The organism is Arthrobacter sp. MYb227 (assembly GCF_002975435.1).
Lineage (GTDB): Bacteria > Actinomycetota > Actinomycetes > Actinomycetales > Micrococcaceae > Paeniglutamicibacter.
Window position 1 is genome coordinate 1 of record NZ_PCPT01000015.1, and the last position, 57671, is coordinate 57671.

Here is a 57671-nt window from a genome sequence, read left to right on the forward strand (position 1 = left end):
TCACCAGCGAGCTAGATGACTACATCCACTGGTATAACTATGAGCGAATCTCATTAACGCTGCAGTGCCTGAGCCCCATGGAATATCGGGCTCAGGCACTCGCGGCATAGACTCTTACTTACCGAGTCCAACTTTCGGGGTCCAGTTCATTGAGCCTCAAGGACACCACCCCACGTTCTGCCCGAATCGCCACACCAAAATTACCCGCTAGGTAAACACTTCTGCCCGCTTGGTTTCACCCCAACTAACCGTATGGCTAGTCTTTTGATTCATCAGTCCGCTCTTTACCGAACTGGCCCAAAACGGCTCAATCTCTCGCGTAAGCTCCATACTTAGTGGCCAAGCCTTGGACATCAGCACCCCCCTAGCTGACATCCAAGGCTTACGCCACGCAAGGCCTGCAGCCGAAATATTCACAGGAAACCCCTTTCCTTGAAGCGGCACAGTTTCGTGGGGCCATGGGGGGGTCTCGCACAACCGGTGTATAACACTCGCACCTTCGTTGCGTGGCCTTGCTACCCCTTTTACGTACCTAACTTGTTGGTTGGGTCAATGCTGGGGAATTACTCCACGATCATAGGGTCCTTGCACAGCAGCGGGGCCGATTCGCCGTCCCTGATTAGAAACATTGGGAAGGTAATTTGAATATGAGTCTTGAGAAAAACATGAGGGTCGTGGCCAGTACATGAACGTTGACGAACTAAAACGTACGTGGGCCTTGGTTGCCGCACAAGGCGATGATGCTCCCCTCTTCTTCTACTCGCACCTATTCCTCACCCGCCCGGAATTACGTGAGATGTTCCCCGTGTCCATGTCCGCCCAGCGTGACAAGCTCTTCGGTGCGCTGGGGCACATCGTGAGTAATGTGGACAAGCTTGGCACAGTCACCGGCTACATTCAGTCTTTGGGCAGCGATCACCGTCGCTTTGACGTACACCCGGAACACTATTCCTATGTTGGTGCTTCGCTACTTGCGACCCTTTCCCACTACTTAAAAGATGAGTGGACCGACTCCGTTGCAGCCGATTGGGCGGCAGCCTACGGCACCATTTCTAGCGTGATGGTCATTGCCGCCGAAGACGCGGCAGAAGAGACACCCGCTTGGTGGGACGCCGAGATAATTTCCGCCGATCGACGCAGCATTGATATTGCCGTCATTCAGCTCCGCCTCAAAGAGCCCATGAATTATGTCCCCGGTCAATCAATGGCCATGGAAATGGGTAAACTCCCACGCCTGTGGCGTTATGTCACCCCCGCCAATGCGCCGCGCGATGACAACACCATGGAATTACATATTCAGTTGGTACCAGGTGGCCAGTTCAGTAGCACCGCGGTACGCAAGCTGACCGCAGGAGATTCACTGCGCTTTGGTGCGCCAGTTGGCGAACAACTTACCCTCCCACCGACTGGCAAGGACCTACTGATGGTGGCTGGCGGAACCGGGTTGGCCCCACTTGCGGCAATCTTGGATCAAGTCCGCTCCGAATGGGAAACCACCGGAGCCGGCCGAAAGGTCGATCTTTTCCACGGTGCCCGGCTCCCCTGGAACCTCTATGAGCAGCAAAAACTGAGCGTGCTCGCCCAAGAGCCTTGGTTCGATTACCACCCGGTCGTTTCCGATGACCCCACGTACCCGGGCCTAAAGGGCTATGTGGGAACCGCCGCAGCAAACCACCAATCATGGGACGGATACCAGGGCCTCGTCTGTGGTTCCCCGATCATGGTGTCCCACGCGGTAAATGAACTTCAAGCCGCAGGAATGACCCCCAACAACATTAGTTACGAGAACTTCTCCACCGCAGATGGTCTCCCCACCCTAGGCTCGACAACAGAATCAGGTGACATCTCATGACCACTCCCTCCACAGATAATCTGGAGCGACGTTCGCTCACCCCGGATGACATTCGCCATGTTGATCTGCCGGTGGTCCCACACAATGGCTATGATGCTTTGACCGCCCGCCATTGGCTAGTGGCAGCCGGAGATGAATTGGCCATTGCTCACACGGAAATCAAGAAGCTGAAGGCCGATCTTGTCGCCTGCAAGCAATCGGCAACCCCTGATATCAATGCCGAGACGGTTAACCTGCTCAGCCGCGCACAGATCATTGCCGATAAACACATTAGCGATGCCGAGCTGTACGCCTACGATCTGATTGATTCGGCCCGTAAGCAGTACACCGAGATTCTGCAAAAGGCACAGACACATGTTGCCTCGGCAAACGCCGCGCCCGCTGCCGCGCAGAAGGACTCGCAAACCACCGAGGCTAAGGCCACACCGCAGGCCAACGCTCCAGCACCGGCTAGCTCCATTGAATACAGCAGCCCGATCCCCCAGGTCGAGTATGTCCGCACCTACACCAAGGTCGTCCAGGTTCAGTTGCGTGCTGTCATCGATGCCCTCGTTGAGCAGATCGATCAGCTCGGTGAAGTCCCTGGCTCCGCACTCCAGGTGCCTGCGCAGGTGTCCAAGTAATGCTCTCTGCAGCAGCTACCCCCACCATTGTGGCAACGCTTCCCGTGGTTGGGGCAAATATAGGCGAAATCACCCAGCGTTTCTACAAGCATCTCTTTGAGGCGCACCCGCAGCTACTCGATGGGGTTTTTAACCGTTCCAACCAGCAACAGGGACATCAGGCTCAGGCCTTGGCCGGCTCAGTTGCAGCTTTTGCTACGATGCTGATCAGTAATCCGGGGCAGCTCCCCGAAGCTCTGCTTTCACGCATTAGCCATAAGCATGCTTCCTTGGGTATCAGCGCCGACCAATACGAGGTAGTACACGAACACCTATTTTGGGCCATCGCGGATGTGCTCGGTGAAGCAGTAACTCCCGAGGTCGCTTCGGCGTGGGACGAGGTCTATTGGTTAATGGCCAATACGCTGATCAACCTGGAACGTGGCCTCTACGCAGTAGCCGGGCGCGAGTCGGGTGCCGTCTGGGACTCGTGGACGGTAGTTCAAAAGATTACCGAAAACACCGATACGCTCAGCTTTGTTGTGGCACGCACCGACGGCAGCCCGGCATCGATCTCATGGCCGGGCCAATACGTAAGCGTTCAGGTTCAGATGGCTGATGGGGCCTCCCAACCGCGTCAATACAGTCTGACTCGTGCGCATGACGGAATCCATCGGGTGTTCACTGTCAAACGTGTGCAGCAATCCGGGGAACCCCTTGGTGAAGTATCAAACCGACTACATGACACGGTTAGCGTTGGAGACCAGCTCACCATTTCCGAGCCATTTGGAGATGTGGTTCTTGAACCCAGTTCACGCCCGGTGGTGCTGGCCAGTGCCGGAATCGGTGTTGCTCCCATGGCCGGCATGATTTCCCACTTGGCTCGCGAAAAGTCGTCACGTCAGGTTCATTTCCTGCATGCTGATTTCTCGCCCACGTCATTCGCTCTGCGGGAACAGGTAGAAGCGGATCTGTTGAAGATCGAGACTGCACAGTGTCAGTACTGGTTTGAGGAGCCGGGAACGGATACTCAAACAGTGCGCGGTGGCTATATGGTATTTGATTCCATAGAGCTTCCGGCCGATGCCGATTACTATCTGTGTGGCCCCTTGGCCTTCATGCAGTCGGTGCGTGGTCAGTTACTTGAACGCGGGGTGCCACCCCGTGCCATACGTTATGAGGTCTTCGGACCTGATTTGTGGCAGGCCGATTTCGCTTAGAACGCGTTTCAAGGGTGCTGTTGGATGAGAAATACTTTCTCATCCAACAGCACCCTTTTTAGGTTTGTTCTGGGAACTTAGTGCCCCTTGAAGGCTTCTGCGAGCCACCACGCGCCACCATCAGAGGCGATCTTCGCATCAATGACCAGTGGCGTGCTTGGGTCCGACTCTAGCCATTCCCCCACAGCGTCAATATCTGCCAGCGAACGCACGGTGATTCCTTCGGCTCCAAACCCGCGACCGATCGCCGCAAAATCTGTGTCGGGGAATTCCACGGAACTCATATCGGTACCCGGGTTAGCCACACCAAAGTGGTGCACTTCGGCCCCATAGGCAGCATCGTTGTAGACGATGCAGACAAGCGGCAGCTTGAGGCGTACCGCCGTATCCAGTTCGGCGATTGCCATATGGAACCCGCCGTCTCCTGTCCCCAATACCGGCATGCGTCCGGACTGGGCCAGAGCCGCACCAATGGCGGTAGACAATCCCAAGCCAATGGATTGGAAGGCTTGGGTAAAGCAGAATCCGAATTCATCGGGTACAGAGAGAAACTGGCTGGGATACCCCATGAAATTGCCCGAATCGACACTGACAATCCGCTCGGCAGGCAGTAGCTCATCTAAGCGCTTGGTAAGCGTTCGCGGGTCGATAAAGTTTCCGTCGGACAGATCCTGGTATTCGACCTGACTCCAGTCAATCGCTTCCTTGAGGCGTGCGGCGACGGCAGTGCTTCGATAGCCCTCACGTGCTTGCAGGTTTCCCGCAACTAATACCTCGAGAACATCCGCCGCGCATTGCGCCGAGTCCCCAACAAGGCCCAAATCAATGGGTCGGTTGGCGCCAAGTGCGAGTTCTTCGAGGTCGATCTGGACTACCTTGGTAGTGCTGCCAATCAAGTGACCATGACGCATGGTCCACATGTTTAGTGCACAACCAAAACCGACAATGAGATCCGCCTCGGTGATCAATTCGGCTGCCAACGGCGAGGAGAACCCGCCGGAGATACCAAGATTGAACTCATCCTCATTAAACAATCCCTTGGCCACTGCGGAGGTTGCCACCAACGCGCCGGTGTGCCGTGCGAGGGCCAAAATTTCATCTCGGGCTCCTCGTCCACCGCGCCCTGCAATAAACACCGGGCGTTGGGCACCTGCCACAAGGTCAGCAAACGCCTGTACCGAAGCTCGCGAAGGTCTGATAGGTTCCAGCGCGGCAATCTCGACTGAGACAGTTTGCTGATCCGCTGTGACTTCTTGAGCTTGGACGTTCAGCGGTAAATTCAGCACCACGGTGCGCCGGTCATTCACTGCACGGCGATAGGCTCGCATGGTATCTGCCACTGCCGTGGCAGCCGAATGCACGCGTTCAGCGATCGCATAAACCGAGGCGGCAAAGCCATCCTGGTCCATGGCAAAGTTTGAATACACCGCGCTAGGTGCCGCCTCGGCGGCAAGCACGATCATGGGGGTGCGAGATTTTGCTGCTTCACCAATGCCCGTTGCCGCGTTGGTCAATCCACAGCCCTGATGCACGGAGAGCAAGGCAACCTGACCACTGGAGCGGGAGTAAGCATCGGCCATGGTCGCGGCCCCGCCCTCATGCCTGGCCGCGGTATAGGGAACGCCCCGAGCGATGAGCGCGTTGGTGATTGCAAAGTTTCCGGATCCCACCACGCCAAAGCAATGCCCAACCCCCAGCTCGGCGAGGGTCTTTCCCACTAATTCTGCAACATTCATATTTAGTTCTTCCCGACCATTGCTAGCACGCGTGTTGGGGCTCCGGTCCCGCCCACGACAGGCAGTGGAGCCACCACGATTAGGGCGCCGTGTGCAGGAAGCTTGCCCAAGTTTTTCAGCGAAGTGATCCCGTATTTATCGGCACCCAGTAGGAAGTAGTGCATGGGGAAGGGCGGTTCGAGTACCGCCGCGTTACCCGCATCAATACCCACGGTTTCCACGCCAATACCCGAGATCGCAAGTTCCTCCGCAATCCATTTGGCGCATTCTGCGGTAAATCCGGGAGTATGAGACCCGTTTTCATCAAGGTTCAAAAACGCCTGCTTATCGTGCCCGTATTGCTCCCAGCCGGTACGGAAGAGCAACCAGGAGTTGGCAGGGAAAGGACCATGTTCTTCCTGCCATGCCACTAGGTGTTCCACATCAATTAGGAAGTCCGGGTCGGTTTCAGTCTGGGCAGTAAAGTCAAGCACTACTGCCGGACCAATCAGTCGCTCAGGAGCAATTTGAGAGACGTCTTTGCCGTCCTTCCCTGAGATCCAGTGGATGGGGGCATCAATGTGTGTGCCAATGTGTTCGCCGGTGTGGATGTTGTGGTGTTTCCAAAATGGGCCCGGCTCGTTGTAGGCAGAGACCTCTTCAATGCTGAAATCAATCAGATTAGAGAAAGGATCTGGCAATACCAAGGTTGGGGTGTCAGCGGATAGCGGTGCGGTTAGGTCTACAATTTCTACACTACCGGTAGCCAACGCCGCAAGAATTTCGGGAACGGCACTCACATGAACTCCAATGTTTGAGGTTGAACCGGTGACAGCCGCACCGGTTTGAGACAAATCTTTGAATCGGTGTCGAAGGTGATCACACCAAGTTCTGGCAAACCTACCAGCACCAATAGCCCCTTGATAAATGCTTCTCACCTAGCGGTTCACGGGATGATCGGTTGCTTGTTAGCGTGTAGCAATCACTTCAGAGGCCGGAGCCTCTAGTGCGGCCCGGAGCTCTTCGGACCAAGGGGCAGAGCTTTCGTAACCTACTGGAACGCAAACGGTCACAAATTTTCCCTCCGCGGCCAGCATTCCCTGCCGTTTTTCATGCGAGTGCCCCCAAACTTTGAAAGAAAATTCCATAGAAGAAGTTCCAATATGGGTCAGGATGAGCGCTGTGCTTACGGTTTGTCCGAAGAAAAGTTTGGAACGGTAGTCAATTTCGTGTCGCACCCGTGGTGCAATCCCAAAGTATTGATAGTGGCCCAGCTCGCGAAATAACTTGGCTTCAGCCGCCTCAACAAAGCGCATAATTACCGAGTTATGGTGGTGCCCCGCAGCATCAGTATCGGCCCATTCAATGGTGCGTTGTAGCTGAGTTCCGATAATTCCCGTAGATAAGAATCCCGTAATATTGAGCTGATCTGGGCACTTTTCAAGACTCGAACTTTTGAATGCATTTTTGACCATCGTTAAATAATCACCATCTAGCTATTGTTACGGACGTCACTTTAGCGCCATACTACTAGAGATCGATGCAACGCCCTATACCTTCCCTTCCACACAAGGAGAACCACGTGGCAGCTCCATCCACAGCAGCAGACTGGAATATTCCCAAACGCACCACAGGCATAGTGCTCTTTGCCTGTTGGCTCGCAATCCTGGCCGAAGGCTACGACGTCGGGGTGCTCGGAGCCGTTCTGCCGGCTCTTGCAGAGTACAAGGAATGGTCGCTGAGCCCCTTAGAACTTGGTGGGCTCGGAGCCTACGCACTGGTCGGTATGCTTTTTGGTGCCTTGTTTATCGGCACGCTCAGTGACATCATTGGCCGGCGCAAAATGCTCATGCTCTCAATGGTCATCTTCACCATCACCCAAGCCGGAGCCGCTTTGGCTCCAACACCAGAAATATTTGGCGCTTTCCGGTTCCTCGGAGGCTTGGGCATGGGAGGCATTATCCCAGTGGCCGCCGCTCTGACCATCGAATACTCAGCACCCAAGAAGCGCTCGCTGAACTACGGCATCATGTACTCCGGATACTCGCTAGGCATCGTCATCTCCGCATTAGTCGCCATGGCATTGCTGCCAACCCTCGGCTGGCGTTGGGTCATCGCGGTCGGCGCACTGCCCGTACTGATCTTGCCGCTGATCGCCTGGATGCTGCCCGAATCTCTGGAATATTTGGTTTCTAAAGGAAAGATCTCCGAAGCCAAAGCCCTGGCCGCCAAGCTGAACGTACGCGACTACAAGCCAGTGGCCCCCACTAAACCGGGAGCCAAAATTCCGTGGCGCGAAGTCATGGGGTCAATGTTCTCAGGGAAATACTTGCGTTCAACCGTCTTTTTCTGGATTTCACTTTTCTGCGGCATGGTGTTGGTCTACGGCTTGAACACTTGGCTACCGCAAATCATGCGCAAATCCGGCTACGATCTAGGCACTTCGCTTACTTTCTTGCTGGTCTTCTCGCTCGCCTCGGCAGTGGGCGGACTCATCCTGGGATGGCTCGCTGACAAGTACGGGCAGAAACCAATCTTGGTGATCTTCTATCTGCTGGGCGCCGGCGGCATCCTACTGCTGATGTTCCCAAGCAGCATGTTCGTCAACCTATGCTTTGTCGCCTTCGCCGGAATCGGCTCAATCTCTACATCACTGGTGCTCACCGGCTACATTGCCGACTACTACCCGGCGGCCCAACGAGGCACGGCAACCGGATGGGCCTTATCTTTCGCCCGCATAGGTGCCATATCGGGACCCATCATTGGTGGCTGGATTGCTTCCACGGGAATGAATTTCCAGTTCAACTTTATTTTCTTCGCCATTGTTGGGGTCGTGGCAGCGATCGCCGTGTCCTTGATCCCTCCTCGCATTACCGAGAACGCGGCCGTAGTGCCATCCCGGGAACAAGAGAGCGTCCTGGACTAGGTCTAAAACTGCTGGTCGTTGTCTGAATCTTCATAAAGATCTAGGCAACGACCAGCAGTTTTTCCTAGCGCTTTATCAGTAGTTTGTTTACACCATGAATGCGCCACAGAAAATTGATGCCACATGGCACTCCGAACAGCTACCCAAGCCGGGAACAACGACCAATCGGTGCCATAAGATCGTCAAGATCCAAGTTCGCAGACTTACGGACAGATGACATCACGAGCAATCTCTTAAGTCGGTTTCATGAACGATGAAGTTCCCTCGCCGACAGGCAATATAGCCCTGACCGACAGAGTTCTCACCGCGTTGGTCAGGGCTACAAAATCCCGAAGTTCTGACAAGCCGATCCGGGTATTACACACCCAGAACAACCTGATCCAAGCTATTCTATCGGTGTTCGAGAGATCGTCCCAGAACACAACAAGCCCGTCAATGCTCGGAAAACAATGAGGAGCATGGGCAAAATCCGATAGATCGTGGCTTATTAGCTTGATCGGATCGTCAAAACCTTTGCATCTTCGTATGGCTCGTGTGGGCCGTAGCCAACCATCTTGATGACAGCTCCAACTGGACCAGTGACCTTGAAGTTAATCCTCGGTGTGCCTGGGAAATCGGGAATTACGTGTCCGACGATCGTGCCGTCTGCATTAATTGACACATCGTAGAATCCGGGACTGGAATTGATTTCGAGCACCACATCTGACGGCGGGGTGATGACGAAAGTGAAGCCGCTGGGAAGCGTTGCTGATTCGCCAAGCAGTGATTGACCGTTCACGGTAAAGAAGGCGTTGTTACCGCTACCTACCGAGGCGGATCCGCCCACCGACCAGTCATGGAACACCGGTGGTGGAACTATCTCACTAGCAGCGTATGCCGGTGACGCCGTCGCCAAAGCAATTACAGGCACTGACCAAGCGGCACCCTTGACGATATTTCGTCGAGATGTGGATATTTGTGACATGTTTTTAGGCACGTTTGTACTCCCCAAGTTTTGTTCGTTAAGGCTCCACCCAAGAAACCTCAGGCCCCACCCAAGTAGGGGCCACGACCATTCTGCCACACATTCGGTGCTTGCTCGACTCACCAAAACACTCACTAGCTCTGCAAATCAAAACCTTTGATTATAGAAGACGCAAGTTTCAGGTTAACGACAAACATGCAGCAAAAATAGAGAACCTCTTGTATTTCTTTTTTGAACATTTAGGCTTTAGAAAATTCCAGCGTCATAGATTTGAATATCTATCATTGCTGACTAGAAGGCTGATGGCGCATATGCATCAAAAAAGCCTTGATTTAGATTCCTTGATGAACGTACAGGTCCGCAACGTTATGGCATCACAAAGTGATGTAATCCGGCTTATAAGTACGGGTTACAGATCAGTCTAAAGCGAAGGAAAGAAATGACACCAAGGGAATGAAAAGATCTCGATCATGCCCAAACTCGACGAAGAGCGCAATGCCACCGAGCAAGATTTTATCTGACACTCAATTTATCCTACGTGCAGCATTGCGGTCTTCGCGTCAGTGGCTACCTCAATTCCAAGACAGGAACCTCTGCATTGAACCCAAATACATTTGCATAGAAAGCCAATGAAGTTTCCAATGCATTGATGATATTTTCCATGCGCCGGAACCCGTGCTGCTCACCGCTGTACAGCACGTAGGCGTGCGGTATCCCATTGGCTGCCAAGGCGTCGGCAACTTCCTGAGATTGTGCCGGTGGAACAACCTTGTCTTCGTCTCCTTGGAGCAACAGCACCGGGCAAGAAATGTCATTGACGTGATTGATGGGTGCCCGCTGCGCATAGAGTTCGGCGGCTTCCGGGTAGGGGCCAACCAAGGATTCCATGTATCTGGATTCAAAGTCATGAGTATCACTTACCAATCCCACTAGGTCTGAAACCCCATACCGGGAGATACCGGCGCCGAAGGTCTTAGTGGTGGTCAGCGCGTTTAGTACCGTCCAGCCCCCGGCGCTTCCACCTTCGATTCCCAGCCTTGTTCCATCGGCGATTCCCTGCGCTACGAGGCCTTCCATCACGGCAACGGTGTCTTGCACATCAACGATTCCCCATTGCCCCCGCAAGCGTTCCCGATAGGCACGGCCAAAGCCGGTTGAACCACCGTAGTTCACATCAACAACTCCGATGCCGCGCGAGGTGTAGTAGGCGATGGAAAGCGATAGCTGAGCGAAGGCTTGGGCGGTGGGCCCACCATGAACAAAGGCAATAAACGGTGGTTTTTCCTCGCGTGGTCCCGCAAAACCTTCGAGCCGTGGCCCATAGACATGTGCGTACACGGGTGAGCCATCTGCGGTGGTGAATTCCATGGCGGTTGCCGTGGGAAGTGTGCCGGGGTCGGGAAGTGCTGAGAGCGAAAGAGAAATATTTTCAACGTTCAACGTTTCAAGATCAATTAGTCGCAGCCCGTCCCCCTCCACCAAAGAAGTTGCCGTTGCCAGCAATTTGCCGTCGTGCAGCGCCGAGGGCGAGATTCGAGTAAACGGCAATTCCAACGGCGTCAATTCTCCGCTTTTCACATCGACTGTGGCCAGGGAGGTTCCGTGAGTTCCATGAGTAACCAGCAACGTGTTTGCGTCCCGAACCATGTACCAGCTTTGGCCCAGTGCCCATAGAGGTCCGGCAAATTCTTCGTCGCGTGGGCAAAGTTCACGCTGTCGAGAAGTGCGAAGATCATGAAGGTAGAGGTTCCACCAACCGCTGCGGTCTGAGATCAGCACCAATTCATTTTCGTTGAGCCACTCTGGCTGCAGCACCGACTCGGTGGTTGACCCGGCTAGCACACTGTCATTAGTTGCGCTTCCCTCGACAAGGTCCGCCACGTGCAGTTCGGTGCCATCCCACGGCATTTGTGGGTGCTCCCAAGAAATCCACGCGAGTTTGCTACCTTCGGGGCTCAACCGCGGGTTTGCCACGAATCGGGAGGATGGGCTGACTTCGCGCAATGCGTTGACATCGGAGGCGGCCGAACCATCTAGCGGAATTGCGACAATGTAGCGGCGCAACTCCTGCCGGTGATCTTCGCAAACGGCAAAGATCTCATCTTTTGTTGCACCCTGAATAATTTCGGCAAAGCGTAATTGTGGGTCACCATCGAAACCGCTACTTTCCGGGGTCAGCGCTTGGGGTGTTTCACCTTGGGCTGAGACCTTATACAGGCGTTGATCGGCAAAATTTGCAAAGATCAGCTCGTTTGAACCGTGGGTCTTGATGGCTGCCCATGCACTGCCACCGTATTCATTGACTCGGCTGCGCACATTGAAGGGGGTAGCAACTAATTGGCGAGGGGCTTCATCGCTTGTTGCACCACGGGCCATGACGCATAGTCGTCCGCCTTCTGCGGGACGGCCTTCGAGCCACCACAGTTCATCACCAACAAACGCGCCACCGCCCACCGGAGTGGTGCCGGCGGCAACATGCTCCGCGGTAATCGGTGAGGGCCAGGATCCATAGGGCAAAGACGTAGTCATGATGTGATTTTAGTCCCCGGCACCATATAGCTCCTGCTTTGTCTCTTTCGGGTGCTGCCCCGGCTCACGCACGGGCCAAGGGGGGATTGCGGAATTTGTTTCTCACAGCGCAAACTAAAGACCATGTATCACTACGCTGTGTTCTTACGAGGCATCAATGTTGGCGGCGTCAAGATCCTTATGAAGGATCTGACCCAGCTATTTGAACAGGCAGGTTTCTCCCGGGTGCGAACGTTACTTGCCAGTGGCAATGTAGTGTTTGCCAGTCAGCATGCGACAGCATCGAAGATCAAAGAAATATGCGAAGAAGTTCTAGCCCGCGCCTATGCTCCGGGGATCAAGGTCATCGTGCAGGACAGTGACCAGCTTGAAGCAATAGTTACGGGTTTTCCTTTTAGTGCCCCGCAGGATTCGATTCAACGTCACGAGTATCTGGTGCTCACCGAGTCCTTGGAGGCTGCAACCACCATTTTTGCGCAGGCCCCTACGCCACTTGAATCCGAGCGTGTGGCCCAACTCGAACACTGCATTTGTTGGGAGGTGCCGCGCGGTCAAAGCCTGAGCAGCCCACTTGCCAAACATTTTGCCAAGGTCAGTAAGAATTATCTCGTGACAACCCGGAATATGAACACCATCAATAAGGCATGTACCGCGCTAAAACTACTCAGCGTTTAAGGATAATTACCCCAGTGCCGCAGCCCTGCGGTAGTCTCCCTGATTGACCGATACCCTCCAAGCGAGATGGAAGAAACCACGTTGACAATGCCTTTGGTCCTCGATTTATTCGGTGTCTTCTTCTTTGGTCTTTCCGGTGCGTTACTGGCAGCGCGCCGTGGTTTCGACATTATTGGGTCACTACTTTTGGCCGGGCTTACAGGCATTGGTGGCGGCATTATCCGCGATGTCATCCTCGGCCAGGTGCCAACGGCCTTTAATGACCCGTTCTACTTCGTCCCACCCGCACTAGCTGCGCTACTGGTCTTTTTGGTGGCACCGGGAGTGCAAAGGCTCATGCGCCCGGTGCTGTTGTTTGACGCGGCGGGACTCGCCCTATTTTGTATTACTGGCACCATCAAGGCGCTCGAGGCCGGGATGAACCCCGTGGCTTCTGCGCTACTGGGCGTAACCTCGGCCGTGGGCGGCGGTCTGCTCCGTGATGTTGTTGCAAACAAGACCCCGGAGCTGTTTAACCCGCGGGATATTTATGCGATTCCGGCGATTCTTGGTGCGGGCCTGATCGCGTGGTTCTGGGAACTAGGACTCACCAGTGGTGGTTGGCAGTTAAGCGTGGCCATCGTGGTTTTCCTGCTGCGTATTCTTGCGTTGACTTTCCACTGGAGAGTGCCCAAAGCAGTGGGGCCTTGGCACCGTGATGTTCGGCTCCACTAATACTTAGACGTTTTTTAGCCAACGCGTTCAAGCGTTGGATTCACCGGTGCTTGGCCCGGACCATCTTCAATTTTCCGTGGTCCGTTGATCATCACGGCGCCCGTTAGCATGACAACGATACAAATACCAAGCATCGCAAATGAGGCATCCCAGCTACCCGTTGCATCTTTAACCATGCCGAAAAGCATGGGAACAATTGCTGCTCCCGCGTATCCAAGTCCCTGGCTAAATCCGGCGAGTACCCCGGAGCCATAGGTGGTTCGTGATCGTAGATTCATCATGAGCAAGGCAATCGCAAAGGTTCCCTGACCCAGACCGGCAAAGATAACCCAAACGACGGTGTTTTGGGTGGGTGAGAGGAACATTCCTGTATGCCCAACAATCCATAAGCTGGTAAATACAAGCACCGCGACCAGCGGATGACGTAGTCGTGGGACCCAGAGCGGCACCAGCAAACTGACTGGAAGTCCCAGGATGGCAAAGAGTGCGAGCATCGAGCCAGCGGCCATGGTGTCAAGGCCTTGGGCCGAAAGGTATGGCGGTAGCCAGGTGAAGTAGACGTAGGTCTGTGCCGAGTTTCCGGCTAAGAAAATTGCCAGCCCCCAGGCTACCGGTGAGCGCCAGGGATTAATTTTGGCAGGTGCGGCTGCAATAGCGCCATTGACAAGTGGAGTATCGGGTCGTGGGGATTTGCGATCCGCGAAGATCTGGATAACCCACGGCACCAAAACAATCAGTGAAAGCAACGCCCACGCGGCAATTGAGGTACGCCAGTTACCCGTTGCGTTTGCCAAGGGAACCGAGAATTGTGGGGCCATCCAGGTACCCACGGCAAGCATCGTGACATAGCCCGAGGTCACTAGCGCTAGGCGGTCGGGGAAATACTTTTTCACAAGCGGCGGAAGGACAACGTTGCCCATTCCGTACCCGGCAAGGGTGATCACCGAAAGCAAGAGGAAGCTTATGACATCTCCCACCACGGATCTGATCAACTGTCCGGCAACAGCTAGTAGCACCGCGGTAATCAAGACTTTTTCAAGGCCCCACCAACGGATCAACCGTGGGGTGAGTAGGCCAAAGGCCGCAAAGACTATTGGTGCAAGCATGGCCAGTAACCCGGTGCTCAACGAATCAAAGCCTAGTTCCGGCCCAATGCTCCCCAACAACGGTGGTACCGAGACCACTGCGGCCCGTAAGGAAAGCGCCATCAGCAAAATGCCAAGCAATGCGCCGATACGGCCAACAGTCTTTTGCCGCTGCGGGTTCAGAGCCATGCGCGTTAGCTACCGTTCTTAAGTCGTTGGACCTGCTTGAGCAGGTGTTCTAGGTCCTTGCCGAAGGTACCCGTTGACCACGATCCTGGCATTGAGGTTTGGTAATACAGCCCCTCGCCAATGAGCATGATGGCCTCGGCCGCGTATTTATCGCTCACTTCACTGCGGATCAGATCCAGCCAACTTTGTTGCACCTGATCGAGGGCGATAACCGAAGGCTCATGGCCCCCTTGGGCCAAGCGCAGAACCGCGAGGAAATAGCGGTCTAGGTCTCCGCCAATCATGGTGCTGGTGCGCACAAAGTAAATGGCCGGCCCCTCGGGCGCGGAGGACATGAGTTCCATATCCTCTTCGTGGGATTTGAACAATCCCTCGATGGCTCCCTGAGCGAGGAGCTCTTTGGAAGCAAAATGGTAAAGCAGTCCACCCTTTGAGACTCCGGCTTTTGCCGCAGTGGCCTCCATGGTGGCTGCGCGTTCGCCTTCGTTGCAGAGCATCGAAACATACGCGTCGATGATCTTTTCCTTGGCTGATGGCGGGCGAGACATGTTTAGAACCTTATCGCTTTCTAGTAGGCGTCGTCACATTGTAACTGTACCGTCCAGACGGTACAGTTATTTGAGTCCACACAAGTCACCATTCCTTCAGGAAACCTTCATCATGAGTAGCCAGAACATCAAAGCCACGCTAGATCACGAACCCACCGCGCCCACGTATGCCAAGCGATGGGCGGCCCTGGTCGTCTTAATGTTCCCGGTGCTGCTGATCTCGGTGGATAACACGGTGTTGAGCTTCGCCGTGCCAGCACTTTCCTCGGCGCTTGCACCCAGCAGCAACCAATTGCTGTGGATCATCGACATTTACCCACTGGTGCTCGCCGGCCTCCTGGTCCCCATGGGCTCACTTGGAGACCGTTTTGGGCGACGTAAAATGTTGCTCCTTGGCTCCACTGGCTTTGCCGCAGTATCAGCGGCTGCCGCCTTTGCCACAAATGCCGAACAGCTCATTGCAGCGCGCGCACTACTGGGTATTTTCGGCGCCATGCTCATGCCAGCAACGCTTTCACTGATCCGCAATATCTTCACCGACGCCAACGAACGCCGCAAGGCAATCGCCATCTGGGCCGCCGCCTTCTCCGGTGGCGCCGCCCTGGGTCCCATCGTTGGCGGATTCCTGCTTGAACATTTCTGGTGGGGCTCGGTCTTCTTGCTGGCAGTTCCCATGCTGTTGCCACTGCTGATTCTTGGCCCGGTGCTCATTCCAGAATCGCGTGATCCAAAACCGGGATCCGTTGACCCGATTTCTATCGTGCTTGTCATCCTGACCTTGCTGCCCATCGTCTTTGGCATCAAAGATCTAACCCAGGCGTCCTCGCCACTGCTGGGCATTGCCACCATTGCCCTTGGCATTGTCTGCGGTATCGCTTTCACCTTCCGCCAGCTCAAGCGCTCTAATCCAATGCTTGATGTCAAACTTTTCCGCAACCCCGTATTCTCCGGTGCGCTACTGGTGAACCTGCTGAGCATCTTCGCCTTCGTAGGCTTTATTTACTTCCTCTCCCAGCACCTGCAGCTGGTCGCAGGATTTACCCCCATGATGGCCGGGGTGCTCATGCTCCCGGGCCTTGCCATGACCGTTGGAGCCGGGCTGTTGGCGGTCCCACTGGTTCGGAAATTCAAGATTTCAACCATCATGATCGTCGGGCTGGCATTAAGCACCAGTGCCTACGTCATTGTGCTGATCTTCGGTAAGTCCGGTTCGGTCATCGCCCTCATGGTTGCCTTTGCAGTACTAGGTGCCGGTGTGGGCATGGCAGAAACCCTCTCAAACGACCTTGCCCTCTCGGCGGTCCCCGCTTCGAAGGCCGGAGCTGCCTCGGCAATTTCGGAAACCTCCTACGAGGTTGGCTCGGTGCTGGGTACCGCGGTACTCGGCTCCATCCTCAATGCCGTCTACACTCGCAACTTGCGGGTACCGGGCTCACTGAGCGCCGAACAGGCAGACGCTGCCCGCCAGACCCTTGGCGGCGCCCACGAGGTAGTAGCGGAACTCCCAGCAGCCAAGGCCGCGGCCGGTGAGCAGCTGCTCGCTTCAGCATCATCCGCTTTTGACGCCGGTGTCGTCATTACTTCGGCAATTGCCGTGGCGTTGACGCTCATCACAATATTCATTATTTCAAAAACCATTCGCGGAGCCCGACTTCCGGGAGCCAACGAAACCATCTAAAGCTCGCATAAAACTCAAAGACACCACCAAGCTGGGGGTGATGTTGGATATTTGATTCCAATATCACCCCCAGCTTTCTTATTGGGGCTAAATCCGCATGATCCCGCACTAATATGGGGCTTTCGCCCTTGTGATTAGTCAAATTGCGGGTAAATTCCATTGAACTTTGTGACGAACTTTCTACAATTATTGGCCAAAGGGTAGTAACTGCGGCAATAGTCGCGTACCGTAGACGTTGTAGTTCTAGTTTTTCTCGCAGCAATTTCAGTACCCTAACCCCGTTGCCGGGGGAAGTACCTTTCTGACCCGCGGTGAATCACGTAGCTGCAAGGGAAATCCACAGTGGATTTTTCTCCCCTACGTCCCATTTCAGGACAGTCTCGAAAGGACACACCATCATGGCAACAGGTACCGTTAAGTGGTTCAACGCCGAAAAGGGCTTTGGCTTCATTGCTCCGGATGACAACTCAGATGACGTTTTCGCTCACTACTCGGCTATCCAGTCGAACGGCTTCCGTTCACTCGAAGAGGGCCAGCGCGTAGAGTTCGAAGTAACTCAGGGCCAGAAGGGCCTGCAGGCCACCGATATCCGCGCTGTCTAAGCTCGGTTTATCACCTGCAGCTTCTTAGCTGACTGAATTTGGGCGGTATCTCCTTCACGGAGATACCGCCCAAATTGTTTTCCACAAGATTCTCACCTGGAAGGCTCCTACTCCGTCGAAGCCTTCAATATGTACTAGGCCCCGGGAACCAAGTTCCGTGTGAAACTCAATGCTCCAGTCTTCCCAGATTCGAGGCCACGGATCCTCCACGGGTATGAAACGCACCCTCATTCTAAAACTCGTAGTATCACCTCGTTGCTTGGAGCCCAGAAGGTCTTCCACCAAGTACTCGGATGTAGTTCCGTGACCCTGGACGAGTGCATGACGCAAATTCATAAGATTCTTGGCCTCCATCATCCGATAGCCGAAAACAGAGCCTTTTGATAATTCTGCCTATTCAGCGCTGCTAGCTGCGTCAAACATTCTTCGGGATCGGCGCTGTTCAACCATTCGGGTTGTACACCGATCGCTTCGGTCCCGGCATTAGCCCACGCGCTCAGGGCACTCAAGAAAGCTTCAGCATTGAAAAAGCCCGCAGAAATATCCTGTAGCTCATCCGGGATCGGAGTCCCGCGGAGCGTGAGGCATTCCTCGCTCAGCACCGCGGATGAAATCTGGATTGGAGCTGTGGAACGTGGATGAGGTACCAGCGGGATGCAGCCGCATAGAAGACTCAGCAACATCACAAATAATGACACTATCCGCCTCATGCACCGATGATACGGTGCACCCTTGAGGTGATGAAAGCTACCTTTGGGACAAACCGGGAATGAAAAGCCACCGCTACCGGTTGCCATCGGATGTGAGCATACCTTTGTCGATCCTTGATCTTGCCCCCATCCGCCCCGGCGGTACCGCAGCCGAAACCTTCAACGAGAGCGTTCAACTAGCGCAAAGCGCCGAGGCCCACGGCTTCAGTCGCGTCTGGTACGCCGAACACCACAACATGGCGTCCATCGCTTCTTCGGCCACCTCGGTGCTCATTGGCCACATAGCCAACCACACCAAGAGCATTCGGTTGGGCGCCGGCGGCATCATGCTGCCCAACCACTCCCCCATGGTCATTGCCGAACAATTCGGCACCCTAGAAACACTTTTTCCAGGACGCATCGATCTGGGTCTTGGACGTGCCCCGGGCACCGACCAACTCACCTTCCAAGCATTGCGCCGTGATCCACGGGCATCCGATGCATTCCCCCACGATGTCCTTGAGCTTCAGGCTTACCTCGGGTCCGAATCCCGCATCGAGGGAGTCAATGCCTACCCGGGGCAAGGAACCAACGTCCCGCTCTACATCCTCGGCTCCAGCCTCTTCGGAGCCCGACTGGCGGCCCAACTGGGCCTTCCCTACTCCTTCGCCTCACACTTCGCTCCCGACGCGCTGGTACAGGCGACTACGGCTTACCGCAATGAGTTCCGGCCTTCAGAATTCTTGGCTGAACCCTATGTCATCGCCGGTGTCGGAATTGTTGCGGCAGATACCAATGCCGAGGCACACCAGATCATGGAACAGGTTCGTCGTGACCGTATCCAAATGTTCTTGGGTAGAAACCGTCCGGTACCGTTCACCGAGGCAGAAATTGATATGCTCCTTGATTCCTCACACGGGGAAAATATCTTGCATATGCTCAAATACACCGCCGTCGGCGATGGTGCAACGGTTGCCCAATACCTCACCGAATTTGCCAAAACTGCTCAGGCTGATGAGCTGATCACCGTGCACAACTCAAGTAGCGCTACCCAACGATTGAGTTCGGTAGAAATTACGGCCAAGGCCATGAACCTTTCGGCCTAAGCTCGTTTTTACCTTAAACCCGTAGGGGGACGGTTCACTAGGTGATTATTCATCTAGTGAACCGTCCCCCTACGATGTTTTTAGCGCCAGGGCAGAACCCAACGACGCACACTCATGGCCAACGCCATGATCAGCAAAACAAAGATGATCCCGTCCGCGGCAATGTAAAAATAGTGGGTCATTGAGCCACCGGCTTCAAGGCCGGCTACTACCGCATCGGTGCGCTTGGAAAGCAGCGGGCGAATCAACGCAACCTTGGCCAGTAATACAACACCCAGACCCCCGATCAGCGTCCAAAAGCGCCGATCCACGCCGCGTTTTACACTCGAGAGAACCAACACCGCAAAGAGCACGATTTCCACGTAATTCATGGCGGTGAAAACTAATTGCCCAATGCCCAACCCCAGCGGAATGGTAATACCCGGTGCCATGAATTTCAGTGGTGCCTCAATGAAGGAAATACCCATGAGCAACCCCATCCAGATTGCCGGTGCCAAAAGCCGTCCGGCAGCGGCCCATAGGGCCGCTCGGCTGTAGGGTTCGGTCATGAAGTGTCGCACTTGTTCTTTCTCCATACTTCCACGCTACCCCGCGTTGAGCTGGGGAAAGTCCAGCAAAAATAAGCCATTCCCATAATCGCGGCAGCGGCATAGTCTGTAATTACTCGGGAAACACTCACGAATCCCGTCTCAGATGAATGGAGGGGGCACCATGAGCAACAGCTTTGATGACACTGTCTTTGACGACCCGATTGATGATGATATGTACGAGCCGGACGACGGTCGGGACGGACAACCGTATGAGGGATCTTCCGATAGCCCCGAGTCAATGACAGCGCTGGACCCCCTACGTAAGCATCTGTACCTGCTCGACGATGATCTCTCCGCAGCCGATGATCTCGATAATGAAGAAGGCACCGAAGAAGAGTGGTCAGAAGAACTATCCCCCGAGGATGCAGAGGCTTAACCCCACGTGCACACTAGGATATGAAAAGGTGAGCTGGCACCGTCCTCGCTCACCTTTTCTCTTGTTTCCTTCGGAAGGATCTATGCTCAACCCGGTGCACTTACGGACTCTGATCGAGGTCGTTACCCACAAGTCCTTCGCCATGGCCGCCACAAGGCTTGGCTACACGCCTTCTGCCGTGTCCCAACAGATGGCTGCGCTCGAGCGCAGCACCGGAACCACACTCTTTACGCGCGGCGCTAAAAGCATTGAGGCAACACCGGCAGCCGTGACAATGATCAGACATGCACGGCGAGTACTAACGGATATTGATGCCCTGATGGCGGCCGCTTCAACCCCGGATTTAGATCCCAGCGGCAAGCCGCTACAAGAACTACGTCTGGGGATCTTCCCCTCCTTGGCTACTTATGCTTTGCCCCGACTTTTGGGTTCCCCAGATTGGGAAGACTTAGGCATCGCCCTACGAGTGCACGTTGGCGAACCAACCCAAACCATTACCGGGCTGCGCCACGACGGTGAACTAGACCTTGCGATCATCTTCCAGGTGGGCCAGGGCGGACTCGCTTGGCCGGCACAGCTTGAACGCCAATGGTTAGGTGATGACCCCTTCAGGGTTGTGGTTCCGGCATCGTGGCAGCTTGAGGATTCCTCACGCATCAGCGTCGAACAATTAGCTGACATGCCCTGGATCATGCACCACCCCGGAACCAGCGACGCAACAGTAATTTCACGATTATTCTCATCGTTCAATATCCACCCACGCGTGGTTGCCTATAGCGATGACTTCAATGCCTCACTACATATGGCGGCCGCCGGTTTGGGCGCGGCACTAGTCCCAAAACTAGCTATGACCCAAGCTCCCCAGGGGATCCGGGTTATTGATGCCCCCGAGATCAGGTTGGCCCGAAACATTTTTGCTCTGAAACCGCAGGAGCGGAGCAACCCGAAAACCGGGGTCTTGATGGATCGGCTTGCCGCTGTGCTCAGTGAGCTGCGTATCGAGCCCCAGCACCGCTAACCCCCCTGCGTTTTGGTAAAACCCTGAATAGCTTTGCAAGCGCGGTGCACTGGATCCCCAGAGCACGACGAATGAGCACAATATTGATTTTGTTCATACGGTCCCAGACGGTTAACCAGTGATAATGACCAGTAGCCCCACGACACCGAGGCCAATAACAATGGCACTCATCGCAAAAACTGCAACAACATCAGCGTGGATCCGCTCACGGACTATCCCATGCGAGGATTCTTTGTACCGTTTACGTTGGGTGAAATAGATTCCACCCGCCGCAAGCAGGCACAGGCTAATGAGTACCAGCATCCCAATCCCGTAGTGCGGGAGCCAACGCGCAAACACCATCGCGGCAACGCAGAGCGCCAAGGTGGTCCGGCCCCACGACATCACCGTGCGTTCGGGTTGCAGGCCGGGATCTTGGTGCGGAAAAACTGGGTCTGTCGAATTCATCTAGGAATCGCAATCAGCACTGCCACAACGGCGGCCGCCACGGCCCCACCAAAACCAAGTATCGGAATGATCAGGGGAATCGGAAGCGGTTTGTTCAACCGCATCGACATCTCAATGCGGCGCCAATGAACCGCGGCACCCAGGCTGATGAGCATTCCAATCACCACAAGAAGCACCGCGATGCCGGTACGGAAGGAGGTTGGGAAGCTATCGACGGCGAATGCCTCAAGTGCGATACCACCGGCCAAAAAGGCAAGGGCCGTACGGATCCATGCCAGGAAGGTTCGTTCATTGGCTAGGGTGAAGCGTGCGTCGGGTTCTTTACCACCGGGCAACACCCGTTTGGCCAGGGCACCACGATCATCAGCCTCATTAATACCAGCCATTTGCACGTGCCTTTCTTGTTACAACAAATTTTCAGACCTTGAATCCAGCAAAAGCTTACCTCGCACCATGTGGCTATAGAGTCTTCATTTCTTCGGTTGGTTGCCCCACCCGGTAGCGTTTGACCTAGGTGTCTTACCAATCGTTGTTACATGTTATTGCTAGGGAAGGATCAAATCATCACTTCGCATATTCGGATGCACATCAATGGAAACCTTGGAATCTTGGTTCTTGACCGTCCGGCAAAGATCAACGCGCTGAACTATTCGATGCTCTTAGAGCTACGTGATCAGTTCGCCGTGTGGAAGACCGATCCTAAAATTTCCATGGTTGTCTTGCGTGGCAATGGAGATCGTGGATTCTGTGCCGGAGGCGATATTAAGGACTTCCACCAGGCCGTGAGCAATGGTAACCACCAAGATTTTGCTGATCTGCTGAGCCTCGAATTTGAGTTAGACGCTATGATCGCGGCTTACCCCAAACCCGTCATTACCCTAGCCCACGGCCTGTGCATGGGTGGCGGAATTGGTTTGGCCTCACACGCCTCAATCCGTATTGCAACACCCGATTCCAAATATGCGATGCCAGAGGTTCGCATCGGATATACACCCGATGTGGGTGGTAGCCATTTGATGGCGCTGGCTCCCGGATTCATTGGCGAATATTTGGTGCTCACCGCCGCAACCTTTAGCGGCATTGACGCCGTTGAACTTGGCTTTGCCGACATGCTTGTAGAAGCCGAAAAGTTTGATGAAGTCATTGAGGCGCTTCCCGACTTTGCAGCGATGGATGCGGCGGCGATTGCTGCAGGACTTGAGGTTTTGCTAGGTACCTTTGCCCCAAGCCCACTGATCAGTGCCCAACCATGGATTGATCACGCGTTCAGTGCCCCCACACTTGGTGAAATCCTCGAGCGCCTCGATCAGATGAGTCATTCGGCCGCCGCGGAGGCCGCCGCGGCGATGCGTGAAAACTGCCCAACGTCAATGGAATCCGCGTTGCAGTCGGTGCGTGCGGCCCGTGCAGAAGACCACCTGCAATCGGCTCTCGACCGGGAACTGCGACTTGCCAAGTACCTGATGTATCGCCCAGATCTGAGCGAGGGCATCCGTGCACAGGTCATCGACAAGGATCGGAACCCCTCATGGGAACCTGCAACGCTGGCCGAGGTTGATGTTAGTTCTCTTGCCGAACTGATTCTGGAACCTCGCTAGGGAATTATCGGCACTAATTTTTCATTGACCGCAACGGTTTCAAAGCCCCGAGGGTCGCGGCGGCCATGGTTGTACCCAGCACCGCAAAGACCCCCGGGGCACCAAAACCCGTGGCAAAGATTCCAACGCCTACCGGGATCACTGCTTGCCCGAGCCTATTGCCCAGCAAGCGTATGGACATCCAAGTTCCGCGGGTGCCCTCGGCAGCAGCAGCCGAAACAACGCTCATGCTCAAGGGCTGTCCAATACCAAGGCTCAATCCGGCAAGTACCAGCACAACGGCCATCAGGATCACACTCATATTTACTGCAAGTAAGCCGATCAGCACCGCCGAGACGCTAGTGGAAATAAGTAAGAGTCGGGCCCTTCCTATGCCTCGTACCAAGGTATCTAGCCCCAATCGGGAGAAGACAGTGGCACCGGCACGTAATGCCAACAAAAGGCCAACGGTATGTGCGGAGATTCCGCGTTCCACAGCCAAGGCCGGCAGATAAACCTGTAAAAGATCGATGGTGCAGAGCACCATCATGCTCAGGCCGATCGAGGCAAAAAGCGTGTTGCGGGTTCCCGGCTCCACCTTGAGTGCACTTGAGAGTTTCATGGGTGCCGGGTTGCTGCCAACATTCTTGGTTTGGGAGTGCCGCACGGTGAAAAGTGTGGCTCCTAGCATTGCCAGAACCGAACAAATATAGGCCCAGAACAATGGTGTGGTATCCGGGCGTACATGATTTCCTGCCAAATAACCCATCACTAGTGGTGCTACTGCCTGCGCAATGGCCGTAACCATGGTGTAAAGACCAAAAACCCTGTCCATATTGCGGTTTTTTGCAGAGGCTAGTCGGCTTTGTTCCCCGATCAGGCTCATCAAGTGCCCCACACCGAGGATCAGATTCCAGCTTAAAAGCGCGGCAAGAGAGTTCGCCGCAAGCAAGAGCCCCAAACCGGAAAGTAGCATGAGCCCGGCACCACCAAGTAATATCCAGCGTTCATTCCCGCGGTCCGTTGCCCGACCAATACCCACGGCAAGAAACACCGGAAGGATCGAAAAACTCGCAACGACCAGCCCCAATAACCCGGGATCTACTCCTAGATCAAGTGCTTTGTAGGAGGTCGCCGGGCGCACCACATAGACGGCGGCCTGCAGAAAAAATGCATGTGCCAAGATCGAGGGAAACCCGAGTGAATGTTGCGGTGCGCTTGAAACCATGGTTCCTAGTATTACGCGTGCAATCCCCGGTTTCCCGATTGATGACGCGGGCGCTTAGCGCTTCTGCAAGGGGTGCTTGGGAGCTGGCTTACCTTCGGGACGTTCGGCGTGTGGGTGCACCGGTGCCACACGGCGATGGGTGGAGTCCTTGGGCTCGACACGCTTGGGCGGCACGGTATCGGCAACGATAGCTGGGGCTGCTTCGCGCTGGGTTGGCCAGGGCAAGGGAGCATGCTCACCAAAGTTTTCGGTGTCTGCTTCTTCCCAGTCGGCTTTCCAACCTTCCGGTGCTCCATTGAGCAGTGCCCCGGGTGCCACCCAATTGTGTAGTCCTGCATAACTGCGCGTGGTCAGGTGATCAACGCGGCGGCGCAGCATCCGTGGGTTGAGTTGGGATGGATGGGAAACACCCATGGAGGCTATGAGTTGGGCTGCTTCTTGGACTGTGAGCTTGTGATAGTTATAGACACGGTTGCCCTTATCAAGTACATCAAGGGCTCGGTAAAGGTGTGGGTTCTGTGTTGCAACGCCCACCGGGCATTCGTTGGTGTGGCATTTTTGTGCCTGGATGCAACCGGTGGCCATCATCATGGCTCGTGCGCTGAAGGTAAAATCTGCGCCCTGGATCAGACGTTTAACAACATCCGATCCGGTGGCAACCTTTCCCGCGGCACCAAGCCGGATTTTATCGCGCAACCCGCATCCAACCAGAGCATTATGGACAAGCATCAAACCCTCGGTCAACGGGGTACCCACATGGTCTTCGTATTCAAGTGGGGCAGCACCGGTGCCGCCCTCGGCACCATCGATGGTGATGAAATCCGGGGTGATCCCCGTTTCCAGCATTGCCTTACACATGGCTAGCACGTCGGTGCGCGAACCAACACAGAATTTATAGCCTACGGGTTTACCGTCGGAGAGATCTCGCAGGTGTTTAACGAAGAGCATGAGTTCGCGTGGCGTTGAGAATGCCGAGTGTGAGGCCGGGGATATACAGTCAACGCCCATGGGTACATCGCGTGCCGCGGCGATTTCAGGGGTGATTTTTGCGGCAGGAAGCACGCCACCGAGCCCGGGTTTAGCACCCTGGGAGAGTTTGATGGTGATTCCCTTGACATTTTGGTGCGCGGCCTTAGCTGCAAACTTATCTGCATCAAAGTTTCCGTCGGCGTCTCGGCACCCAAAGTATCCCGACCCAATTTCCCAAAATAAGTCCGCACCATATTCAAGGTGGTATTCGGTAAGTCCACCTTCGCCGGTTTCATGAACAAATCCACCCATGGCAGCGCCCTTGTTCATGGCAAGAACTGCGTTCTTGGACAACGCCCCAAAGCTCATTGAAGAAACATTCATTAACGACATGTCATAGGGGTGTTTACAGTCCGGTCCACCAATACGAACGCGGTGTTGTTCCACCGGAGGCGCAACAGGGGCCGTGGAGTGCAGGAGGAATTCATACCCGGTGGCATTGACATCGCGTTCGGTGCCGAAGGCCTTATGACTATCGGCGCCCTTGGCCCGAGCGTAAATAATTGAGCGGGTATCCCTGTCAAAGGGTCGTCCATCGGTATTGCGTTCGATGAAGTACTGCTGGATTTCTGGTCGGATCGATTCAAGAAGGAATCGCATTCTGCCCAATACCGGAAAGTTTCGCAGGATCGCGTGCTTAGTTTGCAGTACGTCGTGAATGCCAAGACCCAGCAGGGCAAGAGCGAGGGCCGCAAGAATCCACCAGCCGGTTGACCCTAGCGATGCGGCAATAATCGTAATGAAGCCGAGTAGCGATAAGAGCGCAATTATCAGAAATCTCACCATGGCCTGAGCTTATAGCGCTATCGCCGGTTATGGGAGGAATTTGGCGGAAATTACTTCTCGGTGCCACCCCGCTCCAGTTTCGATTCTTGCGCCGATATTAGTCTTCCAAGGATTCCTGTTCGCGGCGCAACAATGCAGCAAATCGTCCCTCGGCAATCTGTGCCAGCGCCCGTGGCGTGCCATTTTCCACAAGTCTTCCTGCCTCAAGTACCGCAAGCTGATCCACCCACCGGATAGTTCGCATCCTGTGGGCAATAATGATGATTGTCTTTCCGGCGGCAGCCATTTCACGCACCGACTTCATCACCAGTTCTTCGATGTGTATATCAAGGGCACTTGTTGCCTCATCAAGAATCAACACCCGTGAATCCTTGACGAAGGCTCGCGCCAAAGCCACACGTTGCGCTTGTCCACCGGAGATCTTGGCTCCGCGCTCCCCCAACGCGCTATCAAGCCCGCGTGGCATCTTGGCTACCCAGTCCCCCAGACCGGCACATTGACAGGCGGTTCTGAGCTGTTCGTCGGTGGCTTGTGGATTTGCCAGCAATAAGTTTGAACGCAAGGTGCCACGCATGAGGTGATCGCGTTGGGAGACCATCGCCATAGCTCCGCGCAGGTCCTTGAGCGCAAGTTCACGCACATCGCTTCCGCCCACCCGGATCACTCCGGAATCCGGGTCCATGGCGCGCACTAACAGTGCGGCAAGTGTTGATTTTCCTGAGCCCGAACCACCGACAACAGCAAGTGAACTGCCCGCTGGAACGACAAGGTCGATTGAGTCCAACACGGTATTGCTTCCGGTTTCGGAGGCGAGAGACACCGATACCTGCTCAATATCTATACCCAAACTTCCAGCTGCCAATTTGATTGGTGTCCTTGGCTCGAGGGCTGCAGGTTGTGCATGCATCATCGTGTAGAGACGTTCGGCCGAAGCAAACGAATCCTGCAACCCGGAAACAAACCCGTCAACCTCGAGCACCGGTCCAAACGCTGGAACGGAGATCAGCACCACGCACAGCAGTACGCCGAACTCCAGTGTGCCGGCTGCTACTTGTTCAAGGCCTACAAGCAATATGAGGACCGCAAAACCCCACGGAAGAATGGCTTTGAGAGCTGCCCGCCAGGATGCCGCGGCTGCCGAATGGGCAAGAGCCGTACCCAGTTCAACATCGAGTCCAGCCATTTCGGCGGCTCGAGCCGTTCCATAACCAAAGGCAACCAGCGGGCCCGTGGCACGCACCGATTCGCTCACGTGTTGGGTGATATAGGCACGTTCTTGGGTAGCTGCTTGAGTGGCACCTCGGGTACGGCCTAGGCCAATGAGTGGCACAATAAAACCGGTTATGACGAGCCCGGCAGCAAGTACACCGGCGAGCGCTGCCGATGCGTAAAAACCCACCCCACACACGATGATGAGCGGGACAATCAGTGCGGATACTAGGGGTGGGATGGTGTGCGCGAAGAACACTTCGACTCGATCAATATCACGCGTGGCACGGGTGAGCATGTCACCGCTGGCACGGCTGCGCGCATTGAAGGGAGCCTGCGGGGCAAGCGCCGCATAGAGTTTGTTCCGCAAGAGGGCCAGTGCTTTAAACGCCACCTTGTGCCCAAAGTACTGTTCTCCGTAACGCAGTACGCCCTTGAGCAGTGAGAGGCCAATCAACCAGCCTAGTAATGGTAAAAACGCTGGTGGTGTGCCGTTGCCCAGCAGTGCTTCGGCTCCTGCACCCACGGCGATTCCGGCAACCAGATAGAGGGCAAGATTGCTTAGTTTGTGGGCGATACCCAGCAGGCTTGCAATGCTCAAGGGAGCCAAGACGTCCCGACAGGTGTGTAGTAACCAGCCTATAAGTACTCGACGTTTCATGAGTGTTGCCCCCAGATGCTGTTTGTTGCGTTCTTTGAGGCTTCCAAGGCCGTTGCTAGATACCCTCCGGAGGCCAACACCTCGGCCAATCCTCCGGCTTCGATGACCTTGCCGTGTTCTAGAACAGCTACCCGGTCGCATCCGGCCAGCAGCCCGAGTCTGTGGGTCACCGTGATGGTTGTTGTTCCGGCGCTCACCTCACCTAGGGTGCGCAGCACCTGGGCCTCGGTGGCTGGGTCAAGATCCGAGGTTGGTTCATCGATCAAGAGGAGCTGGCGTTGAGCCACTAAGGCCCGTGCCAGGGCAAGGCGTTGGGCTTGTCCACCGGAAAGCCCGTGCCCGTGCTCACCGACCTCGGTCGTGAGTTCCAAGTCTTCCAGTCCTACCTTCGCCATGACCTCTAGCAGTTCATCCTTGGTGGCGCGTGGGGCACCAATCCGAAGGTTATAAGCAATACTTCCACCCAGCAGTCCGGCGCTTTGCTCGAGTACGGCACTTGCTGCACGTAGTTGAGCTGCATTGAGCACCTCGCCGGAACCATCGGTCATGGTTCCCGAACTCGGTTCAAGGGCGCCCTGCAACACCTTGATCAGGGTGCTCTTCCCGGAGCCCGAGGCACCAATGACCGCAGTGTGAGTTCCGGCCGGGAATTGCAGGTTTACATCTTCTAAGACCGTGTGCCCCGCATACCCGGCGCTAAGGTTTTGAAGCAACAGCGTCTGACCGTCGTGGCTGGTTATTCCATGTTCAAGGGTTTCTGGGGCGTGCAGCAATGCGTTGATTTCTTTTTCTGCGGCGCGTCCGGTCATCCCTATGTAGAAGAAACCTCCAACGAACGCCACGGGCTGGAGCATCAGGGTACTGAGTAACACCATTGCCACGCCTTGGCCTACGGTAATGGCACCACTACTCATCCGCCAGCTGGCCAACGCCACAGACCCGGTAATAAGGCCCAGCGCGAAGGTCGCATCGATGACCAGCAGTACCAGTTGGTTACCTGCCAAGAGCTTCATGACCTGTTTGCGGACCTGTTCGGAGGCCGCCGCAAGCTTTCCGCCGGCCGCGCCTTCGGCATTATTCAGTCGCAGCATGCCAAGACCATTGAGTGTGTCCATAAAGGATGCCGCGAGCCTTCCCTGGCTACGTCGATAATTGGCGCTCGAGGCTCGAAAGAGTTTTTGGAAGCCGGTGACCAACAGGGGGATGATCGGCAGCGCGATTGCCAAGAGCAATGCTGCGAGCACATCAATAAAGCTCCCAATCATGACCACCACCAGGATTGGGGCGAGTACCGCGGCCATCGCCGGGGCGCTGAACCCGGCGCGGAAACGTGCACGTTTCTCCACGGCGTCGGTTGCCAGAGAAATCAGCTCTCCGCCGGCCTTAGCCCCGGTATATCCCGCTCCGAGTGCAAAGTACTTCAACAAGATGGCTTTACGATCGCTCGATTCTTGTTTGGCGGTAGCCTTCGCCACGAGTCGTGGGGTAAGCACTGCTACAAGAGCGGCAACAAGCAGTGCTACACCAATGAGCATCACCCAGGATTTCTCCACGCCCCGGGCGCCGGAAGCGTACCTGTCAATGGCGGCACCCATCAGCAGCGCGATGGTCGCAAGCGCTGCGGTGCCCAGCACCGCTAAAACCACAATGACCGGTAGCGCACGGGCCGCCGGATTCTTTTTCCCAGACACTCAACCCATCCTAGGCAAATCCGCGTAGTTTATCGCCTCCGTCTAGGTTCATACCCCTCAGAGGCACTACCGTGAGTAGGGTCGTAAAACGTTAGAAGTGAGGAAGTTCGTGGGAGCATCAATCCGCATCGGTATTGCCGGCTATGGAAACCTTGGCCGTGGGGTACAAGCCGCCATCGCTAAGAACCAAGACATGGAATTGGTTGGTGTTTACACCCGCCGTGATCCGGGTGCCGTGACTTTGGCGTCCCCTGCCCCGGTTTTCCACATGGATGATCTTGCCAAGCACACCGAAGACCTTGACGTGCTGATCCTCTGTGGTGGTTCCAAGTCCGATCTTCCCGAGCAGGGCCCGGCACTTTCCGCGCTGTTCAATACGGTTGATAGCTTTGACACCCATGCGAAGATCCCCGAGTACTTCGAGGCAGTTGATGCTCCGGCCACGGCTGCCGGTAAGACCGCGTTGATCTCCGCCGGTTGGGATCCGGGAATGTTCTCCATCAACCGTGTCTACGGCGAAGCGTTGCTGCCCGATGGCGAGACCTACACATTCTGGGGACGCGGGCTGAGCCAGGGCCACTCGGACGCCATCCGTCGCGTGCCGGGTGTTGCCGGCGGCGTGCAGTACACCATCCCGTCCACCGAGGCCATTGCCAAGGTACGCGCCGGTGAGCGTCCGGAGCTTTCCACCCGCGAAAAGCACGTGCGTGAATGCTTCGTGGTGCTCGAAGACGGCGCGGACGCCGAGGCAGTACGCGAAGCCATCGTGACCATGGAACACTACTTTGATCAGTACGACACCACGGTGAACTTCATCGATGCAGCAACTCTGGCTTCCGAGCACTCCTCGATGCCGCATGGTGGTTTTGTGTTCCGCAGCGGTAATACCACCGATGCTCACGCACAGGTCATCGAGTACTCGCTGTCCCTGCAGTCGAACCCGGAATTCACCTCAAGCGTGCTGGTTGCTTATGCTCGCGCGGTATTCAAGATGAATGCTGCCGGCCAGATAGGGGCTAAGACGGTATTTGATGTGGCGCCGGGTCTGCTTTCCCCGAAGTCTCCTGCACAGTTGCGCGCGGAACTTCTCTAAGCTTCAACAGCTGGAGAAACTTCCAGAATTCGCATGCTCGTGGGCGCTCATCCATTGATGGATGAGCGCCCACGCTGCTTTCATCCGGTGACACGGATACGCATCTGCACCCACATTGGAAAATCCTTTCCCGAACGGTGACGAGATCGCGCCGAAACATGATCCAGCCACCACCCAATGACGGGTTCGGATGCAAGAACCAGCGCAGCATCTCAAGCAGTCATCTGCCCAGATTAACCACGAAACTCAGTGCACCCCATGGTGGTTGATGCTTTGGCTCGCGCCGATGCTTACCCGCCATGGGGTTTCGCCTCCTGAACAGAAGAGGTGCAGTCCCCTTTGGGCTTTGAAACTCAATTTCTTGAGCCACAAAACCCAAAATGGGTATCCTAGAGATGCTTGATCTCCAAGGGATACCCCCTTGGGAATGCACCGTTTGGGTGTTAGTTTCAGCGATGAGACCCACGGCCACGGGTCTTTTTGCGTTAACAAACACATTCAGAATTCTCTGGAATTCCCTAAGAGTAGAGCAGCAAGACCGACAGAGAACCCGGCGCCAATAGCACTGTGGAAAAGCGGACGAAGACTAGGGTTTATTTGTTCGCGGCTTATGCAACCATGGGCGCAGCAACCGGGTGGTGACCGGCAAGAAGATGTAGGTCATCAGCGGGGTGAGAATACAAATATTGAGTAGTACTGCCCAGACCATTGGCCATTCGTGAAGCAGCGGCATGAGCAAGAAGTTTGAGAGGAGACTCAGCGGGAAAAACGGCAAAAAGATGCTGACTGCTTGTTTCCAACGCGGAGGAACCACCGTCTCGGGGATGGTAAGTTTCTGCTCCCCCGCGGGTTCAAACCATCCTTCGATGCCCGTGCGGTGTTCTACTCGTGTAATTTCCACCAGTTCGCTGGCACTTTGAATCCACCAACGTCGGTCTTCAGATTCGTCCCAAGCACGCAGCGATGTCGCATCGGAAAATCTATAGAGCACATGCCACTCGTCGGAATCCGGCGAGGTGCGAATCCACCCGGAACCTAAATATCCTTCCCATTCACGAGCCAGTTCCTGGCCGGCCTGCACCCAGGCATTGAATCGGCGGTGATGATCTGGAAGTACTGTCCTGGTTATGGACACTGTAATCGGGGAAGCTTGTGGCATTCCCATAATGTAGTCGTAGCTGGGGCTACTGGCCAACCCCCCGGGCTTCGGACTGTGTCGGCCGAAACACATACGCCGCATCGAACCTAGCGATGCCTCGTTGAGCGCAAAACCTTATTCCGTCGCTAGGTAATAAAATGGGAATTGATATCGGCCTGGCTGGGATCTAGCAATTCGGGGTTCGTCGATAACTCTGGGGTCGCAAGTATCGAGAATTGTATTATTTGTTTCAAGGACAAGTACCACTTATGACCTCATCGTGCGCCACAGGGCAATTACTCCTTGATCTCTCATTGCTCAAGTTCGATGAGCTAACCCGGATCGTAGGGCAATTGGGCGATGAGCTGGCGGCCACTTCCCCCTCGTTTCCCGGTGCCAACTCTCCTTATGCCATCCTGAACCATTGTCTGGGAATGATGCGTTATTGGAGCAGCAACGTGAATCGAGGGATCCAGATCCCGCGCGACCGCGCGGCGGAGTTCACCGTTACCGGCCCCGTAGCCGACCTGCTGGCTCGGGCCGCCAACGCCCGTGCGGCATTCATCGCCGACGTACTGGCCGTTGATCCCACAGCTGCTCCTGCACAGACTCCGGATGATCGCGAGGTTTTTTGGAGCTCCACCATCACTGGTGTGCTGTTGCACGTCCTCGAAGAACTCTGCCAGCATCTTGGACAATTGGAAATCACCAAAGACCTACTAACTGCTGGGGAAGCTAACTCATGAGCCGAACGTTCGAAGACCTTGTGGCCGAGGCGCAACACGCACCGATCGACGGATGGGATTTCTCCTGGTTTCAGGGCCGCGCCACCGAAGAACGCCCCTCATGGGGCTACTCACGGTTGCTCGCCGAACGTCTCCCCGCGGTGGACTCCGCGCTAGATTTGCAAACCGGGGGCGGCGAAGTGCTGGCCGGGGTTCCGCGCTACCCACGACTCATGGTGGCGACCGAGGGCTGGGAACCCAACATTGCCAAGGCCACGGAATTGCTGCATCCCCGTGGAGTGGAAGTAGTTGCCGATGATCCCGAGCCGCCGTTACCCTTCGCCGACGAATCCTTCGAATTGGTGACCAGCCGCCACCCGGTCATCGTCCACTGGGAAGAAATTGCCAGGGTGTTACGTCCCGGCGGCAGCTATCTGGCCCAGCATGTGGGCCATCGCAGCGTCTTTGAGCTCGTCGAGTTCTTCCTCGGCGAGCAGCCCGAGGCGGTGCGTCTTGCCCGCCATCCAGACTTTGATGTCAAAGCAGCTATGGAGGTAGGCCTGGAGATCACCGAGCTGAAGTGTGAGGAACTGCGGATTGAGTTTCACGATATTGGTGCGGTGATTTATTTCCTACGCCTAGTGATCTGGATGGTTCCCGGATTCACGGTGGAGGCCTATGTGCCAAGGCTGCGCGAGATGCATGAGTTGATACGTGCGCAGGGTTCGTTCATTGCGCACTCGACACGTTTTTTGATCGGGGCCCGCAAACCTGCCTAACTAGTGCAGGTCGGCAGCACAATTTTCCGACTGGTATCGACCTGAAGCGGTCACGTAGTTAGTGTGGAAAGTGGCGGTTTTCTTACCGCCCCAGACTAAGGAACCTGACATGGGAATCATTTCAGTTGACCTATTTATCACCCTTGACGGCGTCTACCAGGCACCCGGTGGCCCGGAGGAGGACCTCAGCGATGGGTTTGAGTTAGGCGGATGGCAGGGTGCCTATTTTGATGATGAATCTGGAAAGGCAATCAGCGCCGGAATTGAGCGGATGGATGCCCTACTACTCGGGCGCCGAACGTATGACATCTTCGCATCCTACTGGCCACACCAAGGCGCTAATAATCCCATCGCTACAAAGTTCAATGCCATTGATAAGTTCGTGGTTTCCCGTAGCCTCACCGACCCTTCATGGGCCGGAACCACCGTACTTTCCGAGCTCTCGGAGGTTGCGGCATTGAAGGAAAAGTACACAGATATTCATGTGGTCGGTAGCGGTGATCTTGCCCGCTCACTGCTGCGGGAGCAGATCGCTGACCGGCTGAATCTTTACCTGTACCCACTGACGCTGGGGTCGGGCAAGCGGCTCTTTGCCGAGGGAACGGGTGTGCCCGCCGCATTCCATGTGGCCCAGCCACCGGTGGCCTTCCCCAAGGGCTCGATTGCTCTGACGTATGAACGCGCCGGCCTGCCGGTTACCGGTTTTGATATGGGTGCCGCGTGAGCAGCACAGCCTCCGGACTCAGCGAGTAAGAAAACGCCATGATCACTGGCTACACTGACCACAGACGTTGATTGAGCGGCTTACACGCCGCGACCATGTACCGGCCTGGCGTTTACTGGTGGTTCTCCGACCTCGTCAAGGGTGTGGCCATTGCAGGCCGCTTGAGTGACCGTGGCCTGCTCGATGCCCGAGACGATAAACCATCGCATGGCGTCGCGCATTTGGCACCATCCGATTAAATACCATTGGCCGTTGGTGGAGGCGAACAGCACTGGCTCGATATCCCGGGTGGTGGTGCTCCCGACCTTCGAGGTATAGCGAATACGGAGTACTCGCTGTTCGGCCATTGCTTCTTCCAATGCCGACCTGATGGCGCGCGAAGAAGTGGGAGGCGTGTTCACCCAGACGCGGCCGGCCAACTCGTCGGCCTTGGCCCGGGTTCTGGGATCTAAGACGTCCATGATCTTCTTGATACCGGCCGCTGCCAGATCGGAGTACGGAGCATCGGGTGCGGCGGATACCGCGGCCATGAGTGCCACGGCTTGGGCCGGGGACAAGCTGACGGGCGGCAGGGACGCACCGCCGGCCAATCCGTAGCCGCCGCCCGGACCCGGGCGCGACCATATTGGTGCACCGCTGTTCTCTAGCGCGTCAAGGTCTCGCTTGATAGTGCGTACGGAGACCTCGAACTCTTGTGCCATTCGTTCGGCGGAGATCCCGCGCGCGCCGCTGCGGCGCAACATCTCTGAGAGGGCGTGAAGTCGTTCGACTCGCTTCACAGTTCAAATTCCAGCGAATTCATGACATAAATAGTGACATACTCTTGTCCTGAGTGCATGCGAGGGTTGCGACATGACCACCGCATCTAACACTCCGAGCATCATTCTCATCGCCGGCCACTGGCTGGGCGCCTGGGCTTGGGATGAAGTCCTTGAACACCTAAAAACCAACCACCCTGATGCCATCGCAATGACCTTACCCGGTCTTGATCCGGACGATTCTGCACGTGTAGCGAGGACTCTCGAGGACCAGAGCGCAGCGATCCTCGACATCATTTCTCAACACGGAAATCGGCCAACGATTCTCGTCGCCCACAGCGGGGCTAACGCTCCGGTCAGCCTCGTGATGGACCGGCACCCCGAGCTTGTCCAACGGGTCGTGTGGGTCGATTCGGGACCGGTGGCACCGGGCAGTATCTTCGCTCCCGATCTCCCGGAAGCGTTGGAAGAACTTATTCTGCCGCCCTTCGATGTACTCGCTCAGCAGGCGAGTCTCGAAGGCCTGAGCGAGGAGGTCCTCGAGCGTTTTCGGGCCCTTGCCGTCCCCGAGCCCGGGCCCGTGCTTCGGCAGCCCGTCGAGCTGACGAACGAGGCCCGCGGCAACATCCCAACTACCCTGGTGTGCTGCTCGATCTCGAGCGAACAGGTCAACGAGCTGGTTCAGGCGGGCCATCCCATGTTTGCCGAGGTCGCGAACCTCAAACACGTTGACGTCATTGACCTTCCCACGGGGCATTGGCCCATGTGGAGTCGTCCCGGAGAGCTGGCCAAGATTATTGACTCGGAGGCTTCGCGCACCAACTGAATTTCACCCGACCCGAAAGGGGCAGGCTAAATGCCGCATTCGGTGCTGATCTGGCCGTGCTTCGGCATCGTGGTGCGGGTCGTCCCACCACGATGCCGAAATTCATGCGATTTTAGGCGTGCATTGCCGCATCAAACCAGCCGGTAATGCTTGCCGGGTGGGTGATGGCTGTACCAACAACTACTGCAAAGGCGCCGGCATCAAGCGCGGCGCGGGCCTGCGCCGGAGTATGAATACGTCCCTCGGCAATCAAAGGAACCCCAAGATCTGCCGCGGCAATAGCGGCCAATAGTTCAAGGTCCGGTCCCTCGGTCTTGGGACGCTCCCCCGAATACCCGGCCAAGGTGGTGCCAATCAGATCGGCGCCCGCCTCCACCGCGTTCAGCGCATCGGCCAGCGAACCACAATCGGCCATGACCAACGCATGAGACTGCTCGTGAACCATGTCAATGGTTTCCTTCAGGCTCAGCCCATCGGGACGTGGACGCTGGGTCCCATCGATGGCAACAATGTGTGCACCTGCATGTGCCACGGCCAACGCATGGCGGGCGGTGGGAGTAATGAAAACACCCTCGTGCCCGTCTTTCCACAACCCAATGACCGGAACCTCAACTGCAGTGCGGGTGAACTGAATATCGGCGATGCCCTGCACGCGTACCGCCTTGGCGCCGCCGATCACCGCGGAGGCGGCAACCTGCGCCATAGTGGTGGGGGTGCGCATGGGTTCGCCCGGGTAGGCCTGGGCGGAAACGATTAAAGCACCGCGCAGCGCTTCAAGTTCTGTGGCTGTCAAGATCATGCGTGGTCCTTATTCGTGTTGTCGGCCAGGAAGAGTCCTGCCGCACCAATGATGGCTGCGTCATTGCCAAGGGTTGCGGGCACCGGAATCAGGTGTTGCAGTGGGTCGATGGCCTCGGAAGAAAAACCCTCACGCACCGCATCCCACCACAGGTCACCGGCACCAATCATGCCACCGGAGAGCACAATGAGTTCCGGGTCAAGAATATTAGCCAGCGAGCCTGCGGCAATGCCCGCCGCCAGGCCACCGGTGTGTAGTGCCTGAATCGCTAGGTCTTCGCCCGCATAGGCGCGGGCGGTCATGTCACGGGTGTCTGCCACCGCTGAATCTCCGCCCAGGGCAAGATAGTTGCGGTGGATGGCCGGTCCTGCGGCAATGGCCTCAAGGTGGCCGGTGCGCCCGCAGGAGCAGCGCACACCCGTGGCAAGTGGTGAGGCAAAGTGCCCCATATGCCCACCCACGTGGTGGGCTCCGGTCTGTGGAACACCGTGCAAAAGGTGCGATCCGCCAATGCCGGTACCCACGGCAAGCAGCAGTGCGTTGTCTTTACCGGCCGCGGCACCGCACCAGGCCTCGCCCAGTCCGTGGGCGTGCACATCATTGACCGCACGCACCGGAAGGTTGGTGCGGGTGTAAAGTTCGGCGGCCAAATCGGTACCCGCCCACCCCAAAATGGTGTCCGTTGCCGAAAGTACCTTGGCGCTTGCCGCATCGATGACTCCGGCCGCTCCCATGCCCAAACCGATAATGTTCAGTTCCGCATCCGCGGAGGGGGTCAGGGCTGCAATGAGTGCTGCAACAACATCGAGCACCGCCTTGGCACCGGCGGTGGCGGGGGTGGGGGCCGAGGTTGTTGCAAGGACGGTTCCGCCGGAATCTACCAGGCCGGCGGCAATTTTGGTGCCGCCCAGATCGATGCCAAACGCGGCGGTGCGCCCCGGGGACCCGGGGCGCACCCATGCTGTTGCGTTATTCATGCGTGGTTTAGAGCAGACCGGTCTCGGCGAGGATCGCGGTGATGGCCGCGGTCTCCGACTCGTTGAGCTGCTCCAACGGGGTGCTCATGGCGTTGTTGCCAATGACGCTCAGGGCCACCAAGGCCGTCTTGAACGCGCCAAGACCCGCGGCGCCACCGGAGACGCGGGAGGAATCCGGGGTGTAAACAATGTCAAAGACGCGCGCCAGGCGGTCCTGTTCCTGGGCCACCTTCGCCCAGTCGCCGGCCATTGCCGCATCAAACATGCGGCGGTAGCCGGCCGGGTCAACGTTGCCCAGGCCCGGGACCACACCGTGGGCGCCGCCCAGCAGTGCGCCGTCAACAACAACCTCGTGGCCGGTGAACACGGAGAAGCCTTCGATGTCCTTGGTGGCCAGCAGCAGCTGACGGAAGGAAACATCATCTCCCGAGGAATCCTTGACACCTGCAATGACGCCGTCCTTGGCCAGAGCAACGGCCGTTGCTACCGAGAGCTTGACGTGCGTGCGTACCGGTACGTCGTAGGCGAAGATATCTACCTGCAGCGCGGCGTGGATGGCACGGAAGTGGGCCTCAACCTCGGCGGCGTTGGAGATTGCGTAGTACGGGGTGGTGACAACCAGGGCGTCGGCACCCAGGGCGATCATTTTAGCGCCCTCGTCGATCACGCGGTTGGTGGTCTGCTCGTTGGCACCGACGACCAGCGGCACGCGGCCTGCGTTTGCGCTCGCAATGGTTGTGACAACCAGTTCACGCTCGGCGTTTGTCAGGTACGGGACCTCGCCGGAGGAACCGAGCACGAACAATCCGGAGACACCGCCGGAGATGAGGTGTTCAACCACTGCGTTCAGGCCCAGAACATCGATGTCCCCAGCAGAGGTGCGCGGGGTTACCACGGGTGGGATAACGCCGGTGTACTTGGGGTTATTAGCGAATGCCACGAGAAAAACTTCCTTCTAAAGGTGTGTACTGCGTCTTGGGTGTTGGCCGGTGTCCGATGTGTGGTGCGGACACCGGCCAGGATTGTGGTGCGTTAGCGTTTTAGAGCTGCAGCAGTGAGGGGGCCGCACCCAGTAGCGTGCGGGTGTAGTCATTGGTTGGGGCATCGAAGATCTGTGCCGCGGTGCCCTGTTCAACGATTTTTCCGGCATTCATCACGCAAATGCGATCGGAAATATAGCGCACCGTTTGTATATCGTGAGAGATGAACACCATGCCAAGGTTTAGTTTGGCCTTCAGATCCGTGAGTAGGTTTAGCACCTGGGCACGCACCGAAACATCCAGCGCGCTGGTTGGTTCATCGGCAACAATAATGTCCGGATCCAGTGCCAGGGCTCGGGCGATGGCCACGCGCTGACGCTGACCACCGGAGACCTGGGATGGGGTGGCACTTGCCGCGGAGGCCGGCAGACCCACCACCGAAAGTAGCTCGGTGACCTTGGCGCTCCGTGTTGCGGCATTGCCAATCCCGTGGACCTTCAGCGGGTCGGTGAGGATGTCGTGGATGCTCATGCGCGGGTTTAGCGCGGTTGAGGGGTCTTGGAAGACCACGGCCACGGAGCGGCCAAATTCTTTGCGGCCCGCGGCATTGCGCTTTGCCGCATCCTTGCCACGGAAGAGTACGGATCCGCTGGTGGGATCCTGCAAGCCCACCAGTACCGAGGCCAGGGTGGATTTGCCGCAACCGGATTCGCCCACGATGCCGACGGTTTCACCGCGTGAAACACTGAAGTTCACGCCGTTGACTGCCTTGACAATATTTGGCTTAAAGAGCTTGCCGCCGCGTGCCTTGTGGTGCACGTGGATATCGCGTAGCTCAACGACCGGGGCGTTCGATGCGTTGCTCATCGGGTTTCTCCTACTGCTACTGATTCGTGGCTGGCCCAGAAGTGCTCGGGGTGCTCGCCGGCCAGGACAAAGTCGGTGGGACGGTTTGGATCCGCGTCCGTGCGCTGTGAACGTTCGGCAAAGCGGTCGCCGGTAGCAAACGAGTACGGGGAGGGAACACTGCCCGGGATCTGATGCAAACGGGTGGCACCCGATTCGATGGAAAGTACAGCGCCCAGCAAACCTTGGGTGTATTCGTGGGCCGGGGCCGAAAGCAAGGCCGAGACCGGAGCCGATTCAACAACCTGACCCGCGTACATGACCGTCACGCGGTGCGCCAGCGACGCGACAAGGGCCAGGTCGTGGCTGACAAAGACCATCGCGAAGCCAAGGGTCTCGCGCAGCTCGTTGAGCAGGTCAACTACCTGCTTTTGCACCGTGACATCAAGTGCCGTGGTCGGCTCATCGCAGACCACCAGCTTCGGGGAGCGGGATAGTGCCATGGCGATCAGTACGCGCTGGCGCTGACCACCGGATAGCTCATGCGGGTAGGACTTGAGGGTACGCACCGGATCGAGCTTGACCAGGCGCAGCAGCTCCTCGGGGCTGGTCCGTCCGCCACGCTTGGTAAGCTGACGCAGCTGATCGCCCACCAACATCGAGGGGTTCAAAGACGAAAGTGCATCCTGGTAGACCATGGCGATCTGTTCGCCGCGCAGGCCCTTGTAGACCTTGTCGTCCCCGGCAAGATGGGTTCCGTTGGGGCCTTCGGGAAGCAATTCCTTGCCCTCAAAGCGGATCGAACCGCTCAGTTCGGCGGTATCCGGCAGCAGACCCATGATGGCCAGCGAGGTGATCGACTTGCCACACCCGGATTCGCCCACCAGAGCCATGGTTTCGCCCTCACGGACCGTGAAGGAGACGTTATCCACGATGCGGGTATCGCCAAAGCGTGCCGGGAATCGGATCGAAAGGTTTGTGACCTCAAGAATCGTCTGGGGCTCCCCGGCTGCTGTATCAAGGACCAGACGGTCGGTGCGCTTGGCCTCGGTGCTAGCCAGCAAAGTTAGTTCGCCGCGCAGACGCGCCAGTGCCTCACCATCGGCGGCCGGCTTAGTTGCCTTGGCTGCAGCGGTTTCCGAGGACGATGCGCTCTTCTTGGTGGACTTGGGGTTCACCAGGGCATCGGTCATGCCTTCGGCCAGGATGTTCAGCGCCAGCACGGTCAGCAAAATGATCAGACCGGCAAAGGTGGTGGCCCACCAGGCACCGTTGAGCACCAGGGTACGACCATAAGAGATCACGTTGCCCCACGAAGGAGCCGGATCCTGAATACCTGCACCCAGGAAGGAAAGCGAGGCCTCAAGGATGATGGCATCGGCAACCATGATGGTGGCAAAGACCAGTACCGGGGCGGCACAGTTGCGTACCACGTGGACACCGAGGATGTAGAAGCGTCCGGCACCGATGACGCGTTCGGCACGCACATAGTCCTCGCCCCATTGGGCCAGCACGTTGGCGCGCACCACGCGGGCAATCTGCGGCACGTAGATCACCGCGATGGCGATCATGATCACCGGCAGCGAGTTACCCAGTGAGGCAAGCAGCGCTGCGGCCAGGGCGATGCCGGGGAAGGCCATGAGCATATCCATGATGCGCATGATAGTTTCGTTGGCCCATTTGGCGCTGGTTGCCGCCAAGGCGCCGAGCAGGCCGCCAACGATCAAGGCCAGGGCTACCGAGCCCAGGCCAATGATCAGCGAGGACTGGGCACCAAAGAGCAGGCGCGAGAGAATATCGCGGCCCAGTCGGTCGGTACCAAAGGGGTGATCGGCACTCGGTGCCTGGGCGGGGATGCCGGAGGCCAGCGGATCGTGTGGGGCCAATAGCGGCGCGAGGGCCGCGGCCAAACCAATCAGCAGCAAGAAGATCAGGGAGATCTTTGAACCCAGCGGAAGGGAGGTAAAGCGGGTGGTTCCGTTGCTCAGCCGGGCGACCAGGCCATTGCGTGGGGCTAGTGTTGCCATGTTTATTTACACCGTCCTGATGCGCGGGTTGATGAGCAGGTAAAGCAGGTCAACCACGATGTTCACGAGCACGAAGGTAACCGCGATGGTGAGCACCACGCCCTGGACCAGATTGACGTCGGAGTTGGTAATGCCGTTCATGATCAGCTGACCCATGCCGGGCAGCGAGAAGATCATTTCGATGACGACCGCGCCACCGAGCAGGTACCCGATGCGTAGACCCAGCACGGTGACCGGGGTGACAAGTGCGTTGCGCAGCACGTTGCGGGTGAGTACCTCGGGCCGTGGCACACCGTTACCGATGGCCGTGCGGACATAATCCTTATCGAGTTCTTCAACCATTGAGGTGCGCACCACGCGGATCAGCGAGGCGGAGACCGGGATAGCTAGCGCCAGGGCCGGAAGTGTCATGTGGGAGAGCCAGCCGGAAAGGCCGGAGCCTTCCGGGGCCGCGCCGCCGGAGGGGAAGAGTGGGCTTTGTCCCAGCGCAAGCCACTGGATGAGCAGGATGCCGAGCCAGAACGATGGGGTTGCCACCGCAGCGATGGAGAAGATGCGTACCAGCTGGTCGGGCAGGCGGTCACGGTAGAGCGCCGCGAGTACACCGAAGACCAGGGCGATGACCACGGCGATCAGTACGCCAAAGAAGGTCAGCTGCAGGGTCAGTGGGAAGGCATTGGCGATCATTTCGCCGACCGGGCGGGCCGGCGGGGTGGTCATGCCAAAGTCTAGGCGGATCAGCCGGGCCAGGAAGGAGAAGTACTGGATGACCAGTGGGTCGTTCAGTCCACGTTCCTCGCGGTAGGTATCCTTGGCCTCGGGTGAGGCGCCTTCGCCAAGCGCGGAGGTTGCCTCGTCACCGGGGGAAAGTTTGAGGATGATAAAGACCAGGAAGGTGACTCCAAGAATCATCACTGGCAGGGCGGCTAGGCGGCGTAGCAGCAGCCTGAGGAGGGTTCCCACGCAAGAACTCCGATGGGTAGACGACGTATTGGCAAGTGGGGGGGGAAAACTAAAAAGTGGGGGCGGTTGCGCCGCCGGCTGGGGGAAGCTTCGGCGGCGCAACCGTTCAACCACAAGGCTGTCTAATCCGTTGTGGATTTAGGCCTTTGGTGCGACTCCAACAAAGGAGATGCCGGTGGTTGGGAGCGGCTTGAAGCCTTCAAGCTTCTTCTCATCCCATGCGGTCGGCAGCTGGCGGTGCAACACCGGGTACAGCGGTGCTTCTTCGGCGATGAGGTTGATGGCCTGCGTCCAGGCAGCGACGGCGGCGGCCTCGTCCTTGGCCTTGACTGCCTCGTCGAGCTTGGACTGCAGGGTCTTGTACTCGGCGGTCTTGGACCAGCGGAAGCGGTTGGTCGGCCAGACATCGCCGCGGTAGAACCAGCTCAGCAACAGGTCCAGGTCGTTGCCGAAGACCGACGGGTCACCCGGGGCTGCCACGATTGTAAACTTTCCGGTGTCGACGTAGTCGGTGTACAAGGCACCTGACTGCAGGTTCTGCATGGTGACCTTGACGCCCGGGAGCTTGTTCCAGGATTCGAGCAGCAGCGGCGCGATGTCCTTGACCCAGGAGGTGTCTGTGGTCAGCAACTCGATTTCGAGGTTGCTGACACCTGCTTCCTTGAGCAGCGATTCGGCCTTGGCCGCATCGTAGGTGTAGACCGTTGCAGCCTTGACGTACTGCGGGTGGGTTTCCTGCACGTAGGAGGTTGCTGCCTTGGCGTTACCCAGCAGTGCGCGATCAATGACCGTCTGGGTGTCGGTTGCATAGTGGAATGCCTGGCGCACGCGCTTGTCGGCGAACGGACCGGACTCACAGTTGAACATCAGGAAGAGCAGACCGAAGGACTGTACCGATTCGACGTTCATCTTTGACTTCAGGCGATCAACATCCAGGTACGGGACATCTTCGATGGCCGCAACGCGGCCGGATTCGGCGGCGGTGACGCGAGCTGCTGCATCCGAGAGCAGGTACCAGGTCATGGTGTCTGCCTTGGCTGGGTAGGCGCCGTTGTAATCTGCGAACTTCTCGAAGACGATCTTGTCGTCCTTGGTGGCCGAGATCAGCTTGTACGGGCCGGTGCCAACGGGAGCTGCATCGAATGCTGCCTGATCTGCGGAAGCCAGCTTCTTCGGGACAACCTTGACCACGGAGATGCGGGTCGGGAACAGTGGGAAGGCGTAGTTCAGGGTGAACACCACGGTGTCTTCGCCCTTGGCAGCAACCGACTTGATGAACGGAACGAACTGCGCGAACAGCGAGGCGTTCTTCGGGTCGATGACGCGCTCGAACGAGTAGACGACGTCGTCTACGGTTACCGCGTCACCATTGTGGAACTTGGCGCCGGAACGGAGTTTGACTTCCCAGCTGGTGTCGTTGAGCTGAGTTGGTTCGGCTGCTGCAAGTGCCAGGTAGCGTTCGCGGGTTGCCGGGTGCAGGTCAACGAGGCCCTCGAAAACGTGCATGTTGGCCGCGAAGGGGGTTGCGCCCGAGGAGGTCATCGGGTCAAAGCCGGTCGACAGTGCGTAGGAGATGCCGGCTTCCAAGTGGGTTGCTGCGCCCGAAGCGGCTGCACTGCCGCCTCCTGCCGCACCCGGGGAAGAGCAGGCCGCGATGGTTGCGGAGAAGGCTGCCGCCGCACCGATCATGCCACTCATCTTCAGAAATTCGCGACGGCCGCGGGGCTTGTTCGCCAGATCCTTCAGGGTCATTCTCTAACCTCTTTCAATTCCGTGCCGGTAAAGTCGGACGTAGGATGTCCTATGCTGTAGGTAAGACTGTAAGGCGCATCACCGCCCGTAGTCAACTGGCTCACACACGTGCCAATAGAAGATGATTGGTTATGAGCTGGGTTTTCCCACGCAAAACCCCACTCTGGAAGGTAAAAAGAAATGACCACCACGCGAACACCGCGGCTCGATGCCCATGCGCGGCTGCGCGCGCTCACGGCGGACATTACCAACCTCATCCTTGAGCGCGGCCTACTCCCCGGGGACGCAATGCCCACCGAGCAGGAACTCACCGCCGAACTCGGCGTGGGGCGCAACACCCTGCGCGAGGCAATCAAGGTGCTCCAAGCCCTGGGTGTTGTTGAAATCCGCCACGGCTTTGGCATGTTTGTTGCCGAGGAAAACCTCATTGCCCTTGCCGACTCGCTGACCTTCCGCGGGCAAATGTCGCTGCGCCACAAGGGACACGAGGCAAATGAGCTCGTCGATGTGCGCCAGGCACTTGAATCCGGGCTTGTCGGCTCGGCCATGGCCGCCATCAACGCCGAACAACTCGCCGAACTCGAAAAAACCGTTGAGCTCATGGAACAGCGTGCCTCCGTCGGCCAGAACTTTGTCGATGCCGATAAAGATTTTCACCGCATGCTCTTTGAACCACTGAACAACCAGTTGCTGAGCAACCTTTTGGGCGTCTTCTGGGATGTCTACCGCACCATTCACGAGGCAGTGGGTAGCACCGACGCAACAAAATCACACCTTGCCGAGACCGCACATTCGCACCGCGAACTGCTCGATGCGATCAAGGCCGGAGATAAGGCGCTTGCAAGCCAGCTACTCGGTTGCCACTTCGATGGAATTCGTGCCCAGCTCACCGCAGTAAACGCACAACCCGCCTAACTTTGCGGCACCACCCCTTCCCCTCATGATGGGTGCCGACGGAAAATAGGCCATGGAACTTATGTTCTTGACTATTTTCTTCACGGATCGGCACCAACGATGAGCGGCAATCCACTTCGGCATGCTGTAACGCGCATGCACGGCCGTGACCCACACGAACAAAACAGGGTTTCTTCCCCGCTTGAGTTGTTCTTTGATCTGACCTTTGCCATCTCCTTTGGCGTGGCAGCCGGGCTCTACGACCAGGCCGTGAGTTCCGGGCATTGGGTTACCGGGCTGATCAGCTTCGGCTTTTCAATGTTCGCGGTGATCTGGGCCTGGATTAATTTCAGCTGGTTTGCCAGCGCCTATGACACCGACGACTGGGTATTTCGGCTGGTCACCATGGTGCAGATGTTTGGTGTGCTGATTCTTTCCATGGGGTTGGGATCTGTTTTCACTTCCATTCAGGCCGGTTCCCACGTCGATAATCGCGTCATGGTCTTTGGCTACGTCATCATGCGCGTGGCGCTGATCTTCCAATGGCTACGCGCTGCCAAACAAGATCCGTCGCGCCGCTCTACGTGTTTGAGCTACGCAAAGTACCTGGCAATTGCCCAACTCGGGTGGATCCTCGTGATCATCTTGAATACCAGCGTGCAGCTCATGTTTGCCATGATCACCCCACTTTTTATCCTTGAAATGCTCACCCCGGTCATCGCCGAACGCAAAAGCCGTACCCCGTGGCATGCCCACCATATTGCCGAACGCTATGCGCTGCTGGTGATCATTGCCTTGGGCGAATGTTTGGTGGGCACCACCGATGCATTGCGTGCCGTGGTTGCGGAGGACGGCTGGAGCATCGAGACCATGGCCGTGGGACTGCTGGGAACCGTCCTCGCGTTCACCATGTGGTGGCTATATTTTGTCCTCCCCACGGGCACCGCATTACATCATCGGCGCAACCGTAGCTTTGTCTTTGGATATTCCCATATATTCGTCTTCTCCTCGATTACCGCGGTGGGTGCCGGCATGCGGATCTATGCTTCATACCTTGCCGGAGATAGCCCGGTCAGCAAACTCACGGTGATCATGTCAATCGCGATTCCCGTGGCCATCTACACACTTATGCTTTTATTCCTCTACGGCTATATGCTCAAGATCGACACACTACATCTGTGGATCGCAGCCGTGTGCCTCGTGGTTACCGCCGGATCAATTCTGCTTGTCGCGGTGGGTTCTCCCATGACGTTGAGCCTTGCAATGCTGGCTATTCCTCCGGCGCTTGCCATAATTCTGGATGAACGCATCGGGCACAAGCACCGTGCCGCGGCCCTCGAATCACTTGCCCGGTCCAAGACAATTGATCACCCAGTGGATTAGTTCTTCATCAGGACCTTGCCACCGACCAAGACCTCCACCTGCCGCATACCAGCAACGGCAAAGCGTTCTCGCCAGGTTCGATCGTGGCTCACGCTCAGCACGGCACCGGGATACTCGGCAAGGGCAATTTCCAGCTCTTCAACCAATTCCGGTGCAAGATGGTTTGTTGGCTCATCAAGTAATAAAAGATCGCTAGGAACGCTCAAGGCAATAGCCAAATCAAATCGCCTACGCTGCCCCAAAGAAAGAGCTGATAACGGCTTCATCAGTTCATCGGGGCGCAAAAGACCGGTACGCAGCAAGATTTCTATTGCCTCATCGCGGTAGTTCTTGGTTGCCCCAGCGAACGCAGCAACCACGTTGAGCGTTGAATCGCTGAGGTTCGAGCCTTCGCGCATTTCTTGGCGCAGGTGAGCGATCCGTAAGCCCTTCCGCCGCCACAGAATGCCATGCTGCACGAGGTATTCACCCTGTAGGAGACGCAATAGGGTAGTTTTTCCGGCTCCATTTTTCCCGGAGACAAGAAACCGGTCCCCCGCACTGATCTCCAACGACTCAATACTGAGCGCAGGTCTGGAGGCAGCGTCTAGGCAGATACTTTCGGCACGGAGAATCGGTTCAGACATCGTGGGCGCCAACTCGTCGTCGGTAAACGCGTGAACAAAGCGTAGTGGGTCAGCTGGTCGTGGTGCCGGATTCCTCTCAAGGCGGTCGAGGCGTTCCTTGGCCATCCGGATTCTGGATTTTGCCCCGTGATCACGCCCCCTCATCCTGAAGGCACCGTGCCCAAACCCAGCTTTCTCCATCTTTTGTGGAATTTGTGCAAGGCGGAAAGTATTTGCCGCAACCAATTCTTGGTTGCGTTCAAGTTCTTGTTCCCACGCTAGGCGTTCGGCATTCATGCGTTCTCGTTCAATGGCCCTGGCGCTCAAGTAGCCTTCATACCCATTGCCATAGCGACTGATTTTTCCTTCGTGCAGGTTCACAATGTCCGTGGCGAAGTTTCGCAAGAAAGTGCGGTCGTGACTGACAGCCACAAGTGCACCTCGGTGGGCGGTGAGTCGTTCCTCGAGCCAATTGAGCCCAGCTTCATCCAAATCGTTTGTTGGCTCATCAAGTAGCAATAGCGCGGGTTCGGAACTCAGTGCCGCGGCAAGCCCCAGCCGTGCTCGTTGCCCGCCGGAAAGTTCTGCAACCTCGCGTTGCCGATCAAGTCCGCCCAGACCCAGTTGATCGAGCGCAGCGTCAAGTCTGATTTCAAGCCCGTAGCCATCACGTGCTTCGAATTCCGCGCTGAGCTGCCCCAGCTTTTTAATGAGGACCGGGTGCATAGATTCCGGCGCCTGGGCAAGTTCGAGGGCTGTAAGTTGTATCCGGTTTTCAATATCTCGTAGCTGCGCCAGGAGCAGATCAAGGGCCTCGGAGACCGTGGTTCCAGAACAAAACATTGGGCGCTGTTCCGCAATTGCCAGCCCACCGGGGATATCGAGCAATAAGTCGCCGGCATTTAGTTCGACAGTTCCGGCTAATACACCAAGGAGCGTTGATTTTCCCGCTCCATTTTCACCAATCAAGGCAAGCCTGTCGGTGGCGCCAATGATCAGGTCTAACTCAGTGAATACCAACCGATCGCCATAGCGAACGGTACCGGCCCGCAGCTGACAGCTAAACCGGGAAGAAAAAGGGGAAAAGGATTGAGGAGTCATGGGGGAAACCATTACTTTCTCCACCGTTATCGAAAGTATCGTTCCGGTGGCGCACGCAGCACATATTTCTAGCGCGCTACGAAAAGTGAGTACGGGAAAAGTCCTCAGGTCCCCAAGGTTTTAGAGACCTGCTTAGAACCCACCGCGGAGAAAACTCAACGCGGTGTTCCGTACTACAGAAATAATGTACCCATGATTCGATGCTAACAGCCGAGCCACTTGGTGCGTCAAGTAGTGATCAAAATTCCATGGCTTTTTAGCGCCCACGGGCGGATGCTAGAAATATGAAACCTCTGGCTCATAGCGCCACTTATGTGGAATCAACAGAAACCGACATCCACGAAATCACCGCCACCTTAGTTCACGACCTCGGGGCTCCCATGGTCCAAACGATGGCCGGCAGCAAGGATGCCACCGCTCCCCATCGCTGGGCTCACCCGGAGGGCACCGGTCCAAAATTTGTCGAGGAGCAGCGTCTTCGTCTGGGATATCGGGTGTGGCTCAGCCTCGTACCGCAACGAGAGGCCAAGGAGGCCGCCACATGGTTAGGCTCGGCCCATCCAGAGCTCAACGGCCAGTCTCCTGTCATTTTTATTCAACAGCTTCATACCCGTGAGATCGTTGCACTCGCCGAAGCGTTTGCCGCAGATCTGGCCGGGGCTCGTTAGCTAGCTGGCATCAATGGCGTCTTGGTTAGACCCATTGATGCGGGGCTGGCTTTCGTGTTCCGGGCAGAGCGGTGTTTTCGCGCCAAGCTGCAATCCATTCGGGCAACACCAGATCCTCGGGCACCACTTCACCCACCGCCGCAATGATCTCTTCGTTGCTGACCGGCCCGGCCTTGGAGATCAACCGGGTGGCAATTGTTGCCTGTGCATAGATTTCCCCGTTGGCTACCATGCGCTGTTCAAAGTAAATACAACGCTCATCAAAACCGAGCAGCTTGGTTTCTTGGGTGAATTTCTGATTGAAGACCACTGATTTGCGGAAGGTGATGGTCTCGGCCTGAACGATTGGAGTCCATTTGTTTTTCCGCATCACATCCCATGCACCGGAGCGCAGCATTAGTTCAAAACGACCCAGATCGAACAGTGAAAAGTACATGCCGTTATTAATATGGCGGGCCGCATCAATATCGGTGATCAGTGCGCGCATTGGCAACGAGACCGGGTCAAATATGGAAACGGCGGGGCGCTTACGGGCCGTGGCGATCAGGAACAGGAGGCGAAAAAGTACATGCATAAACCAAAGCCTACTCGTGAGTAACTTATTCGTCACGCAACTCACTCGAATTACTGATTGACATATCCCAATGAGTTGATTCATCATTGTCTTACCGGAGTGCCACCGTGCTCCGTCGATCCTCACCATCTTCAGGACCCCACCCATGGCCCCGCGCGCACTAAAACCTTTCGCCCACCGCGACTACCGAATCCTTCTAATCGCCATGGCCATCAGCGTTTTTGCTCATGGCATGTGGGCAGTTGCCATGGTCTATCAGGTACGTCACCTCGGCGGTGGACCGGGGCAACTTTCGGTTGTCGCAACGGCAACGTCCATTGGATTACTCGGCTTCGTATTGATCGGTGGGATCACAGCAGATCGCATCAGCTGCCGAAAAATCATCATCTTCGTCGAGGCAGTATCCCTTACGGTGATGACCACCCTGGCGATCCTTGCCTCAACCGGAACCATCGCGCTCTGGCACCTGGCACTTGCCGGATTCATCCAGGGTTCCGGTGCCGCGTTCTTCTTCCCCGCTTACTCGGCTCTGCTGCCCCGCATCCTGCCTGCAGATGACTTACTGGCAGCCAATGGCATGGAGGGCATGGTCCGCCCGGTCCTCCAGCAAGCAGCGGGGCCAGCAGCCGCCGGTGCGCTTGTCGCTTCTTTCGCTCCCTCCATGGCGATCATTGGAATCGCGGTCTGTCACTTGGTAGCTTTCGTGGTGCTCAATTTACTTGGCCAGCACAAGGCTTATGACGCTCATCTTGAGCCCGGGGCCAAACGACCCAGTGCACTTGCCGATCTGCGCGAAGCCGTCAGCTATACGCTCTCCACCCCTTGGTTGCTCTGGACTTTGCTCTTCGCCGTCATTTCGGTACTCAGCTTCATTGGCCCCATTGAGGTTCTACTACCCTTTGTCGTCAGCGATCAATTGGGCGGAGACGCCCAAACCTTTGGTTTCATGCTCGCCGCCTTCGGTTTGGGCAGCGCCGTGGGTTCGCTGGTTACGGCTTCCTTCCCACTCCCCCGCCGTTATCTGACATTCATGTTTGCGTTCTGGGGGTTCGGGACCTTGCCTCTGGCGTTTATTGGTTTGACGTCTTCACCCTGGCAACTGGCAATCTTGTTGATCGTCGTAGGTATCACCGGTGGCTTGGGTCAGGTCATCTGGGGAACCTTGCTTCAACGCCGCGTGCCGCATCACATGCTCGGGCGAATCTCCTCACTGGATTTCTTTGTATCGCTGGCGCTCATGCCGGTGTCAATGGCTTTAGCCGGACCATTGGCCGCGGTGATTCCCATTTGGACGATCTTCGTTGTCGCGGGTGTGGCTTCTCCGATCATCGGTATCGTCGCCTGGCTTGCGGGAAAGCTGTACCGGGACGAGATCGATCATCCGCTGGATCGTGTAACAACTCCGGTGCCAGCCGAATCATAATTTCTGAAAACAACAAATGTCCTGTGGATAACCCCTCCCTTATCGTTCAGGGAGGGGTTAGGATGTCTGCTAATTGACTCCCACGAATCGTAGGCCTGAAGTATGGTTACGAAACTTAAGAAAGTCATGCTCGTGCTGTGCTCCGGTGCACTGGTATTTTCTGCCGCAGGTTGCGTTGGAAACTCAGACCCGGTCCAAAGTCCCTCTGTGCAACCGACACCAACACGCTCTGCCAGCGGTCCACCGCCCAGTGCCTCCCCCACGGCAAAGCCAACGCCCACGCCTATTCCGGGTAGTTCAAAAGGGCCCGCGAAAAACTGGCCAGTTCCCAAGATGCCAGAGGCCGCGAAGGAAAAGTCCATTGAGGGCCTCAAAGCATTCGTACCCTACTACTACGAGTTGCTTGCGTACACCCTGAATACTGACGACTCCAAACCGGTGCGCAAAGTAACTCATGCCGACTGCGATGTCTGCTTCGAAGAATTCATCAATACCGCGGACGGAAATAAGGTTGCCGGGTCTTGGATCACCGGAGCCGATTTCGAAACATCGATCACACGGGCAATCGTTGATGGAAAAAGCGGTGTCGTACTCTTTACTCTCATGCAAGGCCAAATGCTCGTCTATTCCAGTACAGGAACGCAGTATGCGTCCTTTGAGGCTTCTTCAAAGCCTCTGCCGGGTTCAATGCTTCTGCTTTACGACAATGGATGGAAAGTTCAGTCGATTGAAACCGAAGAAGAATCTTAATGACAGCTCTACGCATCTTCTGCCTCGCGGTTATTTTCCTCATTGCTCTGCCGAATTCAGGTGCTTTAGCAGCTACCCCGCAGATCACCAACAAAGGTGAAGTTTGCCAAGAAATTAAAAGGATCGGTGGAAAACGAATCCTCATTCAAGTGGCTTGCCCAAAAGTAGCCGACTATTCCGGAAATCTTGGAACGCCAAAGCGTTCAAAATCCAAAACTATATCCAACGGCCCCAAACTAAAATATGCGGTCAGTTATTTCACTGAATGTACTCCCGATATGTCGATACGGCTGGGCTGCGATGCCATTGCCGAAGCAACATGTCCAGGTGGAGGGTGGCGAACATTCCGCGTAATCCGCGCAGTAAACGGACCTCGTGCCGGTCAGGTTATCTCGGTTGTACCGTACTGCACACTCGAACCACAAATAGATATTCCCGGAGCGGCCAACGACATCGCTAAGGTCACCCTCGAACAATTCCGCAAGATGCCGCTCATTGCATCCACAATCATTAGCCAGCCAGAAAACTTCTCACTGCGCAACGGTAACGCTCATCTCTACGCATCGTCCAAGAATCAAAATTTCAACATCACGCTCTTTGATCAAGACGTACGCGTTAGAGCAATCCCCGTTACCTACGCATGGAAATACGGAGATGGCTCCGCCCGAACGCTGAAGTACTCCGGTGGCCCGGTGGCCGACCACGGGTTCGACGAAGAAACCAGCACCAGCCATGTTTACAAAGAAACCGGCGATTTCCCAGTGGGACTGACCACCAGTTTCCGTGGCGAGTATTCAACCGAGGGCGGTCCGTGGACACCCATTCCAGGTCTTGCCAACGTTCCAAGTGAACAAATCACCATGAGCGTATGGCGGACCAAGAAGGTCTTGGTCGCTGATAACTGCAACCAAGATCCCTCAGGTCCGGGCTGTTCTTCCCCGTTTGAGAAGTAACAGCAGTCCCCTGCTTATAAATACGGCTTGGTGATGGACTCGATGTAGTGGCCGGCCGGATCCAGCAGGTATACCCCGCGTCCACAGTGCTCGTTATTGGTCTGGCCCGGACGAGTACGTTGGGGATCTGCCCAGTGTTCCAATCCCTGCTGTGTGATGCGCTCATAAGTGCGATCAAAGTGGGCGTCATCAACCAAGAACGCGTAGTGCTGCGGTGGGAAATCGATGGGTGGCTGCGCAATTTGCAGCATGACACCATCATCCAATTGGACATTGATGAATGGTCCCCAGCTCGGAATCGCCCGCGCTTCGGCAATCTTAATATAGAATTTTGCCGAGGCTTCTCTGTCTTTGGCCGCGATGATCGTGTGGTTAAAGGAAATGCTCATGGTTCTTGCTCCTGCTTTCGTTTGTAGTGCTTGACGAAAGATGCAGGCAACACAGTAGTACCCCAAAAATGGGTCTGGCAGTGTGAAAAGTGTGCGCCGGAAAAGAAGGGCTCTTGCTGATAGGCAAGACTGCTACCACCATGGGTGGCGAACCATGACGGTACGCGGTGGCAACGACGTGTGTTGCTTACTCCTCCATCTCAGCTCAGCCCTGTGGGCACAGCAAAAATACTTTCATGCGAGCTCCGCGATGACAAGACGAGGTCAGCACCAATACCTCAGGAATACTTTGAAAGTTCCAATTCTTCCGGGCCGAGTAATTATTCGGTTCCACGGCGTCTATTAGTTGCTTGCAAGATACCAACTGGTCACTTGGGATGCCTAGGCTCATGACCGCAACCTCAACGAATACGTTCAAGGTTGCCTCAATAGTTAGAAATCTTGAAAGGCTTTAGCGTGCATTCTTCTACTTCGGTTCCCCGCCGCGGACTACTCATCGGCGGTGCCGCAACCGCTGTGACCGGAATACTGGCCGTCGGCGCCCTTCCGGCAACTGCCTCCGCCACCGTTCCCGCCAAGCAAAACGCACCGGGGAAAGCCAAGCTAAAGTTCGGCAAGAACGGCAAGTTCAAGATCGTTCAGTTCAACGACACCCAAGATGGCCCGCGGACCGATAAGCGCACCATCGAGCTCATGGATCAGGTACTCGATACCGAAACGCCAGACTTCGTGCTGATCAATGGCGATGTCATCGATGGTCAGCCCAAGAGCGATCTTGAGGTCAAGCAGGCAATCAACAACGTGGTCATGCCCATGGAGTCCCGCAAGATCTCTTGGGCGCTGACCTTCGGTAACCACGACGAGGACTCGCTCTCCAACGGCACCTCGATGACCGAAGCGAAGATGCTCGATTTTATCCGTGGGTACAAATACAACGTGAACACCCCGGAAGACGAGATCTTTGGCTCCTCAAACTCTCAGTTGTTGATCTCGGGTTCACGCGGCAACAAGCCTAAATTCGGCATCTGGCTGCTGGATTCCGGCCGCTATGCGGCAAGCAACATTGCGGGCCAAGACTTCAAGGGTCTGAAGAACTATGACTGGATCCGTCCCGAACAGGTGCAGTGGTACCGCGAAACCTCGCGGGCCACCGAACGCCGCCATGGCTTGGTTCCCTCGCTGATGTTCTTCCATATTCCTCTCTGGGAGCACCACCACATGTGGTACGGATCCCAGTTCACCTCCAACGAAGCCGACCATACCGCTGCCCGCAAGAAGCACAGCATCGTGGGCGAGAAAAACGAGGGCGTCTACACCGGTGCTTTCAACTCAGGACTCTTTACAGCGATGCTCGAGCGTGGGGATGTGCGCGGTGCGTACTGCGGGCACGACCACATCAACACCTACATGGGCAACTACTTCGGCATCGAACTCGGTTATGGTCCGGGTACCGGCTTTGGCCCGTATGGCAAGAACGGCAACGACAAGCACCAGTTGCGTGGGGCCCGCGTCTTTGAACTCGATGAGAACGCCAAGGACATCTACACCTCAACCCGCACGGTCTTTGCCAAGGACTACGGCATCAATATGGATGCCGCGCGTCAGCCACTTCCGGCACCAACACCGTTGCCCAACTACGTCAAGTAAGTGACTCGCTAGCAGCGTTTGCCGATCTGGCGCGGCGTCCTGTACCTGGGTGCCGCGCCTCAAACGTTTTTACGTGTAGGCACGGCGGGTGTGCGCCGGCCGGGTTCCGGCGGCCTCCTCGATGGCATCGGCGGCACGGATCAATCCCAGATGCGAAAACGCCTGCGGGAAATTCCCCGTCATATGCCCCGCCACCGGATCATATTCCTCGGCCAACAGGCCAAGATCATTCACAATTCCGGCGAGCTTATCCATGAGTTTTCGGGCCTCATCCAGCCGATTCGAATGCGCATATTGTTCAATGAGCCAACATGAACACACCAAAAACGGGTTCTCCCCCACCGGTAGTCCATCAATACTCGATTCGGTTCTATACCTACTGACAAATCCATGCTCATCCACAAGATCGGCCTCGATGCGCGCCACGGTGCCCAGCATGCGCGGATCAGCATAATCAACGAATCCCACGTGAGCCAGCACCAAGAGTGAGGCATCAACCTCGGTGCCACCATAGGTTTGCGTGAACGAATTCAGTTCCGCATTAAACCCTTGAGCCAAGATTTCTTCGCGCAACTCATCGCGCGCTTTCTCCCATCTTGCACATTCACCGGCGAGCGCATGATGTCTTACGGCGTGCACCGCACTATCGAGTGCTGCCCACATCATGACGCGCGAATGGGTGAAGTATTGGGTTTCGCCGCGCATTTCCCATAGTCCGTGATCCTTATGCCGCAGGTTGGCAAGCACGTTGCGCACCAGTGCCTTTTGAAGTGGCCAGGAGAAGTGGTCTTCACGCCCACCCAAGGTACGCAGATCTTCCAGTGCCACCATCACCTCACCAATGACGTCCCCTTGGTATTGGCCAACGGCCCCATTGCCGATGCGTACCGGGACCGATCCGGCATAGCCGGGTAGTTGGTGAATGATTCGTTCGCTCAAATCTCGTTCACCGCCTAGTCCGTACATGATTTGAAGTTTGTGGTGATCCCCGGCAATGGCACGCAATAACCAGTCACGCCAATTCAATGCCTCGCCCTCAAAGCCGTGGGTCATCATGGCTTGCAGGGTCAGAGCCGCATCGCGTAGCCAGCAGAAGCGGTAATCCCAGTTCCGTTCTCCGCCCAGAAGTTCGGGTAGTGAGGTGGTTGGCGCGGCAACGATGCCGCCGGTTTTTCTGTGTGTCAGGGCCTTGAGCACCAGCAGGGATCGACGCACTAGGGGCTCATAGTCTCCGTGCGGAGGAATTGTATCTGCCCAACTGTGCCAGTGCTTGGCCGTTGCCGTCATGGCAAGGCCCACATCGTTGGGTTCGGGAGCCGGTTCGTGGCTGGGATGGCAGGCGAATTCAAAGTCGTAGATATCCCCGGCATGAACCGTGAACTCATCCTTGTGTGAATGTTTGCTGGCCTTGGGTAGCCGCGTTGCATAAAGCACTGCCGCGTGTGGCCCGGCAACCGCCACCAAGGATTCGGTGCCCTTGATGGTGTCAAAGCTACGTCGCACCCACGGCAGTACCTGGCCATAGTCGTAACGGATCACCAGCTCGTGTTCCATCACCATTGATCCGCTCAGCCCCTCCACGCGGCGAATCACGCTTGAATGATCCCCGCTCATGGGCATGAAGTCTGTGACAAGCACCTGCCCGTTCGCGCTCCCCCACAGGGTACGCAAAACAAATGAAGAGTTCAGGTAGTTACGCCCCAAGACCTTGCCCTCGCGCGGAGCAAGTAACCAGCGGCCGTGATCATTGGTGCCCAGCAGGGCCGCAAAGACGGATCCGGAATCAAAGCGTGGGAAACAGAGCCAATCAACCGAACCGGTTTTAGAAACCAAGGCGCTGGTCAGCTGGTCGGATATCAGCGCATAGTCTTCGATGGGCGTACTCATGAACCTAGCCAACACCCGAAAACCACTCTCGGCAAGGGCATAGGCTTTCTGGCACTTAGCTGCCGTGCCCCCGGCGCGCTCCCAAAGCACCGCAATGCGATATGTTCATTGACTGGGAAGGGAAACAAAAACAATGAAACTCACTGCGCTACGCGAGAAATTCCTCTCCGGTCAGTCCCCGCCACTGACATGGGAACGCAAAATGCCAGATGCTGCGGCACTACGCCGCGATGTCTGGGTAACTGTCGTTGTATTGTTCTTCGCGCTGCTTGCCATGGAGATGATGCTCAGCTTCGCATCGGGTGAGAACGCACCGGATCGCCTCACCAGCTATCTAGCCATCAGCGCACTGGTGGCCCCACTGGCGGTACGCCGGCGCTTCCCGATTGTTTCAATGCTGATACTCTCGGCATTCTTCATTGCTTTCGGCACCTGGTTGCCGGCGGTGATGGTGCAGTTGGCCCCGCAGATTACCTACTTCGTTGGCCTTTATACCGCTGTAGCGTGGGCACGGGATCGCAAAGCCCTGCGAGTTGCGCTCTTTGGTGTGCTCATCGCGATGTTCCTATGGCTCCTCATTGGCATTACCAACGCCAAGCTGTTCTACGGTTCGGAGCTGAATCTTCCCACCGGCGCAGAAACCTCGGGCGTTATCGACCCGGTGATCGCCTACGCCGGGTATAACTTCCTGGTCAACATCTTCTACTTTGGTGGCGCCATCTATCTGGGGCTCTCGGCCTGGCGCTCGGCCTGGAAAAACGAAGTCGTCATTGCCCAGGCTGCGCAGCTGCGTGAACAATCGGCAGAGCTTGCCCGGCGGGCCGTGATCGATGAGCGATTGCGCATTGCCCGCGAACTGCACGACGTGGTGGCCCACCATATTTCCGCCGTAGGTGTGCAGGCCGCCGCCGCCCGCATGGTCCAACCCCGCGATCCACAACGGGCCGCCGAGCTCATGCGCGGGATCGAAGATTCCGCACGTCAGGCCGTGGGCGAGACGCGGGCTCTGTTGCGCGTGCTGCGCCACGAGCCCGATTCCTCAGCGGCCGATCCACAGGCACATCGTTCCCCCGAACCCGGGTTGCGCGATATCCCAACGCTCGTGGAACAGGCAACTAGGGCCGGGCTCAAGGTCCAACTCATCAGGGTTGAATACCGTGATGGGTTCTTCGACTCGCTGAGCGCAGGACTGGGCTTGGCCTTGTACCGGATCGCCGCCGAATCCCTAGCAAATGTGCGCGAACATTCAACGGCCCGCAGCGCGGTGCTTTCGCTGCGCAGCGGCAAGGACGAAGCAGGTGAAT

Annotated in this window: 53 protein-coding genes (1 of these 53 running past the window's edge); 26 read left to right on the forward strand and 27 right to left on the reverse strand. The window is 56.6% G+C overall.

Translation table 11 applies throughout. The annotated features are described in order from the left end of the window. From CQ018_RS18135 to CQ018_RS18155, 4 genes are all read left to right on the forward strand, one after another. On the forward strand, positions 1–110 hold a 110-nt coding region (locus CQ018_RS18135), incomplete at its 5' end, for an IS3 family transposase (RefSeq protein WP_146111881.1). Between the two features lie 575 nt (positions 111–685). Beyond that, on the forward strand, positions 686–1852 hold the full coding sequence (locus CQ018_RS18145; protein ID WP_105551421.1) for a globin domain-containing protein: 1167 nt from the start codon (positions 686–688) through the stop codon (positions 1850–1852). After that, positions 1849–2475: a hypothetical protein gene (locus CQ018_RS18150; RefSeq protein ID WP_105551422.1), complete on the forward strand. Its 627-nt coding sequence runs from the start codon at positions 1849–1851 to the stop codon at positions 2473–2475. Before CQ018_RS18145 ends, CQ018_RS18150 begins: the two co-directional genes overlap by 4 nt. Beyond that, positions 2475–3674: a globin domain-containing protein gene (locus tag CQ018_RS18155; RefSeq protein WP_105551423.1), complete on the forward strand. Its 1200-nt coding sequence runs from the start codon at positions 2475–2477 to the stop codon at positions 3672–3674. Before CQ018_RS18150 ends, CQ018_RS18155 begins: the two co-directional genes overlap by 1 nt. Before the next feature lie 77 nt (positions 3675–3751). On the opposite strand, the gene CQ018_RS18160 is transcribed toward CQ018_RS18155, so the two are convergent. The 3 genes from CQ018_RS18160 to CQ018_RS18170 all read right to left on the reverse strand — a co-directional run bounded on the left by CQ018_RS18160 (position 3752) and on the right by CQ018_RS18170 (position 6864). Then, on the reverse strand, positions 3752–5410 hold the full coding sequence (locus CQ018_RS18160; RefSeq protein WP_105551424.1) for a thiamine pyrophosphate-binding protein: 1659 nt from the start codon (positions 5408–5410) through the stop codon (positions 3752–3754). A gap of 2 nt (positions 5411–5412) precedes the next feature. Further along, entirely contained in the window at positions 5413–6189 is a 777-nt protein-coding gene (locus tag CQ018_RS18165; protein WP_105551425.1) for a cyclase family protein, read from the reverse strand. A gap of 168 nt (positions 6190–6357) precedes the next feature. After that, positions 6358–6864, reverse strand: coding sequence for a thioesterase family protein (locus CQ018_RS18170; protein WP_105551426.1), 507 nt, complete (start codon positions 6862–6864; stop codon positions 6358–6360). A gap of 107 nt (positions 6865–6971) precedes the next feature. Between CQ018_RS18170 and CQ018_RS18175 the strand changes: the two genes are divergently transcribed. Continuing rightward, positions 6972–8315: an aromatic acid/H+ symport family MFS transporter gene (locus CQ018_RS18175; protein ID WP_105551427.1), complete on the forward strand. Its 1344-nt coding sequence runs from the start codon at positions 6972–6974 to the stop codon at positions 8313–8315. A gap of 487 nt (positions 8316–8802) precedes the next feature. Here the strand turns inward: CQ018_RS18175 and CQ018_RS18180 are convergent, their stop codons facing one another. Further along, on the reverse strand, positions 8803–9291 hold the full coding sequence (locus CQ018_RS18180; protein ID WP_146111954.1) for a hypothetical protein: 489 nt from the start codon (positions 9289–9291) through the stop codon (positions 8803–8805). Positions 9292–9846: 555 nt separating this feature from the next. Beyond that, complete coding sequence (locus tag CQ018_RS18185) at positions 9847–11808, reverse strand: prolyl oligopeptidase family serine peptidase (RefSeq protein WP_105551429.1); 1962 nt, start codon at positions 11806–11808, stop codon at positions 9847–9849. A 123-nt stretch (positions 11809–11931) separates the two neighbouring features. On the opposite strand from CQ018_RS18185, the gene CQ018_RS18190 reads away from it, so the two are divergent. Further along, a complete protein-coding gene (locus CQ018_RS18190) occupies positions 11932–12483 on the forward strand; it encodes a DUF1697 domain-containing protein (RefSeq protein WP_105551430.1) in 552 nt (183 codons plus the stop codon). A gap of 66 nt (positions 12484–12549) precedes the next feature. Then, positions 12550–13197, forward strand: a complete 648-nt coding sequence (locus CQ018_RS18195) for a trimeric intracellular cation channel family protein (protein ID WP_258142734.1) — start codon at positions 12550–12552, stop codon at positions 13195–13197. A gap of 14 nt (positions 13198–13211) precedes the next feature. On the opposite strand, the gene CQ018_RS18200 is transcribed toward CQ018_RS18195, so the two are convergent. Beyond that, positions 13212–14471 carry a CynX/NimT family MFS transporter gene (locus CQ018_RS18200; RefSeq protein ID WP_105551432.1) on the reverse strand — a complete coding sequence of 420 codons (1260 nt, stop codon included), beginning with the start codon at positions 14469–14471 and terminating at the stop codon, positions 13212–13214. A gap of 5 nt (positions 14472–14476) precedes the next feature. Continuing rightward, the gene (locus tag CQ018_RS18205; protein ID WP_105551433.1) at positions 14477–15019 is read right to left on the reverse strand and encodes a TetR/AcrR family transcriptional regulator; all 543 of its coding nucleotides are present in this window, start codon (positions 15017–15019) and stop codon (positions 14477–14479) included. Positions 15020–15131: 112 nt separating this feature from the next. On the opposite strand from CQ018_RS18205, the gene CQ018_RS18210 reads away from it, so the two are divergent. The 3 genes from CQ018_RS18210 to CQ018_RS18230 all read left to right on the forward strand — a co-directional run bounded on the left by CQ018_RS18210 (position 15132) and on the right by CQ018_RS18230 (position 19094). Continuing rightward, positions 15132–16697 (forward strand): MFS transporter, encoded by a 1566-nt coding sequence (locus CQ018_RS18210; protein WP_105551434.1) that lies wholly within the window; start codon positions 15132–15134, stop codon positions 16695–16697. A 398-nt stretch (positions 16698–17095) separates the two neighbouring features. Continuing rightward, positions 17096–17299 carry a cold-shock protein gene (locus CQ018_RS18215; RefSeq protein WP_007271190.1) on the forward strand — a complete coding sequence of 68 codons (204 nt, stop codon included), beginning with the start codon at positions 17096–17098 and terminating at the stop codon, positions 17297–17299. 802 nt (positions 17300–18101) lie between these two features. Then, a complete protein-coding gene (locus tag CQ018_RS18230) occupies positions 18102–19094 on the forward strand; it encodes an LLM class flavin-dependent oxidoreductase (protein ID WP_105551479.1) in 993 nt (330 codons plus the stop codon). A gap of 80 nt (positions 19095–19174) precedes the next feature. On the opposite strand, the gene CQ018_RS18235 is transcribed toward CQ018_RS18230, so the two are convergent. Next, positions 19175–19669, reverse strand: coding sequence for a hypothetical protein (locus tag CQ018_RS18235; RefSeq protein WP_258142736.1), 495 nt, complete (start codon positions 19667–19669; stop codon positions 19175–19177). Positions 19670–19805: 136 nt separating this feature from the next. Here CQ018_RS18235 and CQ018_RS18240 point away from each other — a divergent pair, with 136 nt between their 5' ends. Then, entirely contained in the window at positions 19806–20060 is a 255-nt protein-coding gene (locus CQ018_RS18240; RefSeq protein WP_105551437.1) for a hypothetical protein, read from the forward strand. Between the two features lie 82 nt (positions 20061–20142). After that, a complete protein-coding gene (locus tag CQ018_RS18245; protein ID WP_105551438.1) occupies positions 20143–21078 on the forward strand; it encodes a LysR family transcriptional regulator in 936 nt (311 codons plus the stop codon). A gap of 111 nt (positions 21079–21189) precedes the next feature. Here CQ018_RS18245 and CQ018_RS18250 read toward each other — a convergent pair whose 3' ends face one another. Continuing rightward, positions 21190–21525, reverse strand: a complete 336-nt coding sequence (locus CQ018_RS18250) for a DUF202 domain-containing protein (RefSeq protein WP_105551439.1) — start codon at positions 21523–21525, stop codon at positions 21190–21192. Then, positions 21522–21911 carry a YidH family protein gene (locus tag CQ018_RS18255; RefSeq protein WP_105551440.1) on the reverse strand — a complete coding sequence of 130 codons (390 nt, stop codon included), beginning with the start codon at positions 21909–21911 and terminating at the stop codon, positions 21522–21524. Before CQ018_RS18255 ends, CQ018_RS18250 begins: the two co-directional genes overlap by 4 nt. Before the next feature lie 150 nt (positions 21912–22061). On the opposite strand from CQ018_RS18255, the gene CQ018_RS18260 reads away from it, so the two are divergent. Continuing rightward, positions 22062–23123, forward strand: a complete 1062-nt coding sequence (locus CQ018_RS18260; RefSeq protein WP_105551441.1) for an enoyl-CoA hydratase/isomerase family protein — start codon at positions 22062–22064, stop codon at positions 23121–23123. 13 nt (positions 23124–23136) lie between these two features. Here the strand turns inward: CQ018_RS18260 and CQ018_RS18265 are convergent, their stop codons facing one another. The 4 genes from CQ018_RS18265 to CQ018_RS18280 all read right to left on the reverse strand — a co-directional run bounded on the left by CQ018_RS18265 (position 23137) and on the right by CQ018_RS18280 (position 29706). Beyond that, positions 23137–24330, reverse strand: coding sequence for an MFS transporter (locus CQ018_RS18265; RefSeq protein WP_105551442.1), 1194 nt, complete (start codon positions 24328–24330; stop codon positions 23137–23139). Positions 24331–24384: 54 nt separating this feature from the next. Beyond that, on the reverse strand, positions 24385–26145 hold the full coding sequence (locus CQ018_RS18270) for an FMN-binding glutamate synthase family protein (RefSeq protein ID WP_105551443.1): 1761 nt from the start codon (positions 26143–26145) through the stop codon (positions 24385–24387). A gap of 97 nt (positions 26146–26242) precedes the next feature. Next, positions 26243–28015, reverse strand: a complete 1773-nt coding sequence (locus CQ018_RS18275) for an ABC transporter ATP-binding protein (RefSeq protein WP_181150003.1) — start codon at positions 28013–28015, stop codon at positions 26243–26245. Continuing rightward, the gene (locus CQ018_RS18280) at positions 28012–29706 is read right to left on the reverse strand and encodes an ATP-binding cassette domain-containing protein (RefSeq protein WP_105551445.1); all 1695 of its coding nucleotides are present in this window, start codon (positions 29704–29706) and stop codon (positions 28012–28014) included. Before CQ018_RS18280 ends, CQ018_RS18275 begins: the two co-directional genes overlap by 4 nt. 109 nt (positions 29707–29815) lie before the next feature. Here CQ018_RS18280 and CQ018_RS18285 point away from each other — a divergent pair, with 109 nt between their 5' ends. Continuing rightward, positions 29816–30799 (forward strand): diaminopimelate dehydrogenase, encoded by a 984-nt coding sequence (locus CQ018_RS18285; RefSeq protein WP_105551446.1) that lies wholly within the window; start codon positions 29816–29818, stop codon positions 30797–30799. A 586-nt stretch (positions 30800–31385) separates the two neighbouring features. On the opposite strand, the gene CQ018_RS18290 is transcribed toward CQ018_RS18285, so the two are convergent. Next, positions 31386–31958 carry an antibiotic biosynthesis monooxygenase gene (locus CQ018_RS18290; protein ID WP_219844090.1) on the reverse strand — a complete coding sequence of 191 codons (573 nt, stop codon included), beginning with the start codon at positions 31956–31958 and terminating at the stop codon, positions 31386–31388. Positions 31959–32206: 248 nt separating this feature from the next. On the opposite strand from CQ018_RS18290, the gene CQ018_RS18295 reads away from it, so the two are divergent. The 3 genes from CQ018_RS18295 (at position 32207) to CQ018_RS18305 (ending at position 34165) form a co-directional block, all read left to right on the forward strand. Beyond that, positions 32207–32683, forward strand: a complete 477-nt coding sequence (locus CQ018_RS18295; protein WP_105551448.1) for a DUF664 domain-containing protein — start codon at positions 32207–32209, stop codon at positions 32681–32683. Beyond that, the gene (locus tag CQ018_RS18300) at positions 32680–33441 is read left to right on the forward strand and encodes a class I SAM-dependent methyltransferase (RefSeq protein WP_105551449.1); all 762 of its coding nucleotides are present in this window, start codon (positions 32680–32682) and stop codon (positions 33439–33441) included. Before CQ018_RS18295 ends, CQ018_RS18300 begins: the two co-directional genes overlap by 4 nt. Positions 33442–33550: 109 nt before the next feature. Continuing rightward, complete coding sequence (locus tag CQ018_RS18305; protein WP_105551450.1) at positions 33551–34165, forward strand: dihydrofolate reductase family protein; 615 nt, start codon at positions 33551–33553, stop codon at positions 34163–34165. A gap of 80 nt (positions 34166–34245) precedes the next feature. Here CQ018_RS18305 and CQ018_RS18310 read toward each other — a convergent pair whose 3' ends face one another. Continuing rightward, on the reverse strand, positions 34246–34944 hold the full coding sequence (locus CQ018_RS18310) for a YafY family protein (protein ID WP_105551451.1): 699 nt from the start codon (positions 34942–34944) through the stop codon (positions 34246–34248). Between the two features lie 73 nt (positions 34945–35017). On the opposite strand from CQ018_RS18310, the gene CQ018_RS18315 reads away from it, so the two are divergent. Beyond that, positions 35018–35749, forward strand: coding sequence for an alpha/beta fold hydrolase (locus tag CQ018_RS18315; protein ID WP_105551452.1), 732 nt, complete (start codon positions 35018–35020; stop codon positions 35747–35749). A 112-nt stretch (positions 35750–35861) separates the two neighbouring features. Here the strand turns inward: CQ018_RS18315 and CQ018_RS18320 are convergent, their stop codons facing one another. From CQ018_RS18320 to CQ018_RS18350, 7 genes are all read right to left on the reverse strand, one after another. Next, complete coding sequence (locus tag CQ018_RS18320; RefSeq protein WP_105551453.1) at positions 35862–36548, reverse strand: N-acetylmannosamine-6-phosphate 2-epimerase; 687 nt, start codon at positions 36546–36548, stop codon at positions 35862–35864. After that, complete coding sequence (locus CQ018_RS18325) at positions 36545–37525, reverse strand: ROK family protein (protein ID WP_105551454.1); 981 nt, start codon at positions 37523–37525, stop codon at positions 36545–36547. The genes CQ018_RS18320 and CQ018_RS18325 overlap by 4 nt, the downstream gene beginning before the upstream one ends. Positions 37526–37532: 7 nt before the next feature. After that, positions 37533–38465: a dihydrodipicolinate synthase family protein gene (locus CQ018_RS18330; RefSeq protein ID WP_105551455.1), complete on the reverse strand. Its 933-nt coding sequence runs from the start codon at positions 38463–38465 to the stop codon at positions 37533–37535. A 100-nt stretch (positions 38466–38565) separates the two neighbouring features. Further along, a complete protein-coding gene (locus CQ018_RS18335; RefSeq protein WP_105551456.1) occupies positions 38566–39372 on the reverse strand; it encodes an ABC transporter ATP-binding protein in 807 nt (268 codons plus the stop codon). Then, a complete protein-coding gene (locus tag CQ018_RS18340; RefSeq protein WP_105551457.1) occupies positions 39369–41378 on the reverse strand; it encodes a dipeptide/oligopeptide/nickel ABC transporter permease/ATP-binding protein in 2010 nt (669 codons plus the stop codon). The genes CQ018_RS18335 and CQ018_RS18340 overlap by 4 nt, the downstream gene beginning before the upstream one ends. 6 nt (positions 41379–41384) lie before the next feature. Beyond that, complete coding sequence (locus tag CQ018_RS18345; RefSeq protein ID WP_105551458.1) at positions 41385–42341, reverse strand: ABC transporter permease; 957 nt, start codon at positions 42339–42341, stop codon at positions 41385–41387. Between the two features lie 138 nt (positions 42342–42479). After that, the gene (locus CQ018_RS18350; protein ID WP_105551459.1) at positions 42480–44093 is read right to left on the reverse strand and encodes an ABC transporter substrate-binding protein; all 1614 of its coding nucleotides are present in this window, start codon (positions 44091–44093) and stop codon (positions 42480–42482) included. 180 nt (positions 44094–44273) lie between these two features. Here CQ018_RS18350 and CQ018_RS18355 point away from each other — a divergent pair, with 180 nt between their 5' ends. Together CQ018_RS18355 and CQ018_RS18360 are read left to right on the forward strand one after the other, a co-directional pair. Then, positions 44274–45008 (forward strand): FadR/GntR family transcriptional regulator, encoded by a 735-nt coding sequence (locus CQ018_RS18355; protein ID WP_105551460.1) that lies wholly within the window; start codon positions 44274–44276, stop codon positions 45006–45008. A gap of 99 nt (positions 45009–45107) precedes the next feature. After that, positions 45108–46370 carry a low temperature requirement protein A gene (locus CQ018_RS18360; RefSeq protein ID WP_105551461.1) on the forward strand — a complete coding sequence of 421 codons (1263 nt, stop codon included), beginning with the start codon at positions 45108–45110 and terminating at the stop codon, positions 46368–46370. Here CQ018_RS18360 and CQ018_RS18365 read toward each other — a convergent pair. Beyond that, complete coding sequence (locus CQ018_RS18365; protein WP_181150005.1) at positions 46367–48076, reverse strand: ABC-F family ATP-binding cassette domain-containing protein; 1710 nt, start codon at positions 48074–48076, stop codon at positions 46367–46369. The two genes, CQ018_RS18360 and CQ018_RS18365, sit on opposite strands and share 4 nt — an antisense overlap. A 284-nt stretch (positions 48077–48360) precedes the next feature. Here CQ018_RS18365 and CQ018_RS18370 point away from each other — a divergent pair, with 284 nt between their 5' ends. Further along, a complete protein-coding gene (locus tag CQ018_RS18370) occupies positions 48361–48744 on the forward strand; it encodes a hypothetical protein (protein ID WP_219844091.1) in 384 nt (127 codons plus the stop codon). Positions 48745–48769: 25 nt separating this feature from the next. Here the strand turns inward: CQ018_RS18370 and CQ018_RS18375 are convergent, their stop codons facing one another. After that, a complete protein-coding gene (locus CQ018_RS18375; RefSeq protein WP_105551464.1) occupies positions 48770–49318 on the reverse strand; it encodes an acyl-CoA thioesterase in 549 nt (182 codons plus the stop codon). A gap of 145 nt (positions 49319–49463) precedes the next feature. Here CQ018_RS18375 and CQ018_RS18380 point away from each other — a divergent pair, with 145 nt between their 5' ends. From CQ018_RS18380 to CQ018_RS18390, 3 genes are all read left to right on the forward strand, one after another. Next, complete coding sequence (locus CQ018_RS18380) at positions 49464–50741, forward strand: MFS transporter (protein ID WP_105551465.1); 1278 nt, start codon at positions 49464–49466, stop codon at positions 50739–50741. A gap of 126 nt (positions 50742–50867) precedes the next feature. Next, a complete protein-coding gene (locus CQ018_RS20155) occupies positions 50868–51491 on the forward strand; it encodes a DUF6318 family protein (RefSeq protein ID WP_258142740.1) in 624 nt (207 codons plus the stop codon). Between the two features lie 278 nt (positions 51492–51769). Further along, positions 51770–52444 (forward strand): hypothetical protein, encoded by a 675-nt coding sequence (locus CQ018_RS18390; protein WP_146111955.1) that lies wholly within the window; start codon positions 51770–51772, stop codon positions 52442–52444. Positions 52445–52458: 14 nt separating this feature from the next. On the opposite strand, the gene CQ018_RS18395 is transcribed toward CQ018_RS18390, so the two are convergent. Beyond that, positions 52459–52833, reverse strand: coding sequence for a VOC family protein (locus tag CQ018_RS18395; RefSeq protein WP_105551468.1), 375 nt, complete (start codon positions 52831–52833; stop codon positions 52459–52461). A gap of 456 nt (positions 52834–53289) precedes the next feature. Here CQ018_RS18395 and CQ018_RS18400 point away from each other — a divergent pair, with 456 nt between their 5' ends. Continuing rightward, positions 53290–54480 carry a metallophosphoesterase family protein gene (locus CQ018_RS18400; RefSeq protein ID WP_105551469.1) on the forward strand — a complete coding sequence of 397 codons (1191 nt, stop codon included), beginning with the start codon at positions 53290–53292 and terminating at the stop codon, positions 54478–54480. Between the two features lie 69 nt (positions 54481–54549). Here the strand turns inward: CQ018_RS18400 and CQ018_RS18405 are convergent, their stop codons facing one another. Beyond that, positions 54550–56367 (reverse strand): glycoside hydrolase family 15 protein, encoded by a 1818-nt coding sequence (locus tag CQ018_RS18405; RefSeq protein WP_105551481.1) that lies wholly within the window; start codon positions 56365–56367, stop codon positions 54550–54552. 133 nt (positions 56368–56500) lie between these two features. On the opposite strand from CQ018_RS18405, the gene CQ018_RS18410 reads away from it, so the two are divergent. Further along, positions 56501–57671, forward strand: the 5' portion of a protein-coding gene (locus tag CQ018_RS18410) for a sensor histidine kinase (protein ID WP_105551470.1). The gene runs 218 nt beyond the window's last position; only the first 1171 of its 1389 coding nucleotides appear in the window; its start codon is at positions 56501–56503; its stop codon lies off the right edge, out of view.

Excerpts from the sequence above, each read along its gene's own strand:
- CQ018_RS18145 (WP_105551421.1), top strand. The coding sequence starts at position 686 with ATGAACGTTGACGAACTAAAACGTACGTGGGCCTTGGTTGCCGCACAA.
- CQ018_RS18150 (WP_105551422.1), top strand. The coding sequence starts at position 1,849 with ATGACCACTCCCTCCACAGATAATCTGGAGCGACGTTCGCTCACCCCG.
- CQ018_RS18155 (WP_105551423.1), top strand. The coding sequence starts at position 2,475 with ATGCTCTCTGCAGCAGCTACCCCCACCATTGTGGCAACGCTTCCCGTG.
- CQ018_RS18160 (WP_105551424.1), bottom strand. The coding sequence starts at position 5,410 with ATGAATGTTGCAGAATTAGTGGGAAAGACCCTCGCCGAGCTGGGGGTT.
- CQ018_RS18170 (WP_105551426.1), bottom strand. The coding sequence starts at position 6,864 with ATGGTCAAAAATGCATTCAAAAGTTCGAGTCTTGAAAAGTGCCCAGAT.
- CQ018_RS18185 (WP_105551429.1), bottom strand. The coding sequence starts at position 11,808 with ATGACTACGTCTTTGCCCTATGGATCCTGGCCCTCACCGATTACCGCG.
- CQ018_RS18190 (WP_105551430.1), top strand. The coding sequence starts at position 11,932 with ATGTATCACTACGCTGTGTTCTTACGAGGCATCAATGTTGGCGGCGTC.
- CQ018_RS18195 (WP_258142734.1), top strand. The coding sequence starts at position 12,550 with ATGGAAGAAACCACGTTGACAATGCCTTTGGTCCTCGATTTATTCGGT.
- CQ018_RS18200 (WP_105551432.1), bottom strand. The coding sequence starts at position 14,471 with ATGGCTCTGAACCCGCAGCGGCAAAAGACTGTTGGCCGTATCGGCGCA.
- CQ018_RS18205 (WP_105551433.1), bottom strand. The coding sequence starts at position 15,019 with ATGTCTCGCCCGCCATCAGCCAAGGAAAAGATCATCGACGCGTATGTT.
- CQ018_RS18210 (WP_105551434.1), top strand. The coding sequence starts at position 15,132 with ATGAGTAGCCAGAACATCAAAGCCACGCTAGATCACGAACCCACCGCG.
- CQ018_RS18215 (WP_007271190.1), top strand. The coding sequence starts at position 17,096 with ATGGCAACAGGTACCGTTAAGTGGTTCAACGCCGAAAAGGGCTTTGGC.
- CQ018_RS18235 (WP_258142736.1), bottom strand. The coding sequence starts at position 19,669 with ATGGAGAAAGAACAAGTGCGACACTTCATGACCGAACCCTACAGCCGA.
- CQ018_RS18240 (WP_105551437.1), top strand. The coding sequence starts at position 19,806 with ATGAGCAACAGCTTTGATGACACTGTCTTTGACGACCCGATTGATGAT.
- CQ018_RS18245 (WP_105551438.1), top strand. The coding sequence starts at position 20,143 with ATGCTCAACCCGGTGCACTTACGGACTCTGATCGAGGTCGTTACCCAC.
- CQ018_RS18250 (WP_105551439.1), bottom strand. The coding sequence starts at position 21,525 with ATGAATTCGACAGACCCAGTTTTTCCGCACCAAGATCCCGGCCTGCAA.
- CQ018_RS18255 (WP_105551440.1), bottom strand. The coding sequence starts at position 21,911 with ATGGCTGGTATTAATGAGGCTGATGATCGTGGTGCCCTGGCCAAACGG.
- CQ018_RS18260 (WP_105551441.1), top strand. The coding sequence starts at position 22,062 with ATGTTATTGCTAGGGAAGGATCAAATCATCACTTCGCATATTCGGATG.
- CQ018_RS18265 (WP_105551442.1), bottom strand. The coding sequence starts at position 24,330 with ATGGTTTCAAGCGCACCGCAACATTCACTCGGGTTTCCCTCGATCTTG.
- CQ018_RS18270 (WP_105551443.1), bottom strand. The coding sequence starts at position 26,145 with ATGGTGAGATTTCTGATAATTGCGCTCTTATCGCTACTCGGCTTCATT.
- CQ018_RS18275 (WP_181150003.1), bottom strand. The coding sequence starts at position 28,015 with ATGAAACGTCGAGTACTTATAGGCTGGTTACTACACACCTGTCGGGAC.
- CQ018_RS18290 (WP_219844090.1), bottom strand. The coding sequence starts at position 31,958 with ATGCCACAAGCTTCCCCGATTACAGTGTCCATAACCAGGACAGTACTT.
- CQ018_RS18295 (WP_105551448.1), top strand. The coding sequence starts at position 32,207 with ATGACCTCATCGTGCGCCACAGGGCAATTACTCCTTGATCTCTCATTG.
- CQ018_RS18300 (WP_105551449.1), top strand. The coding sequence starts at position 32,680 with ATGAGCCGAACGTTCGAAGACCTTGTGGCCGAGGCGCAACACGCACCG.
- CQ018_RS18305 (WP_105551450.1), top strand. The coding sequence starts at position 33,551 with ATGGGAATCATTTCAGTTGACCTATTTATCACCCTTGACGGCGTCTAC.
- CQ018_RS18315 (WP_105551452.1), top strand. The coding sequence starts at position 35,018 with ATGACCACCGCATCTAACACTCCGAGCATCATTCTCATCGCCGGCCAC.
- CQ018_RS18320 (WP_105551453.1), bottom strand. The coding sequence starts at position 36,548 with ATGATCTTGACAGCCACAGAACTTGAAGCGCTGCGCGGTGCTTTAATC.
- CQ018_RS18325 (WP_105551454.1), bottom strand. The coding sequence starts at position 37,525 with ATGAATAACGCAACAGCATGGGTGCGCCCCGGGTCCCCGGGGCGCACC.
- CQ018_RS18335 (WP_105551456.1), bottom strand. The coding sequence starts at position 39,372 with ATGAGCAACGCATCGAACGCCCCGGTCGTTGAGCTACGCGATATCCAC.
- CQ018_RS18340 (WP_105551457.1), bottom strand. The coding sequence starts at position 41,378 with ATGGCAACACTAGCCCCACGCAATGGCCTGGTCGCCCGGCTGAGCAAC.
- CQ018_RS18350 (WP_105551459.1), bottom strand. The coding sequence starts at position 44,093 with ATGACCCTGAAGGATCTGGCGAACAAGCCCCGCGGCCGTCGCGAATTT.
- CQ018_RS18355 (WP_105551460.1), top strand. The coding sequence starts at position 44,274 with ATGACCACCACGCGAACACCGCGGCTCGATGCCCATGCGCGGCTGCGC.
- CQ018_RS18360 (WP_105551461.1), top strand. The coding sequence starts at position 45,108 with ATGAGCGGCAATCCACTTCGGCATGCTGTAACGCGCATGCACGGCCGT.
- CQ018_RS18365 (WP_181150005.1), bottom strand. The coding sequence starts at position 48,076 with ATGACTCCTCAATCCTTTTCCCCTTTTTCTTCCCGGTTTAGCTGTCAG.
- CQ018_RS18370 (WP_219844091.1), top strand. The coding sequence starts at position 48,361 with ATGAAACCTCTGGCTCATAGCGCCACTTATGTGGAATCAACAGAAACC.
- CQ018_RS18375 (WP_105551464.1), bottom strand. The coding sequence starts at position 49,318 with ATGCATGTACTTTTTCGCCTCCTGTTCCTGATCGCCACGGCCCGTAAG.
- CQ018_RS18380 (WP_105551465.1), top strand. The coding sequence starts at position 49,464 with ATGGCCCCGCGCGCACTAAAACCTTTCGCCCACCGCGACTACCGAATC.
- CQ018_RS20155 (WP_258142740.1), top strand. The coding sequence starts at position 50,868 with ATGCTCGTGCTGTGCTCCGGTGCACTGGTATTTTCTGCCGCAGGTTGC.
- CQ018_RS18390 (WP_146111955.1), top strand. The coding sequence starts at position 51,770 with ATGTCGATACGGCTGGGCTGCGATGCCATTGCCGAAGCAACATGTCCA.
- CQ018_RS18395 (WP_105551468.1), bottom strand. The coding sequence starts at position 52,833 with ATGAGCATTTCCTTTAACCACACGATCATCGCGGCCAAAGACAGAGAA.
- CQ018_RS18405 (WP_105551481.1), bottom strand. The coding sequence starts at position 56,367 with ATGAGTACGCCCATCGAAGACTATGCGCTGATATCCGACCAGCTGACC.